The following is a 56758-nucleotide window of genomic DNA, read 5'->3' as shown; positions in this document are numbered from 1 at the left end:
CGAGTCGATGCAGTCGACCGCCCAGCTGACGAGCGTCGTCGAGGTAGACGTCACCAAGCTCGCGACCTTCCGCGACAAGGTGAAGAACGACTTCCTCGCGAAGACGGGCGACAAGCTGTCGTTCCTGCCCTTCTTCGCCCTGGCTGCCGCCGAGGCGCTGCAGGCGTACCCCGTGGTCAACTCCACCGTCGACGGCGACCAGATCGTCTACCCCGCGAGCGAGAACCTGTCGATCGCGGTCGACACCGAGCGTGGGCTGCTGACCCCGGTGCTCCGCGATGCGGCGTCGAAGAACCTGGCGCAGATCGCGCATGAGATCGCCGATCTCGCGGCCCGCACGCGCGAGAACAAGCTGAAGCCGGACGAGCTGGCGGGCGGCACCTTCACGCTGACCAACACCGGCTCGCGCGGTGCGCTGTTCGACACGCCCGTCGTGTTCCTGCCGCAGACGGCGATCCTCGGAACCGGTGTGGTCGTCAAGCGCCCCGGCATCGTGACGGTCGACGGCAAGGAAGCGATCTCGGTGCGTTCGTACGTGTACCTCGCGCTGTCGTACGACCACCGCGTCATCGACGGTGCGGACGCCGCGCGCTTCCTCGGCGCGGTGAAGTCGCGTCTCGAGGCTGCGGCGTTCGAGGGGCAGCTCGGGATCTGACCCAGACCCCCTCACCGCTCAGGCTGCTGCGCGACGTCCGACACGTCGCGCAGCAGCCATTTCTCGTCTCGGCGCAGGATCACGATCATCTGCGAGGGGCGGGTGCCGTCTGCGGCGTCCACGCGAAGCACCGCGATGTCGCCGAAGTCGTCCAGGAGCGTGAGAGTTCGTTCGGTGGCAGGAAGGTCGACGGTTCCTCCCGGCAGCGACACCGCATCGACGACCACCGACGCCAGGCAGTCGGAGGCGTTCCCGCACGCGAGACGCGCGTCGAGCAGGGCACCTGCGACCTGAGCGAGATCGGCGGGTGAGCCGGCATCCGTCGGCGCGTCGCCCGGACTCGTCGGCGTGTCATCGCTCGCGCGCTCCGTGCCGCTCGGCGTCGGCGTCACGACGTCGGTGGGATTCTCGGTGGCGACACCGCCGGCCGTCGGCCAGAGTGCACCGCCGGCGAGCACCGCTGCGGCGACGGCGCCGCCGACGAGCCAGGGAGCTCTCCGGGAGGCAGGCTTCCCGACCCGTTCCGAACGGCGCAGCCGGCGCCACGCCGCCGTCGTCGCCCGCGAGACGGTGTCGGCGAAGTCGTTGTCGACGCCCGCGACAAGGCTCTGCCACATCGAGGGCGGAGCCGGCTCGTCCTGGAGTGCGACGCCCGCGTGAGCGGGCTCCTGCCGGCGCACGCCACCCTCCACCGCACTGCGCGGGCTGAGGCTCACCGTGCTGAGCGGCTCCGGCGTGGCGATCGCGAACAGGGCCTCTTCGGCGGCCTCCAGTTCGCGGACCGAGATGCGCTCAGCGGTCACCGCGTTCACAGCCGTTCTCCATGTCCGCTGAGCACTCGCCTCGACGCTCACGCGCTCGAGCGCCGCCGCGGCGGCTTCCCGCGCCGGGCGGGGCGAGGAATCCGTCGCCAGCACCGGGCGGCCCGCGCCGTCGAGCCACCAGTCCCCCGTCGTCTGCGGTGACCCGGCGATCTGCGCGCACCCCCGCAGCATGCTCACTCCGAGCGTCACCGCTTCACCCGTGCTGAGCGGCATCCGCGCCGCACGTCGCCCCACGAACTCCTCGAGACGCTCGACGCAGACCGGCAGCGCCACGTCGTGACCGTCGGGTCGCCGGCGGATGTCGAGCGGAGCGAGCACGTGGCCGTCGGGTGCCGCATCCCATCCGATCCACTCCGGACCGAGGGTTTCGGCATCGACCATGACGCACGCGTCGCCGCCAGCCGTGTGCACCAGAAGACCCGGCCACGGTCCGTCCTCGCGGGCACGGACCGTGCGAATCGCACGATACGGCGCCCCGAGCAGTCCTTCGACGGTGGTCATGGCGACAGTCTGCGCGGCACGGCGAGCACACAGCGGTCGTGGTGAGCGGTTCTGTGGACGGACGCACGGAGCGCGGGACTGTGGAGGAGCCGAGGAGGACGCCGCGAAAAGGTAGGCTGAAAGGTATGGCCGCGCGCAGTTCCGCCCCCGAGAAGGGCCCTGGATTCTTCTCCCAGATCCGCACCCTCTACACCTTCACCCAGAAGGAGTTCCGCTGGCTGCCGTACCTGCTGGCCGGCATCCTCCTCCTCGGCATCGCAGCGGGTGTGGGCATCGGGTTCGCGATCCCGCCGGTCGCCGTGTGGAGCATCATCCTGTGGGGCGTCACCGGCCTCATGCTCGGCGTCCTGGCATCGATGATGACGATGACGCGGCTGTCCACTCGCGCGATGTACAAGAAGATCGACGGGATGCCGGGAGCCACCGGGCACGTCATGTCGACGTCGCTCGGGCGCAAGTGGCAGGCCAGCGAGATGCCGGTGGGCATCAACCCCAAGACGCAGGAGGCGGTCTACCGCGCGATCGGTCGCGGCGGCGTCGTGATCGTGGGTGAGGGCGCCCGCGGCCGCCTCACGCGGCTCGTCAACGACGAGCGCTCCAAGGTGCAGCGCGTCGCATCGGGTGTCCCCGTGACGGTGCTGTACATCGGCCACGGCGAGGGCGAGGTGCCGATCGCGAAGCTCTCGTCGACGATCAAGGCGCTTCCCACGAAGATCGATCGCGCCACGATGGCCGCGGTCATCAAGCGTGTCGAGTCGGTCTCGCAGTCCCTGACGTCACTGCCCATCCCGAAGGGCATCGACCCCACGAAGGTGCGCGCTCCGCGACCGCGGTGATCGCAGCAGTCAGACAGAGATCGGCCCGGCACGCGCCGGGCCGATCGTCATGAGCGGATGAGCACCGTTCCGGCGGCCTTGTCGTGCAGACCGCGCTGGTCGGCATCCCAGATGACGGCCGGGATCGCGAGTACGAGCAGGGCCGTGCGGATCACGGGTCGCCAGAGGCCGACCCACGCGCCGTCGACGCGCACGAGCCGCAGGCCGAAGATGCGGTGACCGGGGCTTCCCTGCAGCGTCGGCAGGAAGACGATCTGGATCGCGGCGAAGATCGCCAGGATCGCGAGCGGGTCCCATCCGAAGAATCCCGAGATGAGATACGCGGCGCCGTAGTCGACGAAGAGTGCGCCCACACGGCGGCCGAGCCGGCCGATCGATCCGGTGCCCTCTCGGGGCAGTCCGAGTCGTTCGCCGGGGTAGTCCTGGGTGCTCTGCGTCACTTCCCCAGCGTATACAGGTCGTCGTAACATCCCGGAAACACAAGTGATACTGCCGGGCAATCCCCTGCGGGTAGCTTGCCAGCAAGCCCGGCCCGCACGGGCGGATCCGAATGCCCTACCTCTGGAGTCTTCATGTTCAAAGATTCATCCGAGGTGCTGAAGTTCATCAAGGACGAGGACGTCAAGTTCCTCGACATCCGTTTCACGGACCTTCCTGGCGTGCAGCAGCACTTCAACATCCCGGCCTCCACCGTTGACGAAGAGTTCTTCACGGTCGGCCAGCTGTTCGACGGCTCCTCCATCCGGGGATTCGCGAACATCCACGAATCGGACATGCAGCTGATCCCGGACGTGTCGACGGCCTACCTCGACCCGTTCCGCGAGGCGAAGACCCTCGTCATGGTGTTCGACATCTACAACCCCCGCAACGGAGAGATCTACGCGAAGGACCCGCGTCAGGTCGCCAAGAAGGCGGAGAAGTACCTCGCGTCGACCGGCATCGCCGACACCGCGTTCTTCGCTCCCGAGGCGGAGTTCTACATCTTCGACGACGTCCGCTACGAGGTGAAGCAGAACTCGAGCTTCTACTCCGTCGACTCCGAAGAGGGCGCCTGGAACTCGGGCCGCGCCGAAGAGGGCGGCAACCTGGCCAACAAGACCCCGTACAAGGGCGGCTACTTCCCCGTCTCGCCGGTCGACAAGACGGCGGACCTGCGCGATGACATCAGCCTCCGCCTCATCGAGTCGGGTCTGATCCTCGAGCGCGCCCACCACGAGGTGGGCACCGGCGGTCAGCAGGAGATCAACTACCGCTTCGACACCATGGTGCACGCGGCCGACGACATCCTGAAGTTCAAGTACATCGTCAAGAACGTCGCCAACGAGTGGGGCAAGGTCGCGACCTTCATGCCCAAGCCGCTCTTCGGCGACAACGGCTCCGGCATGCACACGCACCAGTCGCTGTGGCTCGAGGGCAAGCCCCTCTTCTACGACGAGAAGGGCTACGCGCAGCTCTCCGACCTGGCCCGCTGGTACATCGGCGGCATCCTGGCGCACGCGCCGGCGCTGCTCGCGTTCACCAACCCGACGCTGAACTCGTACAAGCGCCTCGTCAAGGGCTACGAGGCCCCGGTCAACCTGGTCTACTCGGCCGGAAACCGCTCGGCCGCGATCCGCATCCCGATCACGGGCTCCAACCCGAAGGCCAAGCGCATCGAGTTCCGCGCGCCGGACGCCTCGGGCAACCCGTACCTCGCCTTCGCCGCCCAGCTGATGGCCGGCCTCGACGGCATCCAGAACCGCATCGAGCCGCACGAGCCGGTCGACAAGGACCTGTACGAGCTTCCCCCCGAGGAGGCGAAGAACATCCCGCAGGTGCCGAACTCGCTGCTCGACTCGCTGGACGCGCTCCGCGCCGACCACGAGTTCCTGCTGAAGGGCGGCGTCTTCACGCCCGAGCTGATCGAGACGTGGATCGAGTACAAGATCGAGAACGAGATCCAGCCGCTCAACGCGCGTCCGCACCCGTTCGAGTACGAGCTGTACTTCGGGGTCTGACACCCCTGAGCACCATGACTCCTCCGGACTCCCGCTCAGGGAGTTCGGAGGAGTTCTGGTTTCTGCGCGAGGGCTCGGTCGGCTCGGCCATCCGGCCGATCAGCTGCCCTTATGAACCGTCGAAGCGGCTTCTCTTCTCAGCAAGGCGCTCCACCTGCCACTCGTGCACCTCTGGCAGCCACTCGAGCGGTGCCGATGCGCCTACCCGCTCATCGTCCGGCACACGGCCGTCGCGCAGAGCCTCGGCGTACGTCCGGTCCTGCTCGATTCGCCGTCGTACGTCCCCCGCCCTTCCGATGGAGCCGTGGCCGGGGACGACAGCACGCACGTCGTCGGCGATGCCCTCGAACAGTCCTAGTGCCGCCAGGTAGTCGCCGAGCGGATCGGCTGCGTCGAGATCGAGGAAGGGCATCAGGATGTCGGACAGCATGTCACCGGCGACGAGCACACCGGCGCCCTCGACCAGCAGCGCCGCGTGGCCCACGGCGTGGGCCCGATGCTCGATGACCCGCACCCGGGGACCGTCCCAGGGGACCTCAACGGCGTCGGAGGGCATTCCGGTGATGAGGCCGAACAGCTCCATCGGGATGTCGGCCTCATATTCCGGCGGCAGCGCACCGGCCAGCTGACTCTTCCAGTCCGCCTGCGCGAGCAGTTCCTGCATCGCTGCCGCGCAGCGGGCCGTGCCGAGACGCGGTGCCTCGCCGAGCGCGGGATGCCACAGCACGTGGTCCCAGTCGGGATGCGTCGCGAAGCCCGCCACGACGCGCTGACCCATCGCGCGGATGTCGTCGGCGAGGTCCGCCAGCTCGTCGCTCGTGATGCCGGGGTCGACGACCAGCACGCCGTCGCCGCCTTGGACGACGACGGAGTTGCTCTTGATGAAGTCGCTCGTGTGGACGAACACCCCGTCAGCGATCTCGGTGAGCATGGCATGTCTCCCGCCTGTGGATCTGGGACCGGGCGCTTCAGGATCGCCAGGGGTTCCCTCGTCGTCCGAGTCTGCCCTGAGGGAGCCCTGCGCGGTGGGAGGACGCCCGGGCAGGCACGCGCGGTCTCAGCCGTAGAAGAGCTTCTCGAAGACGCGGCGGGCACGGCGCGTGGTACCGAGATAGTCCTCCTCGACCTGCGTGGCCGAGCGCGGCGGGTACTCGAGGAGCCGGCCGATGCCGTCGAGCTTGCTGCGGTCGACGGGCAGCACGTCGCTGGTCTGACCCGAGAGGAGCGTGTTGGCCGATCGCAGCCGGCTGGCGAGGCGCCAGGCGGCTGCGAGCCGGTCGGCGGCGGCAGTGGGGATGAGGCCGGCGCGCTCCGCGGCGCGGAGCGCCCCCAGGGTCGACGTCGTCCGCATTTCGGGCACGGCGTGCGCGTGCTGCAGCTGGAGCAGCTGCACGAGCCACTCGACGTCGCTCAGCGACCCCGGACCCAGCTTGAGGTGCCGCGACGGATCGACGCCCTGCGGCAGTCGCTCGCTCTCGACGCGTGCCTTGATCCGCTTGATCTCGCGCGTCGCCGTCACGTCGACCCGTTCCGGGTAGCGGACCTGGTCGGCGAGCTTCATGAAGTCGTCGATGAGCTTCACGCTGCCTGCCACGCCCCGGGCGCGCAGGAGGGCCTGCGCCTCCCACGACAGCGCCCATCGGCGGTAGTACTCGGCGTACGCGTCGAGCGAGCGCGCCAGGGGGCCGTTGCGGCCCTCGGGGCGGAGATCCGCGTCGAGCTCGAGCGGCACGCGGTGGTCTTCCGAGTAGGTGCGCAGCGCGGCGACGAGTTTCAGGGCCAGCTCGCTCGCGCGCTGCGGGTCGACGCCGTTCGGGCGGTAGACGTACATCACGTCGGCGTCGGAGCCGAAGCCGAGCTCGGCGCCGCCGAAGCGTCCCATCGCGATGACCGAGAAATCCAGCGCGGCGTCTTCGGGCGGGACGATCTCGCGGCGCACGGCTCGCAACGTCGCCTGGATCGTCACGTCGGTGATCGTGGTGAGGGCCGCCGCGACCTCCTCGATCGTGACGCTGCCGAGGATGGCACCCATGGCGATCCGCAGCTGTTCGCGCCGCCGCAGTGCGCGTACGGCGCGCATGGCTTCGGTGATCGTGTCGTGCCGCGTCTGGATGGCCCGCGCCTCCTGCTGCAGGGCCCGTCCAGAGCGCGGACGAAGGAGCTCCGGGTCGTCCAGCCACGCGGCCGACTCGGGGATCCACTCGATGAGCTCTCCGACGTACCGCGAACCCGACAGCACGCGGGAGAGACTCTCGGCGGCCCCCGAGGAGTCGCGCAGCATGCGCAGGAACCAGTGCGTGTCGCCCAGACGCTCGCTCAGTCGGCGGAACGCCAGCAGGCCGTAGTCGGGGTCGACCCCGTCGGCGAACCACCGGATCATGACGGGCATGAGGTGGCGCTGGATGGTCGCCTTGCGGCTGAGCCCGCTGGTCAGGGCGGCGATGTGGCGGAGCGCCCCGGCGGGATCGGAGAACCCGATCGCCGCGAGGCGGTCGTGCGCCTGCGCCGTCGACAGCACGCGTTCGTCCGCGGGCAGGGCGGCCACCGCCGACAGCAGCGGGCGGTAGAAGAGGCGGACGTGGATGTCGCGCACCTCGCGCTTGACCGACTCCCACAGCTGCCAGATGCCCTCGCCGGTGTCGGCGAGCCCGGTCGCACGGGCGAGCACACGACGCTCTTCAGGCCGCGAGGGCATGAGGTGCGTGCGGCGCAGCTGGCGCAGCTGCACGCGGTGCTCGAGCAGCCGCAGCACCTGGTAGTCCCGTGAGAACGCGGATGCCTCGGCACGGCCGATGTAGCCCTCGGTCACGAGCGCGTCGAGGGCCTCGAGCGTGCCGCGCTGGCGGATCCTGTCGTCGGACAGCCCGTGAACGAGCTGCAGGAGCTGCACCGTGAACTCGATGTCGCGGATGCCGCCGGGCCCCAGCTTGAGCTGGTACGGCACGTCGGCCGCGGGGATGTGCTCGGTGACGCGCTCGCGCATGCGCTGCACGCTGTCGACGAAGTTCTCCCGGGCGGCGCTGGTCCAGATCTTGGGCTGGACAGCCGCGGTGTAGGCCCTGCCGAGCTCGTCGTCGCCGGCGATCGGACGCGCCTTGAGCAGCGCCTGGAACTCCCAGCTCTTCGCCCACCGGTCGTAGTACGCCAGGTGCGAGTCGAGCGTGCGCACGAGCGCGCCCTGCTTGCCCTCCGGCCGCAGGTTGGCGTCGACTTCCCACAGCGGCGGCTCGATCTCGACGCCCGAGATGCCGCGCATCGTCTGGACCGCGAGGCGGGTCGCGATGTCGACGATGCGGCTCTCGCCGAACTGCTCGAGGGCGTCGCCCTGCCCACCCGCCACGAAGATCACGTCGACGTCGCTGACGTAGTTCAGCTCTCGCGCACCGGTCTTGCCCATCCCGATGATGGCGAGCTCGGTGCGCGCGACCTGATCGCGCGGGAAGAGGCCAGCGCCGACCGCGCCACCCGACACACGGGTGCGGGCGACCGCCAGGGACGCCTCGAGCGCGGCGCCCGCGGCATCCGCGAGCCTTGCCGACACCGACGCGATCTCGTCGACCGGCGACGGGCTCAGCAGGTCGTACGCCGCGATCCGGGCGAGCATGCGGCGGTAGCGCACCCGCAGCGCGACCCAGGCGCTCTCGCCCCCATCTGCCGCGAATCCGTCGACGGCGCCGACAGAGTCGAGGAGCTCGGCGCGGAGCTCGGCCGCGGTGGGCAGTCGCTCCCCCGCGCCGTCCAGCTGATCGACCTCCGACGGATGACGGAAGAAGAACTCCCCGAAGCCGGTCGACGCGCCCAGCAGCGCCCAGAGGGCGCGCCACGCGCCGTGTCGCGAGCGCGCGCGCTGCACCGGCGACGCATCCCGTCGTGCCAGGCGCGCCAAAGACTGCAGCGCCTCGTCGGGGTCCGCCGCGCTGCCGGCGCCGTCCAGCAGTTCGTCGCGGGGCGCATCCACGAGCTCGGAGAGCTCGGACAGGAGCGCCTCGGCATCGGTGAGACGGCTGAAGCCCAGGCGAGCGAGCGGGGTCAGAGAACCCGGTCGCTCGCTCGCGGACATGCGTCAGCCGGTCTCAGAGCATCTCGAGGTTGCTCTTGAGCTCGAATGCCGTGACCTGCGAACGGTACTCCTGCCACTCGCGGCGCTTGTTGAGGAGCACGTAGTTGAACACCTGCTCGCCGAGCGTCTCGGCGACCAGCTCGGACTCCTCCATGTACTCCAGCGCGTGGTCGAGGCTCGCCGGAAGCGGCGCGTAACCGAGCGCCCGGCGCTCGGCATCCGTCAGCGACCAGACGTTGTCCTCGGCCTCGGCGGGCAGCTCGTACTCCTCTTCGATGCCCTTGAGCCCGGCGGCGAGCATGAGCGCGAAGGAGAGGTACGGGTTCGCCGCCGAGTCGAGCGCGCGGTACTCGACGCGCGACGACTGCCCCTTGTTGGGCTTGTAGAGCGGAACCCGCACCAGGGCCGAGCGGTTGTTGTGGCCCCAGCAGATGAAGCTCGGCGCCTCGTCGCCGCCCCAGAGGCGCTTGTACGAGTTGACGAACTGGTTCGTCACCGCCGAGATCTCGTTGGCGTGACGCAGCAGACCCGCGATGAACTGGCGGCCGACCTTGGAGAGCTGGTACTGGGCGCCCTCCTCGTAGAAGGCATTGACGTCGCCCTCGAACAGCGACATGTGCGTGTGCATGCCGCTGCCCGGCTTGCCGGTCATGGGCTTCGGCATGAACGTCGCGTACACGCCCTGCTCGATCGCGACCTCTTTGATCACGGTGCGGAACGTCATGATGTTGTCGGCCGTGGTGAGCGCGTCCGCGTAGCGGAGGTCGATCTCGTTCTGGCCCGGGCCGCCCTCGTGGTGGCTGAACTCGACCGAGATGCCGAGGTCTTCGAGCATGCGCACCGAGCGCCGGCGGAAATCGTGGGCCGTCCCGCCGGGCACGTTGTCGAAGTACCCCGCGGAGTCGACGGGCTCCGGGCCCTCCGTCCCGAAGGACGAGGACTTCAGCAGGTAGAACTCGATCTCGGGGTGCGTGTAGAACGTGAAGCCGGCGTCCGCCGCCTTCGCCAGCGTCCGCTTGAGGACGTGACGCGGATCGGCGACGGCGGGCTGCCCGTCGGGCGTGGTGATGTCGCAGAACATCCGCGCGGTCGGGTCGATCTCGCCCCGCCAGGGCAGCGTCTGGAACGTGGTCGGGTCGGGGTGCGCCAGCAGATCGGACTCGTAGGACCGGGTCAGCCCCTCGATCGCGGAGCCGTCGAACCCGAGTCCCTCGCTGAAGGCTCCCTCGACCTCGGCCGGTGCGATGGCCACGGACTTCAACGTGCCGATCACGTCTGTGAACCACAGCCGTACGAACTTCACGCCTCGTTCTTCGATGGTCCTCAGAACGAAGTCACGCTGCTTGTCCATCGCGTCCTCTCCGGTGCCCGATCCGCCCGACATGTCTGTCTGACCGCGGTCGAAGCCAGACTACTGGTCGTCGCCGGACTCTCCGGACACCGTGTCGGTGCCCCAGGAGTCCTCGCGGGCCTCTTCGGCCGCCCACGCGCGGGAGCGTTCGCGGATGACCTCGGGCGCCTTGGCGGCCTCCTCCGGAGTGTCGAACGGGCCGGCGCGATCGGGCGCGGGCGACTCGAAGCCCTTCTCGACCTCTCCGGTCTTGAGGTTGTACCAGTACTTCTCGCTGTCGTTGGCCATCTCGCCCTCCTCGGATCGCGGGCCTGCTCGCCGCCAGCACGATCCTACTGACGCCGGGCCGCTCCGCAGGGGTCCCGTCGGCGTGGCTAGGCTGTCGGCATGGCATCTGACGCGGCACGCGCCGTCGGCGTGGACATCGGCGGCACCGGCATCAAGGCGGGCATCGTGGACCTCGAGCGGGGCGAGCTGATCAGCGACCGCGTCAAGGTCGCGACCCCCGAGGGGGCCCACCCGCCGGACGTGCTCGCCGCGGTCACCGAAGTGCTCTCGACGCTCGGCGTCGCCGACGACCACTCCGTCCCGCTGGGCGTCGCCTTCCCCGCGATCGTCAAGAACGGCCGCACGCTGTCGGCCGCCAACGTCTCGGACCAGTGGATCGACTTCGAGGCCGAGAAGTTCTTCGAGGACGGCCTGGGTCGCGACATCCACTTCGCCAACGATGCGGATGTCGCGGGCGTCGCGGAGGTGCGCTACGGGGCTGCGAAGGACCGGGCGGGGCTCACCATCCTCACGACGCTCGGCACCGGGATCGGCTCCGCGCTGCTGTACAACGGCGTCCTCGTCCCGAATTCCGAGCTCGGCCACGTCCAGCGTGCCCGCCACGGGAAGGATGCCGAGGCCTATGCGGCCTACTCGGCCATGGAGCGCCACGAGCTCACCTGGGAGCAGTGGGCCAAGCGGCTGCAGTGGTACTACGGCCACATCGAGTTCCTGTTCAGCCCCGACCTCTTCGTCGTCGGCGGCGGCGTCTCGAAGCACGCCGACAAGTTCCTGCACCTGCTCGACCTCAAGACGCCCATCGTCCCGGCGGTGCACCGCAACAACGCGGGCATCATCGGCGCGGCCGCGCTCGCGGGCCGACCGGTCGTCTGAGGTCGCGCCCTCGCGCCGCCCCGGGACGGGGCCGGCGGAGAGGGCGAATGGGTCGGCCTGTACGCCGGGTTCTGTCCGGGGGCGTGAGCCCCGTGGACGGTCATCTCTCTCGGCGACACGTTGCCGTGCCGCTCCAGCGGCCTACCCGGGGACTCGGCGGGCCGCGTCATCATCCCCTGTCTGGCCTTGCTCCGGGCGAGGTTTGCCGTGCGGGTCGTGTCACCACGACCCCGGTGGTCTCTTACACCACCCTTTCACCCTTACCGGGACCGAGGTCCCGGCGGTCTGCTCTCTGTGGCACTGTCTCGCGGATCGCTCCGGGTGGGTGTTACCCACCGCCCTGCCCTGCGGAGCCCGGACGTTCCTCGGCGCGCGGCGGCGAACCGCCCGCGACGCGACCGTCCAGCCGACCCATTCGCCCCGCGAGTCTATCGCCGCCGCCCGGGGCGCAGCTGCGCGTCAGTCCTTGAGCGCGGTCTCGGCGATGTGCACGTCGAGCCGGAAGTCGAGCGGAAAGGTGCCGAAGAGCAGGTGCCCAGCGGATGCCGCGGCATCGGTCACGGCCTGGGCTGCGGCATCCGCGTGCTCCTCGGGAGTATGCACGATCACCTCGTCGTGGAGGAAGAACGCGAGGTGCGGCTGCCGCGCGAACGCCGGGCCCGAGCGGGGCGCAGCGTGCTCGGGCGCCACCGGGGCAAGCGCGGCGAGGCGTCCGCGGAGATCGGCGAGCCAGGCGAGCGCCCACTCCGCGGCGGTCCCCTGCACGACGAAGTTGCGGGTGAACCGGCCACGATCGCGGGCCCACCGCCGCGCGCGGGTCTCTTCCGCACCGGATGCCTCCGCCTCGGTGGCGCGCGACTGCGCAGCCGACCACTCGAGGGAGGGAGCGGGCGAGGTGCGTCCGAGCCACGTGGAGACGGCGCCGCCGTCCTCGCCGACGCGCGCGGCGTCATCCACCAGGCCCATGGCGCGCGGGTACGTGCGGCGCAGGCGCGGGACCAGACGGCCGGACTCCCCCGTGGTCGCGCCGTACATCGCGCCGAGGATCGCGATCTTGGCCTCCTGGCGGGTGGCGACGGCCCCGCTCTCGACGATGCCCGCATAGAGATCGCGGCCCCGCGCTGCCGCGGCGAGGGCGGTATCGCTCGACATGGCGGCCAGGACTCGGGGTTCGAGCTGGGCGACATCGGCGACGACGAGACGCCAGCCGGGATCGGCGCGCACCGCCTCGCGCAGCTGACGAGGGAGCTGGAGGGCGCCGCCGCCCGATGATGCCCAGCGGCCGGTGACGACGCCGCCCGGGACGAAGACGGGTCGGAACCTGCCGTCCGCGACCCACTCGGAGAGCCACGTCCACCCGTTGGCGGACAGCAGCCGCGACAGTTTCTTGTACTCGAGCAGCGGCTCGATGACGGGATGCCGCTGCTCGGCGAGCTCCCAGCGGCTCGTGGATTCGACGAGCACGCCGGCGCGATGCAGCGCCCGCAGCAGCTTCGGCTGCGAGTCGAGGCTCGCCGTCGGATCGCCCAGCGCGGCGCGCACCCGCTCGGCGGCGTCGGCGAGCTTCGCCGGCTGGCCGCCTCCCGGTGGGCGCTCCCCCAGCGTCTCGACGAGGATGCGGTCGTGCGCCTCGGCGTCCCATGGGAGGCCGGCGGCCCTTATCTCCGACGCGACCAGTGCGCCGGCGGACTCCGCCGCGATGAGCAGCCGCAGCCTGCCCGCCTCGTGGCTGTCTGCGACGGCGGCACGCTGCCGGAGGAACTCGTCCAGGGCGGCGTCGGCGTCCGCGGGCGGGCCCGCGGGGCGGTGCGCCTGGTCGAGCTCGAACAGCGCAGGCGCCGCGTCCTCGGCATCGACGTAGGGGGCGGCATCCCATTGCACCGCCCGCCGCAGCGCGGCCGAGTCGCCGACCAGCGCCGAATCCCGGAGGATCGCGTGGCAGAGCCGCAGGTCGTGGCAGCGGGCGATGCGGATGCCGTCGGCGAGAACGGCGCCGTACCACTGCGGGGTGTCGTGCCAGACCCAGCGTGGCGCCCAGCGCGCCTCGCCGTCGGCGATCCACGACGTCAGTCGTGCCGGCTCGACCTCCTCGCGGCCCAGTTCGGCCGCGGACGCATCAAGCAGGATGGCGTGGACCGAGCTTCCGGTCCGCCCGAGGAGGATCCAGGCCGGAGCTTCAGCTGCGTCCACGCCGGCACAGTCCGGCTGCGCTCACAGTCCGGATTCGTCGTCGCGGACCAGCAGGCAGCCGCACTCCGGGCACGTGACGACCTCGTCGTCGGGGGCCTGGCGCAGCACCTGCAGGTCGGTGCCGGCGAGCACCATGTTGCAGCCTTCGCACGTGCGACGGCGCAGGAACGCCGCGCCGGAGCTGCGCACGGCGACGCGGTCGTACAGCGCTACGAGGTCGGCGGGGAGCGCGCCGGCGACCGCGGCGCGGTCGCGGGTGGCGGCCTCGAATGCGGCGGTCGCCTCGGCGACGGCGCGCTTGCCCTCGGCGCTGAGCTCGGCTCCCTCGGCGTTGGTCGTCGCGATCAGCGCCTCCTGCTCGGCGACCGCCGCATCCGCCGACTCGAGTCGCTCCATGACCGCGAGCTCCGCGTCCTCCAGATCGTTCTTGCGCCGCGCGAGCGCGGCGAGCTCGCTCTCGAAACCCTGCGCTTCCTTGGAGTTGGTGGATGCCGCGAGTCGCTGCGCGTCACGCGCGGCGCGGGCGTCGACGACGGCGACATCCGACTCGATGCGGGACAGCTCCGTACGCAGATCGTCGCGGGCGCCCAGGCGCGTCGTGAGCTCCTGCGAGAGCTGCTGACGACGGCCGAGCAACTCGTGGACGCGGCCGGCCTGCGGGGGGTTCTTGCGGGCGTTCTCCGCCTGGCGGATCCGGGCGTCGAGCTGGGCGACCTCGACGAGGCGGCGCTGGTCTGCGGGGCTGGCTTTCACGTGTCCAACCTACCGCGGGCATCGACGCCGCGATCGGTGACCGCCAGCATTCGAGGACCGGCGCAGCGTGACGACAGCGACGACGATCTCCGGCCGGACCGGGCGTGAGGATGGCGGTGGGCCCTGCCGGGATCGAACCGACGACATCCACGGTGTAAACGTGGCGCTCTACCAGCTGAGCTAAAGGCCCTCGCGGTCAGTCTACGAGGTGCGTCCGGTTCGTCCCGAACTCGCTAGGCTGGCAGATGGTGCGTTGTGCAGGGCTGACAAAGCCCGCGGCGCTCCGGTAGCGATTCCCTGGCATGATCTGCCAGACGACGAAAGGTCTTCTGTGACTGTCAACGATCAGGATCCGTACTCGCAGGAACCCCTCGACAGCGATCCCGATGAGACCTCCGAGTGGCAGGAGTCCCTCCAGCAGCTCGTGCAGGCGAAGGGCCACGGTCGTGGCCGCGAGATCATGCTGAGCCTGCTGCAGACCTCGCACGAACTGCAGCTGAACGTCCCGCAGGTTCCCACCACGGACTACATCAACACGATCGCCCCCGAGAACGAGCCCGAGTTCCCCGGCGACGAGGAGCTCGAGCGCCGCTACCGCCGGTGGATCCGCTGGAACGCGGCGGTCACGGTCCACCGCGCACAGCGGCCCGGCATCGGCGTCGGCGGCCACATCTCGACGTACGCGTCGTCGGCCTCGCTGTACGAGGTGGGCTTCAATCACTTCTTCCGCGGCCTCGACGACCCGACCGGCGGCGACCAGATCTTCATCCAGGGCCACGCCTCCCCCGGCATCTACGCCCGCTCGTTCCTGGAGGGGCGTCTCACCTCGGACCAGCTCGACGGCTTCCGTCAGGAGAAGTCGAAGGCGCCGAACGCGCTGCCTTCGTATCCGCACCCGCGTCTCATGCCGGAGTACTGGCAGTTCCCGACGGTCTCGATGGGCCTCGGCCCGATCAACGCCATCTACCAGGCGATGTCGAACAAGTACCTCACCAACCGCGGGATCAAGGATCTCTCGAACTCGCGGGTGTGGGCCTTCCTCGGCGACGGCGAGATGGACGAGGTCGAGAGCCGCGGTCAGCTTCAGGTGGCCGCGAACGAGGGCCTGGACAACCTGACGTTCGTCGTCAACTGCAACCTGCAGCGCCTCGACGGGCCTGTCCGCGGCAACGGCAAGATCATCCAGGAGCTCGAGAGCTTCTTCCGCGGCGCCGGCTGGAACGTCATCAAGGTGGTCTGGGGCAGCGGCTGGGACGAGCTGCTCGCGAAGGACACCGACGGCGCGCTCGTGCACCTCATGAACACGACGCCCGACGGCGACTTCCAGACCTATCGCGCCGAGGACGGCGCCTTCATCCGCGAGCACTTCTTCGGCCGGGACGAGCGCACCGCCGCCCTGGTGAAGGACTGGTCGGACGACGACATCTGGGGCAAGCTCCGCCGCGGCGGCCTGGACTACCGCAAGGTCTACGGCGCCTACAAGGCGGCGACCGAGCACAAGGGCCAGCCGACCGTCATCCTCGCGAAGACGATCAAGGGCTACGGGCTCGGGCATCACTTCGAGGGCCGCAACGCGACCCACCAGATGAAGAAGATGACGCTGCAGGACCTCAAGTACTTCCGCGACTCGATGCGGATCCCGGTCTCGGACGCGCAGCTGGAAGAGAACCCGTACCTGCCGCCGTACTACAACCCCGGCGGGAACGACGAGACGATCCAGTACATGCTCGAGCGCCGCCGGGCGCTGGGTGGCTTCCTGCCGGAGCGCCGCACGCACCACGTCGGCCTGCAGCTGCCGGGCGACGAGGCGTACGCGCTGCCGAAGAAGGGCTCGGGGACGCAGGAGATCGCCACCACGATGGCGTTCGTGCGGCTCCTCAAGGATCTGCTGCGATCGAAGGACTTCGGCCACCGCATCGTGCCGATCATCCCCGACGAGGCGCGCACGTTCGGCATGGACGCGTACTTCCCGACCGCGAAGATCTACAACCCCCACGGCCAGAACTACACCTCCGTCGACCGCGAGCTCCTGCTCGCGTACAAGGAGAGCCCGCAGGGTCAGATCATCCACGTCGGCATCAACGAGGCCGGCGCGGTGGCAGCGTTCACCGCCGCGGGCACGTCGTACGCCACGCACGGCGAGCCGCTCATCCCGGTGTACGTCTTCTACTCGATGTTCGGATTCCAGCGCACCGGCGACGCGCAGTGGGCCGCGGGCGACCAGATGGCGCGCGGATTCATCATCGGCGCGACGGCAGGACGCACGACGCTGACCGGTGAGGGCCTGCAGCACGCCGACGGCCACTCGCACCTGCTGGCGTCGACCAACCCGGCCACCCTGTCGTACGACCCGGCCTACGGCTACGAGATCGCGCACATCGTCCGCTCGGGCATCGAGCGCATGTACGGCGGCAACCACCCCGACCCGAACGTCATGTACTACCTCACGGTGTACAACGAGCCGCTGGTCCAGCCCGCGGAGCCGGAGGGCGTGGATGTCGACGGCATCGTGCGCGGCATCCACCGCGTCTCGACCGCCGAGGGCGACGGCCCGAAGGCCCAGCTCCTGGCGTCGGGCGTCGGCGTGCCGTGGGCGCTCGAAGCGCAGCAGCTGCTGCGCGAGGACTGGGGCGTGCAGGCCGACGTCTGGTCGGTCACCTCGTGGAGCGAGCTGCGCCGCGACGGCCTGGCCGTCGACGAGCACAACTTCCTGCACCCCGAGGAGGAGCCGCACACCGCGTACCTCACCGACAAGCTGCGGGATGCCGCCGGCCCCGTCGTCGCGGTCAGCGACTTCATGCACGCGGTCCAGGACCAGATCCGTCCCTGGGTGCCGAACCGGTTCGCGACCCTCGGGGCCGACGGCTTCGGATTCTCCGACACGCGCGCCGCCGCCCGTCGCTTCTTCAAGATCGACGGACCGTCGGTCGTCGTCCGCACGCTGCAGGCGCTGGCCGAAGAGGGCGCGGTCGACCGCAGCCTCGCCGCGCAGGCGATCGAGAAGTACCGCCTGCACGACGTGACCGCGGGAACGAGTGGGAACGCGGGCGGCGAGAGCTGACCTGACGACGATGGGCAAACCCGCCGAGGTGATGGACAAGGTCGAGACGCTCGCCTGGCTGCGACGCATCTCGGGTGACCTCGCCACCGTCACGATCAAGCGCCTCGACGACACGCTGCCCTGGTACGCCGAGATGCCGCCGGCCCGACGCTCCGCCGTCGGGCTGGTGGCACAGGCGGGCATCACGTCGTTCATCCAGTGGTACGACGACCCCGCCTCCACGCCCTGGATCGCGGCCGACATCTTTGCGGCCGCTCCCCGGGAGCTCCTGCGGAGCGTGAGCCTGACGCAGACGCTGCAGCTGATCCGCGTGACGGTCGAGGTGACCGAGGAGCGGGTCGCAGGCAAGGGCGAGCATCTGCGGGAGGCGATCCTCTTGTACTCGCGGGAGGTCGCCTTCGCCGCGGCGGATGTGTATGCACGTGCGGCGGAGGCCCGCGGGCTGTGGGATGCGCGGCTCGAGGCCCTCGTGGTCGACTCGATCCTGACCGGCGAGGCCGACGAGGAGCTGCCGAGCCGCATCGCAGCACTGGGCTGGCACGGCCACGGCGAGGTCGCGGTGCTCGTCGGCACGACGCCCCCGCAATTCGACGTCGACCAGCTGCGCCGCACGGCGCGCAAGCTCGGCGTGGACGTGCTGATCGGTGTGCAGGGCTCCCGCCTGGTGCTCGTGGTGGGGCGCGCCGAGCCGGCCGCCATGGCCGAAGACGCCGTGGCAGACCTGCCGTTCGCCGAGATCGCCCGACGCCTGGAGCCCGGGTTCGGAGCCGGGTACCTCGTGCTCGGTCCGACGGTGCCGGCGCTCGTGGACGCGAGCCAGAGCGCCCGGGCGGCGCTGGCGGGCTTCGCGGTCGCGAGGGCGTGGCGTCACGCGCCCCGCCCCGTCGAGGCGGACGACCTGCTGCCGGAGCGCGCCCTGGCCGGAGACCCCCTCGCCAAGCTCACCCTCGTCGATCGCATCTACCGGCCGCTCCAGGCGCACAGCGCCGACCTGGTCGCTACGCTCTGGGCCTACCTCGACAACGGCCGCTCGCTCGAGGCGACCGCCCGTGAGCTCTTCGTGCATCCGAACACCGTCCGCTATCGCCTCAAGCGCGTGTCGGAGGTCATCGGCTGGGACGCGACCGGCCCCCGTGAGGCGCTGATCCTGCAGACCGCGCTGATCCTCGGTTCCATCGGCACGGATGCCGCCCGCCGCCGCCCTCCGGCGGCGCGACGCGGCGCCGGCTGACGTCGAGGGCGACCCGACGTGTGGACCCCGCACAAAGGCAACCGCGATTCTTGTGACAGTGTCGCCAGAACCCCCTCCACGATCCTTGACAGGATGGAACGGTGAGAATCGCGGTCTTCCCCGGGCAGGGCTCCCAGTCCCCCGGCTTCCTGGCACCCTGGCTCGACGCGGACGGCGCAGCCGATCGGCTCGCCCAGTATTCCGAGTGGTCTGGCGTGGACCTCGTCGCCGCCGGCACCGAGTGGGATGCCGATCGCATCCGCGACACGCAGGTGGCGCAGCCGCTCATCGTCGCCGCGAGCCTGCTGTCGTGGAACGCGCTGCCCGACCGTGAGCGCATCGCCGGCGTCGCCGGTCACTCCGTCGGAGAGTTCGCCGCAGCCGCGGCGGCCGGCGTCCTCAGCGAGCAGGCCGCATTGACGCTCGTCGGCATCCGGGGTCGCGCCATGGCTGAAGCCGCCGCTGCCGCCGAGACCGGCATGAGCGCGGTGATCGGCGGCGACGAGGCCGCCATCCTGTCGCGCCTCGACGAGCTCGACCTCGCGCCCGCCAACTACAACGGCGGCGGCCAGCTCGTCGTCGCCGGTGCTCTCGATGCGCTCCAGGCGCTGGCGGCGGAGCCGGTCGCCGGTACCCGCGTCATCCCGCTGCAGGTCGCGGGAGCCTTCCACACCCGCTACATGGCGCCGGCCGTCGAGGCGCTGCGCGCCGCAGCGGCCGAGGTCGCGGCATCCGATCCCGACGTCCTGCTCTGGACCAACCGCAACGGCGCGCCCGTCGCCTCGGGCCGCGAGTTCGTCGACCTTCTGGTCGATCAGGTCGCCTCGCCGGTGCGCTGGGACCTCTGCATGGCGTCTTTCGCCGACGCCGGCGTGTCGGGCATCGTGGAGCTGTCTCCGGCGGGGACGCTCGTCGGGCTGGCCAAGCGCGCGCTGCGCGGAGTGCCGGCCGTCGCCGTCAAGACGCCCGATGACCTGGAGGCCGCCACCGCCCTGGTGGCCGTCGACGCATGACCGGAGTATCCGCATGACCCGCATCCTCGTCCAGCCCACCGGTGCCGCCCACACGCGCATCTACGCGTACGGCGCCGCCCGTGGCGAGATCGCCGTGCCGAACGACGACCTCATCGGTCCGATCGACTCGAGCGACGAGTGGATCCGCCAGCGCACCGGCATCATCACGCGCACGCGCGCGGTGCCCGAGACCGATGCGATCGACCTGGCGACGGATGCCGCCCGCGAGGCGATCGAGCGCTCCGGCGTCGACCCGTCGCAGGTCGACGCGGTCATCGTCGCCACCATCAGCAACCCGAAGCAGACCCCGTCGGTGTCGGCCATCGTGGCGGACCGTGTCGGCGCCAACCCCGCGGCCGCGTACGACCTGAACGCCGCATGTGCGGGGTTCGCATACGGCGTCGCCCAGGCGGACGCCCTCATCCGCGCGGGCGCCGCGCACTACGCGGTCGTCATCGGCACGGAGAAGCTCAGCGACGTCGTCGACCCGACCGACCGGAGCATCTCGTTCCTGCTCGGCGACGGCGCGGGCGCGGCGGTGATCGGCCCGAGCGACTCCCCCGGCATCGGCCCGACGGTCTGGGGCTCCGACGGCTCGAAGGCCGACGCGGTGGGCATGAACTACACGCTGACCGAGTTCCGCGACGGCACCGCGCCCTGGCCGACCCTGCGCCAGGAAGGCCCGACAGTCTTCCGCTGGGCGGTGTGGGAGATGGTGAAGGTCGCCCGACAGGCTCTCGAAGCCGCAGGGGTCGAGGCGGCCGACCTCGCCGCGTTCGTGCCGCACCAGGCCAACATGCGCATCATCGACGAGTTCGCCAAGCAGCTGAAGCTTCCCGACACGGTGCTGATCGGCCGCGACATCGAGACCACCGGCAACACGTCGGCGGCCTCCATCCCGCTCGCGACCCACCGCCTGCTGGAGGAGCACCCCGAGCTGAGCGGCGGCCTGGCGCTCCAGATCGGCTTCGGTGCCGGGCTCGTGTTCGGCGCGCAGGTGGTCGTGCTCCCCTGACCCGGCGGAGCACGACCCTAGACTGAGACGGCCCGTTCGGGCCCCCGCAACCCCTAGAAAACAGGAGAACCCCATGGCATTCACCAACGACGAGGTCCTCGCCGGACTCGCGGAGCTCATCACCGACGAGACCGGGATCTCGGCCGACGAGGTCGCCCTCGAGAAGTCGTTCACCGACGACCTCGACATCGACTCGATCTCGATGATGACGATCGTCGTCAACGCTGAGGAGAAGTTCGGCGTCACCATCCCCGACGACGAGGTCAAGAACCTCAAGACCGTCGGCGACGCCGTCACCTTCATCACGTCGAACCAGGCGTAAACCCTCCGGTGGGGGCTGCGGCCCCCACCGGCGCATCCATGAGGATCTAGAACGACATGAGCAACTCCCGCATCGTCGTCACCGGCATCGGCGCATCGTCGCCGCTCGGCGGCACGGCACCCGAGAGCTGGTCCGCGCTCCTGGAGGGCGTCTCCGGCGCCCGCACCCTCGAGCACGACTGGGTCGAGAAGTACCAGCTGCCGGTCACCTTCGCCGCGGAGGCGAAGGTGCGTCCCGACACGGTGCTCGAGCGTCCCATCGCCAAGCGGCTCGACCCTTCCTCCCAGTTCGCGCTCGTCGCCGCCATGGAGGCGTGGGTGGATGCCGGCAGCCCGGAGATCGAGCCGGAGAGACTCGGCGTCGACTTCGCCACCGGCATCGGCGGACTGCACACCCTACTCGACGGGTGGGACACCCTGCGCGAGAAGGGCCCTCGCCGCGTTCTGCCGATGACCGTCCCCATGCTCATGCCCAACGCGGCGGCCGGAAACCTCTCCCTTCACTTCAACGCCCGCGCCTACGCGCGCACGGTCGCCAGCGCCTGCGCGTCGAGCACCGAGTCGATCGTCAACGCCATCGAGCACATCCGCGCCGGCTACGCCGACGTCGTGATCGCCGGCGGCACCGAGTCCGTCATCCACCCCGTGACCATCGCCGCGTTCTCCTCGATGCAGGCGCTCTCCCGTCGCAACGACGATCCGGCGACCGCCTCGCGGCCTTGCAGCGTCGACCGTGACGGCTTCGTCATGGGCGAGGGCGCGGCGGTCCTCATCCTCGAGACCGAGGAGCACGCGCGTGCGCGCGGCGCCAAGATCTACGCGGTCGCGGCCGGCGGCGGCGTCACCGCGGACTCGTACCACATCACCGCCAACGATCCCGAGGGGCTCGGCGCATCGCGCGCGGTGCGCCTGGCGCTCGAGATGGCGGATGCCTCTGCCGACGATGTCACGCACATCAACGCGCACGCCACCTCGACGCCCGTCGGCGACCCGAACGAGTACACGGCGCTGCGGTCGGTGTTCGGCGACCGGATCGACGAGATCCCGGTGTCGGCCACCAAGGCGTCGACCGGTCACCTCCTGGGCGGCACGGGCGCGCTCGAGGCGATCTTCACGGTGCTGGCCCTGCAGGACCGCGTCGCTCCGCCGACCATCAATCTGACGACGCAGGACCCCGAGGTCCCGTTCCGCATCTCGGGCACTCCCACGCCGCTCGGAGACGGGCCGCACCTCGCGATCAGCAACTCGTTCGGCTTCGGCGGGCACAACGCGGTCGCCGCGTTCGCCTCGATCTGACACTGCCGGATCGACCGCGCCGGCCCGCGCAGCGGGTCGGCGCGGGTCGACCTCCGTCACGCGAAGACGCCCCCGGTGAAGCCGACCGGGGGCGTCTGTCGTGTCAGGCGGTGGTTCGCGGTCCCGCTGCCCGGGATTCACGGCCTCCGAGCCTCGGTAGTGGCGCCTCGCACCGCCTGCGTCTGAGAGAGTCTCAGCCGACCTTGTGCAACCAGACGACGGGCGCGTCGTCGCTCGCGTGCCGGAACGGCTCGAGCTCTTCGTCCCATGCGGCGCCGAGCGCGACATCCAGTTCTCGCCGCAGCTCGAAGGCGTCGCTGCCGGCGATCTCCATCGCGTAGCGGATGCGGTCCTCGCCGATGACGACGTTGCCGGCGGTATCGGTCTGGGCGTAGTGGATGCCGAGGCCCGGCGTGTGCAGCCAGCGGCCGCCGTCGCTGCGGGGCGTCGGGTCCTCCGTGACTTCGAAGCGCAGGTGCTCCCAGCCGCGGATGGCCGTCGCCAGAGCCGAACCGGTGCCGGCGGCGCCCTCCCAGTAGAACTCGGCGCGGCGGCTGCCCGTGAGGACGGGCTGATCGACCCAGTCGAAGCTGACCGCTCGGCCCAGTGCTCGGCCGACCGCCCACTCGAGGTGCGGGCACAACGCCCGTGGCGCGGAGTGGATGAAGATCACCCCACGCGCTTTTTGTGTCGCCATGATCTCTCCGTTCGTCAGGTGCGTCTTCCCCTACGACCTGTGACGGTGTCATGACGTGCTGTTCGGTTGTGCTGTCGCCATTATCGCCGAGAGGGCGGGGAAATCACAAGCCTGTGATTTCCCCGCCCTCTCGGGTCGGAACGAGGAGGCTCAGGCCTCGCTCATCGCCTGGACCTCGGCCTTGCCCTTGGCCGCGTAGTACGCGGCGCGGGCGGCGTCGCGGCGCGCCTGCTCGGCCTGGCCGGCGTCGAGCACGTCCTGCGCGACCTCGACGTAGTCGGTGGTCGGCTTGCCGTGGTACTTCTCGATGTAGGCGTCGAGCTCGGGGCCGGACTCCCACGACGTGATGAGGCAGTAGCGCGCCTCGTCGCCGGTGTGGTGGACCGCGTGCCACAGGCGCTGCGTGTCGACGATCAGCTGGGCGCCGGCCGGAAGGGCGACGCGGTACTCGATGCTGGGGTCGGTGCGGTTCTCGCGCAGCACGAAGTAGCTGTTCTTGTCATCGGTGAGGTTGAAGAAACCGCGGACGACCCAGCCGGTGCCGTCGGGGTTGAGCCGGTTGTTGTCGTCCTGGTGCAGGTTGTACAGCGCGTCGGCGTACGTGTTGGGCTGCAGTTCGATGACGCGGCAGCGCCCCACGTTGGCGCCCGGCTCCTGCGCGCGACGCGTCATGTCCGGCGCCTTCTCGACCTGCGACGGGATCCAGACGCCGTCCTTGTCGGTGCGCGGCGGCGTGTGGTTCCAGAACCCGTTGCACTCGATCTCGCCCTTGGCGGAGGCGAGCGGCGCGAAGCGGGTGTCACCCGACGACTTCCAGTCGACGTATTCGATGGAGAGCCATTCCTTCGGATCGAGCTCCCGGTCGTACGGATCGAGGACCACGAAGCCGGTCTCATCGAGAGCGGCAGACTTGATGTAACCCATGACGAATCATGCCTTTCGGTCAGTGAGCCAGCACGTTTTAACAGGCTCAACTTAGGCAAGCCTACCTCGGGCCCCTGGAGGCTCCTCAGGACCGCGCCGTGAATAACCGGCGGGCGTCCGGGCCGCCGGTTCGTCGTGATGCGCCCCCTTTAGAATGGACGGGCCATGGTCACTGCCACGAATGTCGACGCCACAGCGGTCAACACCATCGGATGGCTCTCGGCCGCGGATTGGACGATCGTCGTCCCCGTCTACCAGCGGCAGTACCGGTGGGACATCGGCGGATGCGAGCAGCTGCTCTCCGACATCCGCGCGGTGGCCGACCTCGATGATCGCCACATGCACTTCATCGGCTCGATCCTCTCGTCGGCCAGCGGGGAGGGCGAGGATGCCGAGCTCGTGCTGATCGACGGCCAGCAGCGGACGACGACCCTCATGCTGCTCGTCGCGGCGCTGCACCACACCGTCCGCGAAGCGGAACCGGAACTCGCCGATCAGTTGCAGCGCGTCCTCGTCCACTCCCACGACGCGACGCGCACGAAACTCCGCCCGCATCGCGCGTGGGCGTCGATCTTCGAGCGCGTCGTGCTCGACCTCCCGCTCCCCCACGGTGAGCAGCGCGACTCGCGATTCGACGACAACTACGCCTTCTTCCGCAGTCAGATCAGCCTCGACGAGGCGCCCCACATCTGGCGCGGTCTGCAGAAGCTCGAGCATGTGGCGATCACCCTCGGCATCGGCGCGAACGCGCAGCAGATCTTCGAGAGCCTCAACTCGACCGGCGAGCCGCTGCGCGACCACGAGCTCATCCACAACTACGTGCTGATGGGCCTGAACCACGCCGAGCAGCGCGAGATCGAAGGAGAGTACTGGCAGCCGATCGAGCAGAACACCGGCGACTCGATCGCCGAGTTCTGGCGGCAGTACCTCGTCATGAGAACGGGGCGCGAGGTGACGGTCGTCGGAGGGCGCGGCGTGTACGAGGCCTTCCGTCACGAGTTCCCCCGCCTGGAGTTCGCCGACCTGCTGCGTCACGCCGCCGAATGGCGCGAGCTGTCCCGCGTCTACCGGGTGCTGCTGCATCCGAGCGAGGCCCCGGATGCCGAGATCACGCGCCAGCTCTCCCACCTCAGCACCTTCGGCACCGGCATGTACCCGCTCGTCATGCGGGCGTACAGAGACTTCGAACTCGGTTCCATCGCGCGTGACGAGCTGATCGAGACGCTCGAGATGGTGCAGTCGCTCCTGGTGCGACGTGCGGTCGTCGGCACCGGAGTCGACCGCCTCGTGGCGCGCCTCTGCCGGGCGCGTGAGCAGGGCCGTGAGGCGCTGGTATCGGCGATCTCGCGCATCACTCCGTCGGACGAGCGCGTCGCGGTCGCGCTGAAGTACTCAGAGCTCCCCCACGCCCGGTATGTGCTCGGTCGCCTCGCCGGGGTCGACGGTGCCGGCGGGCTCGACGTCGAGCACATCTTCCCGCTCGCACCCGGTGATGCCTGGTCGGGCGACGGCGTGCGCGAGTGGGCGTCGTACAGCGACGACGAGCAGAACAGTCATCGCGCACTCGCGAACACGCTCGGCAACCTCACGGTCCTCGAGGAGGATCTCGCGCTGCGCGCCTGGGACCGCTCGTTCCCCCAGAAGCAGGCGCTGTACGCCCGGAGCACCATCGGGACGACGGCGGCGCTGGCGGAGCTGCCCGCGTGGGGGACGGCGGCGATCGCGCAGCGATCGATGCAGCTCACGAAGCGCTTCGTCGAGGTGTGGAGACGCCCCGGCGGTCCCGCGATCGACGACGACGGGCTGACCCCCATCCTCGACGCCGTCCGCCGGCGAGGGTGGCCGCCGGGATGGCACCGCGAGTGGTCGTACGTGGAGTACTGCGGCGAGCACTGGGAGGTGCCCGACGTCAAGTACCTCTTCAACCGCGTCTTCAAGCGGCTGTGGGCGGACTCCCGCGACGCCGTCGTCGCGTACAGCGCGCGACGCGGCGGACCTGTCTACACCGCGCAGTCGTGGAACGGCCAGTGGGATCGCCTCGACGACGAGCACTCGCTCTACATGGGATGGGACTCCAGCTACATGCTGAGCGCGGTGCAGGGCGTCCTCGAAGAAGCAGGCCTCGCCGCCGAGGTCTTCGTCAAGTACTCGTACATCGGCAGCGCGATGTGAGGGGGACGGATGCCTCGGCTCGAGGCATCCGTCCCCTTCATCGTGGGTCGCGCGCGGAGTCACTCGAACGTGACGGTCGCGCTCTCGTTGTTCAGCACGATCACCGGGGTGATCGAAGGGTGTCCCGCTGCCTCGATCTTCGCCAGGTCGAAGCGGAGCAGCGGCGTGCCGGCCGTGACCTTCTGCCCCTTCTCGACGAGGGTCTGGAAGCCGTCGCCCTTCATGCCGACCGTGTCGATGCCGACGTGAATCAGCAGCTCGGTGCCGTCGCCCAGGACGAGTGCCACCGCGTGACTGCTGTCGAACGTGGCCCCGATGGTGCCGTCCGCGGGAGCGACCACCGTGTCGCCGGTCGGCTCGATCGCGACGCCCGGACCCATGATGCCCTGCGCGAAGGTCGGATCGGGCACCGCGGACAGCGGAACCACCCGTCCCTCGAGCGGCTGGCGCAGCCTCACGGTCGTGGTGGCGGGGGTGTCGGTGAGCACCGCTGTGGCGCCCGCGGCGGGAGCGATGGCAGGCTCGGGCGCGGCGCCTGCAGGTACGGCGACCTCCCCCGCGATGATCTGCTCCATCGCATCCTTCACGAACTGGACGTTCGTTCCGTAGACGACCTGCACCGACTTGCCGCCGGGCTTCATCGTGCCTGCGGCCCCGGCACGCTTGAGAGCCGTCTCGTCGACCTTGCTCGGGTCTTCGATCTCCATCCGCAAGCGCGTTGCGCAGTTCTCGAGTTCGAGGATGTTCTCCTTTCCTCCGAGCGCATCGATGAACCGGCTGCCCGTGACCAGGTACTTGTCGTCGGCCGCGTGCGTGTCGTACTCCGTGCCCTCGCCGAGGATGTCGTCGTCTTCACGGCCCGGCGTCTTCAGGTTGAACCGCTTGATGAAGAAGTAGAACACCACGAAGTAGATGAAGAACCAGAACACACCCATGACGGGGATGAGCCACGGGTTCTGCGCCATCGGGTTCATCCAGTTGAGGACGAGGTCGATGAAGCCCCCCGAGAAGCCGAAGCCCATGCGCACCGGCAGGATCTGGCTGATGGCCATCGAGATGCCGGTGAACAGCGCGTGCGTGACATACAGGACCGGGGCCAGGAACATGAAGGCGAACTCGAGCGGCTCCGTCACGCCGACGAAGAACGACGAGATCGCGCCGGCGAGCAGGATGCCGTAGGCGAGCTTCTTGCGCGTGGTCTTGGCCGTCAGGTACATCGCGAGGGCCGCACCGGGCAGACCGAACATCATGATGGGGAAGAACCCGGTCATGTACTGGCCGGTGACCCCGTAGGTGCCTTCGCCGGAGAGGAAGTTGTTGAGGTCGTTGATTCCGGCGACGTCGAACCAGAACACGGAGTTGAGTGCGTGATGCAAGCCCACGGGGATGAGCAAGCGGTTCAGGAAGCCGTAGATGCCGGTGCCGAAGGGGCCGAGCGTGACGATCCACTCGCCGAATGTGACGAGTCCGCCATAGACCCACGGCCAGACGAAGTACAGCACGATGGCGACGACGAGCGAGAAACCCGCCGTGACGATCGCGACCGAGCGCTTGCCCGAGAAGAACGACAGCGCGTCAGGCAGCTTGGTGTCCTTGAAGCGGTTGTAGCAGAACGCGCCGATCAGGCCGCAGATGATGCCGATGAAGACGTTCTGCACCCTCAGGAAGGAGGGATCGACCTCGTTGACGTCTGCCACGCCTGTGTAGAGCGCCACCGTCTCCGGCTTGAGGAGCGTCGTCACCACGAGCCAGGACACGAGCCCGGCCAGCGCCGAGGTGCCGTCGGACTTCTGTGCCATCCCGAGTGCGATGCCGACGGCGAACAGCAGCGCCATGTTGTCGAGTAGCGATCCGCCGGCGGCGCCGAGGAATGCCGAGACGAGGTTGGGACTCTTCCCGCCATTGCTGATCCAGTAGCTCAGGCCCGACAGGATCGCGGCGACCGGTAGCACAGCCACCGGCAGCATGATCGATCGGCCGAGCCTCTGCAAGAACTTCATTGTTCGCCTCCACGAGGGGCCAGGGGACAGGTGATGTCGATGACGCTACAGGCAAACGCGGGCCTGCGGCACTGGGTTCCCCTCCGAAAGTAAGGATGGTGAACGAATCCGGCACCGGCGTTCTCGGCGACACCTGCCGCGCGAACAGAGAACCGCCGCAACCCGTGGGGCAGCGGCGGTCTCCTCGTTCGTAGGGCGGGTGGGACTTGAACCCACGATCGTCGGGTTATGAGCCCGCTGCCTTCACCAGCTTGGCCACCGCCCCTCGGCACTGAGTGCGCAGACGAGCCTACCGGTCCGCCCCGTGCGGCGCGTGCGTCAGCGCTTGCCCGGGTCGTCGAGGCGGTCCTTGACCGGCGGCTCGGGCCACACCTTCGACACGGCCTCCGTGACCTTGACCGAGCCGGTGCGCGGGTGCGCGGCATCCGATGGTCCCCCGTCGCTCCCCCGCTGGATCGGCAGCTCCTGGCTTTCGCTGAGCACCTGCGGATGATGTCGGGCGAGCTGGAACACCCCCCAGACCGCGACGGCGCCGACGACGGCGAACGAGATGTAGACCCACAGCGGGGCGCCCGCGACCTCTTGGAGCACCGTCAGACCGATGATGATCGCGACGATCGGGTCGACGACGGTGAGCCCGGCGACGACGAGATCGGGTGGACCCGAGGCGTAGGCGCTCTGGACGAAGTACGCGCCCACGATGGCGCCGATGATGAGGGCGGCCAGGCACGCGAAGGTGAGCCAGTTGAAGTCGCTCTCCTTGACGCGCTCGATGACGACCTTGGCCAGCGTCGCGACGAAACCGTAGATGACGCCGGCGGCGATGATGTAGAACAGCGCGCCCATGCGCTTGCGCAGCCAGATCCACAATCCCGCGAACACCAGGGTGACGACGAGCAGCAGGACCAGAATCGTGATCAGCTGCCCGTTCGAGACCGGCTTCTCGGTCGCGAAGAGGGCCGCGATGGTGACGAAGACGAAGATGCCGCCGACGCAGGCCGCGATCGCGATGAGCGAGCGCTTCGTCGGCCTGTGCCCGCTGATCTGCGCGTTCAGCAGCGTCGTGATGACCAGGGCGACCGCACCGAGCGGCTGCACCACGATGAGCGGTGCGAAGAAGAGGGCCGAGAGCTGGCAGACGATGGCGAGCGCGAGCATCACCGTGCCGATCACCCACGACGGGCGGGCCAGCAGCTTCAGCAGATGACTGGGCCCCAGGCCCTGGCTGGAGTGCCCGCCGCTGAGGCGCTCCACCTTCGTGACGCCGCGGTGCTGGTATTGGGCGCCGAACGACATGAACACTGCGCCCAGCAGGGCGAGAGGGATGCCGATCAGGATGCCGGGGTTCTGGAATGCGCCGACGAGCTGATCGCCGACGTCCTCGAGTTCCACCGCAGTCCAGACCACGTATCGACACTAGCCGCCGACACCGGTCGATAGGCTCAAGGCGTGGCTGTTCTCCCGATTCGCATCATGGGCGATCCCGTCCTGCACGCCCCCGCGTCCGTCGTCGAAGAGATCACGGACGAGATCCGCGCACTCGTCGCGGACATGTTCGAGACGATGGATGCCGCACCCGGCGTGGGCCTCGCGGCCCCTCAGGTCGGCGTGCCGCTGCGCATCTACACGTACACGTATGCCGACGACGACGGCGAGCCCTGGCGCGGGGTGATCATCAACCCCGAACTGTGGATGCGGCCCCTCGAGCCCGGTGCACCCGACCCCGACGAGGAGTCGGAAGGGTGTCTGTCGTTCCCGGGCGAGCGGTTCCCACTGCGCCGCTCGGAGGAGGTGCTCGTTACCGGCATCGACCTCGAGGGCGCGCCCGTGAGCGTGCAGGTCGACGGATGGCGGGCGCGCATCATGCAGCACGAGTTCGATCACCTCGACGGCATCCTCTACGTCGATCGCCTCGACGACGGCGACTGGAAGACCGTGCAGAAGATCGCCCGCAAGCGCGGCTGGGGCCGGCCGGGCAGCGCCTGGACTCCGGGCCTGGACGACATCGAAGCCTGATCCTCACCCCGGGAGATACCCCCTTCGGGTATATCCTGGTGGCGGCGCGAGGCATCAGGTCTCGCGATGACTGTCGAGCGAGGTGGGACGGATGCCGCGACCGCGACTCCCCCGCTCGTGGCAGCGTTGGTCGCTCGGAACGCGAGTGGTCGCCACGGCGGCGATCATCGTCGGCCTCCTCGGCATGCACGTGCTCATGTCGTCGACCCACGCCGCGCACGCGACGGGCCCGGCCGACGGTTCTGCCATGGCGGCCGTCGCCGAGTCCGCGCATCCGCACCACGAGGGATCGGCGGCCGCGGCGATGACGGACGTCGGCGCGCCCGACACGCGCTGCACGGGCGTCTGCGCGGATCCGTGGAGTCGTGGTCCCTCCGATGGTCAGGACTACGACGTGTGGACCGTCATCTGCGTGCTGGCGCTGCTGCTGACCGTGCTGCTGTTCGTTCCCTCTCGGGGGTCGTGGCGGTCGCCGTGGCGCCTCCTGCGCCACGCCGCGGCGCGATCTGTCCGCGATGCCGACAGTGCGCCGCGATATCCGCCGTCCCTCGCTCTGCTCTCGATCAGCCGGACCTGAGTCGCGTCTCCCGGCGCTCGGCCGGGACACGCACCCGCGCCTCTTGCGAGGTCGCGGGGTTCCGCTGATGACACTGATCGAAGGAGAAGAGATGAACACGCACACGCGCGCGCTCGCGGTGATCCTGCCGCTCACGATGGGACTGGTCGTGACCGGCTGCGCCGGAGCGCCCGACACGAGTGGCGGCATGCCGGGCATGCACCACGGTTCAGCGAGCTCGTCGGCGTCGCCGGTCGACGTGACGATGGCCGACCAGATGTTCGTGACGATGATGATCCCGCACCACGAGCAGGCGATGGAGATGGCCGAGATCGTGCTCGCCAAGGACGGGGTCGATCCTCGCGTGGTGGCGATCGCCGAGCGCATCCGCGCCGCACAGGGACCCGAGATCGAGCTCATGGAGAGCTGGCTCGACGACTGGGGCGTGGAGCATGCCTCCGGCGGCATGGATCACGGCGACGGCATGATGTCGGAGGCCGATATGACCGCTCTTCGCGACGCCGACGGCACGGCGGCAGGCAGGCTCTTCCTGGAGCAGATGGTCGTGCACCATCAGGGTGCCGTCGAGATGGCGGAGGCGGCCCTGGATTCGGCCGGGGATCCCGACGTGCGCGCCCTCGCCCAACAGATCATCGAGGACCAGAACGCGGAGATCGCCGAGATGCAGGAGCTCGCCGCCACACTGTGAAAACCACCCTGACGGGCGGGACGTCCGCGCCCGCCCGTCAGGGCGTCAGCCGTCGCTGCGGCGGTTCTGGCGCTCGACCCATCGGCGAAGCTCGGCGTCGGCTCCGGGCGGCGCCTGTGCGATCACGTTCATCCCCTGGCGGACCAGCGTGGTGCCGGTGCGCATCGGTCCCCACACTCGGGCCGTCGTCAGCTCCCCGGTGTCGACGTCGCGCACCTGCACCTGCGTGGTGTCGGTGGTCCGGCGTGCACCGGCTCTCCCCGCGACGTGCTGCACCACGAGCACGGGCAGGCCGTGGGCGGCAGCGGTCGCGATGACCGAGTCGAGATCGTGAGCGGCCCACTGACTGCGGATGCCGCGCACGGTCCACAGGGCCACCAGCACGACGAGGACCGTCGCTATTCCCGTCGGCACGAGCCAGCAGCTCACGATCGCCAGAGCCAGCGACCACATCGCGATGCCGCGCACCGCGAGCAGGATCGCCGCGATCGACGGCACGAGCGCGAGGAACAGCCAGGGCTCCGGCACCGAGACGGGGAACATCCACGGCTCGCCGCCGAAGAGCACGACAAGCCCTACCCAGACGACCGCCCCGGCGAACAGCGCCAGCGCGCCGAGGAGCGGCGCAGCGCGATAGATCGGTGCCGGCGCGGGGACACCGCCTTCGACCGCCAGCAGCGGCGAGGGCTTCGCGCGACCCGCCATGTGCACCCCTCGATCTGATCCCGGAGACGAAGAAAGCCTCGGGGGTGGAGCCCCGAGGCCTTCGCTCCCCCACTTGGACTCGAACCAAGAACCTATCGGTTAACAGCCGATTGCTCTGCCAATTGAGCTATGGAGGAATGGTCCGCACTTTCGTGCGGGCAACCAGACCATACTAGCAAAGCTCAGCCGGTGCTCATGACCACGGCCGGCTCTCTCACGAGCTCACCAGGCGCCTGTCGGCCTCTCCGCTGGGAGTCCACAGGAGATCCTTGGTGCCGTGCCCGTACGCGACGGCGTGCCCTGCCCGCAGCACCAGGACGTCCGCGTCCAGCTCGTTCACGACGTCTCGCTCGTTGGTCACGATGAGCGCGGCCATGTCGAGCTCGCGGCGGCGACGCAGCACCGCCTCGCGGGCCGCCTTCCGCACCTCGACGTCCATGTTCGCGAACGGCTCATCGGCGATCAGCACGCGCGGCTGCAGAACCAGGGCTCGCGCCAGAGCAACCCGCTGGCGCATGCCGGCGCTGAGCTCGTAGGGGTATTTGGCGGCCGCTCCGAGCGGCAGCATCAGCTCGTCGAGGAGCGAGGCCACCCTGACGGCGAGGGCACGCGCACTCACCCGGCGGTCGCGGCTGGTGATCGGCTCGCCGATCACGTCGGCCACCGTGAGCCGCGCGGGCAGACGCGCGCCGGCCGACTGCCGGAGGTGGCCGGCGTAGTACGTGAGCTGGCGATGCGCGCGACCCGGACGCCGCACCGAGATGCCCTCGACGAGACCGTCTCCGCCGACGACGGCGAGTCCCGACTCGTCCGCTCCTGCCAGCACGGAGGCCAGCGAGGACTTGCCCGAGCCGGTCGGTCCCATCACCGCCAGGATGCCGCCGTGAGGCAAGCGGAAGGACACGCCGTCGACGACGCGCTGGGACGGCCCGCCGCGTCCCGCGCGGCGGGCGATCGAAAGGTCGGAACAGTCGATCGCGACATCCGCGTCTCGTCGGCGAGCCATCTCATCATCCTGCCGCGCGATCGCCGCCGGCGCCAGCCGAGGACCGCGCGTCATGACGCTTCGTCGACGAGCGCCTGGCGTCGCGCATCCAGTTCGCGCAGGCGCAGGCGGATGCTGCGTCCCTCGTCCGATGCCGCCGGTACGCGCTGGATCGCGCCGAGCAGCTCGGCCTTCTCGCGATCGAAGCGTCGAAGCACGAGGCGTCGCGCGAGATCGCCGGCCGATGTCACCGCCGCGTCGTCGTTGAGCGCCGGGAAGTCGCCGGCGAGCAGCTCTGCGGCGAGTGAGCGGTAGGGCTCGCGCACCGTGGCGACGGCATCCGCCGACCAGCCCGGGCGCTGCATGCCGGGGGCTTCGCGAACGGCGACCCGGACGGCGTCGAGAGCGGCGTTGCGGAACGGCAGCTCGAGAGCCCGTTCGACCAGCGTGGCATCCATGCGATGGCCGAACTGCAGCACCCCCATGAGGGCATCCCGCTCCAGACCGACCTCGGGACTGCGGGGCAAGGTCGCCAGCGTGACGCGGAGCGCGCCGTCGTCGACGGCGGGCCCTGCGTTCTGCGTGCCGGGGGCGGCGTCACGACGGCTTCCGCCTCGGCCCGCTCGCTCGACCTCGCGGCGCACGTCCTCGGTGTCCATGCCGAGCCGGCGGGCGAGCACCCGCACATACTCGGGCTGCAGGAGCGGGTCACGCAGCTCGGCGACCACCGGGGCGGCCGTGCGCAGCGCCCCGACGCGCCCTTCGACGCTGGCGAGGTCGTAGCCGGAGATGCGCTGATCGAGGACGAACTCGACCATGGGCACCTTCGTCTCGAGAAGCGCGCGCACCGCGCCGTCGCCCCGCGCGAGGCGAAGGTCGCAGGGGTCGAGGCCCTCCGGGCCGGTGGCGACGTACGTCTGGGCGTTGAACCGCTTGGCGTCGGCGAAGGCGCGCAGCGCCGCCTTCTGGCCCGCGGCATCCGGATCGAATGTGAAGACGACTTCGCCCGCCGTGGAATCGTCGCCCATCACCCGGCGGAGCACGGTGATGTGGTCGGAGCCGAACGCGGTCCCGCAGGTCGCGATCGCCGTCGTGATGCCGGCCAGATGGCACGCCATGACGTCGGTGTACCCCTCGACCACGACGACGCGGTGCTCGCGCGACACGTCGCGCTTGGCGAGGTCGAGCCCGTAGAGCACCTGCGCCTTCTTGTAGATCGTCGTCTCGGGGGTGTTGAGGTACTTGGGGCCGTTGTCGTCGTCGTAGAGCCTGCGCGCGCCGAAGCCGATGACCTGACCGGTGACGTCGCGGATGGGCCACACCACCCGCCCGCGGAAGCGGTCGTAGACCCCGCGCTGGCCCTGCGACACGAGACCGGCCGACGAGAGCTCCTCGTCGGTGTAGCCCTGCGCGCGCAGCGCCGAGTGCATGCCCGACCAGCCTTTCGGGGCGTACCCCACGCCGAAATGCCCGGCGGCGCCCGCGTCGAACCCCCGCTGCCCGAGGAAGCGCCGCGCGATGTCGGCCTCCGGCGTCATCAGCTGCCCCCGGAAGAACTCCGCCGCCGCCGCGTTGGCGGCGTACAGCCGGGCACGCCCTGTGTGCTCGGGGGCGGCGCCGCCGTCCTCGTAGTGCAGCGTCAAGCCGATGCGGCCGGCGAGGCGCTCGACTGCTTCCGTGAACGTCACGTGGTCCATCGCGCGCAGGAACGAGTACACGTCGCCTGACTCACCGCAGCCGAAGCAGTGGTAGAAGCCCGCCTGCGGGCGCACGTTGAAGCTCGGGCTGCGCTCGTCGTGGAAGGGGCAGAGGCCCTTCAGCGATCCGACGCCCGCGGATTTCAGCGCCACCCTTTCACCGATGATGTCGGCGATGTTCGTGCGGGCCTTCACCTCGTCGACGTCGGCCTGACGGATGCGCCCCGCCATCAGCGCACCTCGGAGGAATCGCGGGCGGTACGTGCGGCCGCATCCATCGGGCGAGCGCCCGGTGCCCAGACGCCGACGGATGCCGGATCCACCGGTCCGACGAGCGATCCGTGCCACGCGATCGCCAGCTGGTCGGTGAGGCTGGCGACCTGGTCGACGACGACGCGCCGGCGTGCGGCATCCGTCTCCGCCGCCGCGAAGTCCTCCGCGTGCAGCGGGTCCAGCGCGTCAGCGCGCTCCCAGAGGGCCGTCGCCAGGCGCTTCAGGAGCCGACGCTGCTCCTTGTAGAGGTCCTTGCGGCCCTCGATCGACACGACCGCGGCACCGATGATGCCCTTGAGCACCGCCATCTCGGCCTCGACGATGCGGGGCACCACGAGGTGACCTCGGTAGCGGGTCAGCACCGAGGTCGCGTACGACTCGCGGGTCGCGGTGGTCGCGGCGCGGGCGAACCGGCCGATGAGGTCGGAGGTCAGGTTCTTCAGACGCGCGAGGGACGCACGCGTGCCGTCGAACGAGTCGATCCACTCGGGCATGCGCGTGAGGCGGAACAGCGCGTCCTCGAGCTCGTCGCGCGCGAAGTCGAAGCCCACCCAGGACTGGATCGCGGTGAGCAGCCACTGGTGCTCGCGCGCGTCCACGAGCCGCGCGGGGTCGAGGTAGCCGTTGACCACGGCGTCCTCGAAGTCGTGGACGGAGTACGCGATGTCGTCGGAGAGATCCATGACCTCGGCCTCGATGCACCGCACCCGCCCCGGCGCATCCGCCCTGAGCCAGCGGAAGACCTCTTCGTCTTCGGGGTACACGCCGAACTTCAGCCGCCCGCCCGGATCGGGCAGCGGATGGTCGGCCGTCCACGGATACTTGCAGGCGGCGTCGAGACTCGCACGCGTCAGGTTCAGGCCGAAGCTGCGGCCGTCGGCGTCGAAGACCTTCGGTTCGAGGCGCGTGAGGATGCGCAGCGTCTGCGCGTTGCCCTCGAACCCGCCGAAGTCCTCGGCCCACTCGTTGAGCGCCCGCTCGCCGTTGTGGCCGAACGGCGGGTGACCGAGGTCGTGGCTGAGGCAGGCGGTGTCGACGACGTCGGCGGCGAGGTCCAGCGCGGTCGCCAGCTCGCGCCCGACCTGTGCGACCTCGAGCGAGTGCGTCAGGCGATTGCGTGCGAAGTCCGCCGGGCTCGCGGGGCTGAGCACCTGGGTCTTCGCGGCGAGGCGACGCAGCGCCGCCGAGTGCAGCACGCGGGCGCGGTCGCGCGCGAAGTCGTCACGCTGCGATCGGTGGCGCTCGGCGTGGAAGCGGGCGGCGTCGGCGTCGTCGTACCCCGCCGGGCGGTCGGACGCGCCGGCCACGTCACCCGCCACTGTGGTCGAGTTCCGCTTCGGCGAGGGCGGTGGATGCCGCGGCCCCCAGCTCGCGCGAATTCAGCCAGCCATCGGGCAGCGCGGGACGCTTCGGGGTGCCCGCGCGACCCCGCTGGCCCTCCGCCGCGGCGCCCGGGTAGGGGGCGTCGAGGTCGAGGGTCGCGAGGAGGTCGTCGATCTCGGCGAGGGTGGATGCGGTGGCGAGGCTCGCGCGCAGATCGCCGCCCACGGGGTACCCCTTGAAGTACCAGGCGACGTGCTTGCGGATGTCGCGGCAGCCGCGGCCCTCGTCCTCGAAGAACTCGACCAGCAGCTCCGCGTGGCGGCGGAAGGCGCGGGCGACGAACCCGAGGGTCGCGTCGACCGGCTCGGCCGGTGCGGAACCGGGGGCGCCGAGCGCGCGGGCCAGGTCGCCGAAGAGCCACGGGCGCCCGAGGCAGCCGCGACCGACGACGACGCCGTCGCAGCCCGTCTCGTCCATCATGCGCACCGCGTCGTCGGCGGACCAGATGTCGCCGTTCCCGAGCACCGGGACGCTCGTGACCGCTTCCTTGAGCTTCGTGATCGCCGACCAGTCGGCCTGCCCCGAATAGAACTCCGAGGCCGTGCGGGCGTGCAGGGCGACCGCAGCGACGCCGGCGTCCTGCGCGATGCGCCCGGCGTCGAGGTACGTCAGGTGGTCGATATCGATGCCCTTGCGCATCTTGACCGTGAGCGGGATGTCACCGGCAGCGCGCGCCGCACGCGTGACGATGTCGCGGAACAGTCCGAGCTTCCACGGCAGTGCCGCTCCCCCGCCCTTGCGGGTGACCTTGGGGACCGGGCAGCCGAAGTTGAGATCGATGTGATCGGCGCGATCCTCTTCGACGAGGAGGCGCACGGCCGCCTCGGTGGTCGCTGGATCCACGCCGTAGAGCTGGATCGAACGCGGCTTCTCGGACTCGTGGTGCGTGATGAGGCGCATCGTCGTCGCGTTGCGCTCGACGAGAGCGCGCGTCGTGATCATCTCGCTCACGTAGAGGCCGGCGCCGTACTCACGGCAGAGTCGCCGGAACGCGGTGTTGGTGATACCCGCCATCGGCGCCAGCACGACGGGCGCATCGAGTTCGATGGGCCCGATGCGCAGCGTGCGCGCGGGAGCGAGGGCAGTCGTCACGACCCCATTCTCTTACAGGATTCCGTCCCTTGGCTGAACGGACGGCTTCGCGTGTGCGGGGGCCGAGTCTCCGGGAGCCGGGTTCGACGGACCATACCGTCGAGGACCGCTGACCAGAGACGGCGAACGGGCGCGTCGCGATGATTCGCGGCGGGCCCGTTCCGGGTGCGCATGAGGTCAGGCGTCGACGCCCGCGGGCTCGCGGTGCTCGGACCAGACCTGGCGGACGATCTGCGCGAACGCCTCAGCGGGCTGCGCGCCCGACACGCCGTACTTGCCGTCGATCACGAAGAACGGCACACCGTTGATGCCGTACGCCGTTGCCTGCGCCTGGTCGGCGCGGACGGCATCCAGGTAGCGGCCGCTCTGCAGGGCCTCGCGCGCGGCGTCGGCGTCGAGGCCGGCATCCGTGGCCAGGTCGACGAGTTCGTCCTCGCGCCCGAGGTGCCGGCCCTCGGTGAAGTACGCCGCCATGAGTCGCTCGGCGAGCTCGTGCTGGCGTCCCTGCTCCTTCGCGAAGTGGAGCAGTTCGTGGGCCTTGACGGTGTTGGTGTGCTTGAGGAGGTCGAAACGATACTCCAGCCCCGCATCGGCGGCGACGCCCGTGACGCGCTCGAGCATCTGCTGCACCTGCTCGCGGGGCATCCCCTTGTGCTTCGCGAGGAAGTCGAGTTCATCGCCCTCGAAGTCGACGGGCGTGTCGGGCGACAGCTCGAACGAGTGGAACGTCACCTCCACGGCGGGGGCGTCGTCATCCGCGGATGCCGCGGCCAGCCCGTTCTCGAGGTTGCGCTTGCCGATGTAGCACCAGGGGCAGGCGATGTCGCTCCACACGTCGATCTTGATGGCGTCCGTCATGCTGAAGACAACCGCATCGGCGCGATCGTCTATTCCTGCGGATATTCATGACGTGGGCGGGTCGGCGTCGGGAATGAACCGGAACCTGACGCGGACGTCGTCGTACGGCACCACGATCGTCGAGGCATCCGGAGACCACGCGTCTGGCACGAGATACAGCCTGCCCCCACCCTGCGCCAGGAGACGGAGGCCGAAGTAGCGGTAGCCGAACGTGGCAGCCGCACCCGCGTCGCCCTCGGTGGGAGACCCGTCGCCCAGCTGCTGGAACGAGATGTCATCGTTGCCCGGGTACAGCCGCTCTGTGGTGTCCAGGACCACGGCTGGAAGGGTGCTCAGATCGGAGGCGAGCGAGCGCGCCTGGCCGAGCCCCCACCACTGGGCGACGGTCGCCGTCGACCAGAAGGTGCCGGCGACCATCACGAGCACGAGGAGCACGACCACCGCGCGGCTCACGTTTGCGCCGCCGAGGGCGCGCACGGTCGATGCGGCGTAGGCCGTGAGCCCAGCGCCGAGGGCGAGGAACAGAGGGGTGAGCAGCTGGCCCCACACCCAGTCGCCGAGGATGGGCAGGAGGAAGGCCGATACGAGGCCGGCGAGCAGGAAGCCGATCCCCGTCCATGCGATGGCGGCGATGACACGCCGCTGGGTGGTCCGTGGTCGCTCGCCGAGCCGACGCCGCAGCACGCGATGGCCGACGATCGCCCCCGCGGCCAGCAGCATGAGCACCATGACGGGGATGAAGAGCGCCCCGGGGCTGCGCATGACGAACTCCTGCGTGCTCAGGCCGATGATGTCGACGTCGACACCGAAGTAGCGGAAGAACTCACGCGTGGACACGTAGCCGAAGTAGAACAGCAGCGCCGTGACGAGCGTCAGCGGCGCGACGAACGACGACAGGAACCCCATCCACTTCTCGAAGCCGAGGCCGGGTTCGACTGTCGACGGCTCGTCGGGTGGCGGCGAGGGCTCCGCTTCGGGTGCGCTCCCCGCAGCGGTGCGGCTCTGAACGGTGCGAGAGCGCCTGGCCATCAGGCCTGTCCCTCGCCCTGGTCCTGCTGGTCCTGATCCTGCTGGTCCTGATCCTGCTGGTCCTGATCCTGCTGGTCCTGCTGGTCCTGATCCTGCTGGTCCTGATCCTGCTGGTCCTGCTGGTCCTGATCCTGCTGGTCCTGATCCTGCTGGTCCTGCTGGTCCTGATCCTGCTGGTCCTGCTGGTCCTGATCCTGCTGGTCCTGATCCTGCTGGTCCTGCTGGTCCTGATCCTGCTGGTCCTGATCCTGCTGGTCCTGATCCTGCTGGTCCTGATCCTGCTGGTCCTGATCCTGCTGATCCTGATCCTGCTGCTGCTCGTCCTCCCCCTCTCCCTCAGGGTCTACGACGACGATGGCCGGCCCGGGCTGGACGTCGCGGGCCACGACGATGTCGCAGATCTCCGATGTCGGACACTCGAGCGTGCCCTCGAACCGGATCGACGTGCCGTCCTGGAAGCTCGCATCGGGACGCAGCACGAGGCTGCAGGTGAGCTGGGAGTCGTCGGCGCCGACGGTCATCCCCAGACAGGAGCGATCGGCGCCGCGCGACCCGCACACCCCGCCTTCGACCTGGAGTCCGCCGCGATCGGTGACGGCGTGCTGGAACGTGAACCGCACGCCCTCGGGAACCGTTCCGCCCCAGAACACCGCGATGGTCTTGCACCATACGCCCGCTTCGACGACCTCGGCCACGCCTTGGTCGCCGTAGGCGGGACCACCGTACTGCGCGACGGGTCCGGTCCGGACCCGGTCTTGAGCAGGATCCTCTTCCCCGTCCGGATCGGGCGTCCCGTTCTCCCCGTCGTCCGTCTCAGTGGGCGAAGGTGAGGGGCTCGCCGACACCGTGCGCCCGGCATCCGTCTGCGTCGCGGGGCCGGCGCAGCCCGCGATGGCGAGCAGGACCGCAATGCTCAGGGTCGCGATGCCGACCCCAGGTCGTGACAGCGCCACGATGCGCCTCCTGACCGGCCGCGTACGCGGCTCACGTCAATGATGAGGGCGCTGGGGCGCGCTGGATACCCCCGTCGATGCGCGCGGGCTCAGGAGGCGGACGCGTCCGGCGTATCGACCGCTCCGCCGAAGCGCCGATGGCGACCGAGGTACACATCGATGCCGTGCCACAGGTCCTCCCGCGAGAAGTCCGGCCACAGCGTGTCGAGGAAGACGAACTCGGCGTAGGCCGACTCCCACAGCAGGAAGTTCGAGGTGCGCTGCTCGCCGCTGGAGCGCAGGAACAGGTCGACGTCCGGCATGTCGGGACGATAGAGCCGGCGCTGGATGAGCTTCTCCGACACGGCGGACGGCTTGAGCCTGCCGGCCGCGACGTCGTCGGCGATGGAGCGCATCGCGTCGACGAGCTCGATCCGTCCGCCGTAGTTGACGCACATGGTCAGGGTCAGTACGTCGTTGCCCGCAGTGAGCCGCTCCGCGAACTGCAGCTCCTTGATCACGCTCGACCACAGTCGCGGCTTGCGTCCTGCCCACTGGATCCGCACGCCCCACTCGTTGAGCTGGTCGCGCCGACGATGCAGCACGTCGCGGTTGTACCCCATGAGGAAGCGCACCTCTTCGGGCGAGCGCGACCAGTTCTCAGTGGAGAACGCGTACACCGACAGGTGCTTGACGCCGGCCTGGATCGCGCCGGCGACGACATCGAGGAGCGCGGCCTCGCCGGCCTTGTGCCCCTCGATGCGGGTGAGACCCCGGCGGTTCGCCCAGCGGCCGTTGCCGTCCATCACGATCGCCACGTGATTCGGCACCGCCCCCCGCGGATACGCGGGCGGGTGGACACCGGTCCAGTCCAGCGGGCGATACGGCACCGCGTCGCGATGCGTGTAGGGCTTCGGGGTCACCGGCTGCCTTCCTGCGGGGCTGAGACGTGCGAGAGCGAACGGATGCCGCGCTCCAGGTGCCACTGGGCGTAGGCCGCAATGAGCCCCGACGCGGCCGCCGTCGAGCCGGCGGATGCGGCATCCACGATGTCCCACTCACCCGCCATGAGCGACTGGAGAAGCGAAACGGTCGCGGCGTCCACGCGAGCCGCACCCGTCGGGGCGCAGTCGCGGCAGATGATGCCGCCCTGCTGTGCGACGAACGTGTCGTGCGGGCCGCTGCGTCCGCACCGGGCGCACTCGCCGAGTCCGGGCGCCCACCCCGAGAGCGCCATCGCGCGGAGGAGGTAGGAGTCCAGCACGCTGCGCGAGGCGTGCTCGCCGCGCGAGAGCGCGCGCAGCCCGCCGACGAGGAGCAGATACTGCTGCGGCGTCGCCTCGGCCTCGTTCAGCCGGTCGGCAGCCTCCACCATCGCGTGAGCCGAGGTGTAGCGGTCGTAGTGCGCGACGATCTCGGCGCCGTAGGAGCCCAGCGACTCGGCCTGCTGCACGATGTCGAGCGACCGGCCCTGGTACAGCTGCACATCGGCGACCATGAACGGCTCGAGCCGCGCGCCGAACCGCGACGAGGTGCGACGCACCCCCTTGGCGACCGCGCGCAGCTTGCCGTGGCGACGGCTGAGCATCGTCACGATCCTGTCGGCTTCCCCCAGCTTGTGGGTGCGCAGGACCACGACTTCATCGCGGTAGGTGGGCACCCGTCAATTATGGATGCCGTCTCCCCGGCGCGGGCGCTGACGCCCCGGCCGCCGTGGTGCTGAGGGCCGCGGCGACCTCCGTGAGATCGGGCAGCGCCCGGTCGATGGTCTCCATGGTGGCGGTGAGCGACATCCGGAAGTGGCGCGGCTGGTCGAAGAGCGTCCCGGGCATCACGTAGATCCCGCGCGCAGCGAGGGCATCGCAGAAGACCGCCGCGTCGCCGCCCGGCGCTTCGCCCCACAGGTAGAAGGTGCCCTCGGGGCGGGTGACGCGCACGCCCGCGTCGGTGAGCGCGCCGAACAGCCGATCCCGCTTCCGGGCGAGTTCGGCCATGTCGAGCGACACCGACTCGAGCGCCGGCACGGAGTACTGCATGACGGCGTCGGGGAATCCCCATCCGATCGCGAGTCCCAGGGGAAAGAGCGCGGCGCGCAGTTCGTCCCGTTCGGCCGGCGGGATGAGCGGCGAGAGCGCGAGGTACCCGAGGCGCTGCCCCGGTGCCAGCAGCACCTTGCCGTAGCTGTAGGCGATGACGGTCCACGGGTACGAGCCGGCGGGGCTCGCGAAGTGGATGCCGTCGAAGCGGATGCGACTCGTCCGATATGAGCCAGATGCGGCGACCGTGCGTGCGTGAGGCCTCGTCGAGCACGTCCGCGAGCGCCTGCCATGTGTCCCGCGAGTAGACGCGCCCGGTCGGGTTGGCCGGGGAGTTGACGACGACGAGCCGCGTGCGCGGGCCGATCGCACGGGAGATCGCGTCGATGTCGAGATCGAACGTCTCGGGATCGAGCGGGGCGCGGACGGGGATGAGGTTCGCGGCCTGGAGCATCGGCTCGTAGCAGAACCATCCGGGCACGGGGATGACGACCTCGTCGCCCGCGTCCGCCAGCAGCGCGAACGCCAGCGAGAGCGCGCCAAAAGCGCCCTGGGTCATCGCTATGTCGTCGGGCTCGAATTCGAGGGCGAGTTCGGTGCGCAGGCCCGCTGCGATCGTCTCCTGGGCAACCCCCTCGCTCGTCTTGTAGGCGAACCAGTCCACCGACCGCGGCTCGACCTGCGCCTGAATCGCCGCCGTCAGCCCCGGAAGGGCCAGCTCGTGCGGGTTGCCGAAGGTGAAGTCGAGAGCGTCCGGGTCGTCGGCCGTCGCCTGGATTCGTGCGAAGTACGCCGTCACGACGTCGACCGTCGCCTTCGCCCGTGTTGCGCGATCGGACATCGCCATCGCCATCACCTCTCCCCAGTGCCGCGTGAGCCCCCCGCAAGGATCCCAACACCCGTGGTCGCGGTCAACACCCGACGACATCATGTAGTCTGTACACTATGTCGGGAACACACGTGTTGGATTCGCTGCTGGCGCTGACGCAGGTCCTCCAGGCCGATCAGGAGCGCGAGCTCGACCGCCGGGGGCTCACCGCGCCACGCACGCATCTGCTGTGGGTGCTCCATCACGGCGGGCCCGCCACGCAGGTGCAGCTCGCCGAGGCGCTCGATGTGACTCCGCGCCACATCACGACGCTCGTCGATGCCCTCGACGCGACGGGTTTCGCGCGGCGCGAGCCCCACCCCACCGACCGGCGCGCGGTGCTGGTCCACCTGACCGATCGCGGGCGCGCGCTCATGGAGGCGATGGACCTCGAGCACACCGAGCTCGGTGCCGCCCTCGTCGAGGGCCTCGACGCCGCGACCGTCGACGCGCTGGTCCGCGGCATCGACCACGTGCGCGGCCGGCTCGAGCACCTGATCGCCGAGCACGAGGGGGCACAGCGCGAGCGGGAGGATCACGCATGACCGACGTCACGTCGACGCCCGTGTCGCGCACTTCGCTCCGGGCGCGGATCGCGAAGCTGGCGCGCGCCGCGTGGCGCGCCGAGATCGGCGTGTGGAAGAGCCTCTACCGCTGGCTGTTCCGCCGCCCGCGGGTCCCGCGCGGGGCATCCGGCTTCTCGTACCACTCCCCCGTGCTGACGATCCTCGTGATCTTCATCGTCCTCTCGGCGATCGAGATTCCGATCGTCGACCTGATCGTCCACGACTGGCCGTGGGTGCGCATCCCCCTCCTCGCCGCCGGCATCTGGGGCGTGACGTGGATGATCGGCCTCCTGCTGGGCTTCCTCACCCGTCCGCACGCCGTCGGTCCTGAAGGCATCCGAGCCCGCTCCGGCGCCGAGGTCGACATCGACCTGCCGTGGGCGGCCGTGGCGAGCGTCGAGAAGTCCCGGGATGTGCTCGAGAAGGCTCCGAAGATACGCGACGAGCCGCACGGACGCACCCTTGCCCTGCGTATGCAGGACGAGACCAACGTCCTCGTCATCCTCGAGCGTCCGGTGGCCGTGCGTCTCGGCGACACCGTCGCCGAGGTCGACGCTGTCCGGCTCTGGGTCGATGACCTGGACGGGTTCATGACGGCGGTGCGCACGCACATCCCATGACGCGCCCCGAGAATGGAGGGGTGGACGAGCCGATCTTCGTGATCCCGCTGTGGGCGGATCTCACCGCCGTCGGACTCGGCGGAATCCAGGGCGCCCTGTTCGCCTCGGGGTTCCGCGGGCAGCGCCGACTCGACCTGCTCGGAGTCGCGATCATCGGGATCGTCGTCGGGATGGGCGGCGGCCTCATCCGCGACCTGCTGCTCAACGTCACGCCGGTCACGCTGCAGAGCAACTGGTACCTGTTGACGGCCACCGGCGCGGCATTGCTCGGGATGCTGCTCGCCGGTCTCTTCCAGAGACTCAACGCCGTCATCGTCGGCCTCGACGCCCTGGTCATCGGCCTGTTCGGAGCCTTCGGCACCAGCAAGGCGCTCGCGCTCGGCCTGCCCCTCGTTCCGGCCGTGTTCGTCGGCGTGTGCGCGGCTGTCGGCGGCGGCATCCTGCGCGACATGATCATGGGCCTCCCGGTGGCGATCATGCACGTCGGCTCGCTGTACGCGGTCGCCGCCGGAGTGGGGTGCCTCGTCCTCGCCGTCGCGAACGCACTCGGGCTCGATCTGGTGATCGCGGCGATCGTGGGTATCGCGGTCACCACCGTGATCCGGCTGCTCGCGGTGATCTTCGACATCTCGCTGCCGGAGCAGCGCGCCCTGTATCGCCGCAAGGTCGCCGTCGAGACATCGACGATCCCGATCGTCAAGCCCTGATCGACCGGCTCACCGCCGCCCGGACGCACACCGACGGGCGCGCGCGGGGATCACCCGCGCACACCCGTCGACGGTTCGCGCTCAGACGGCCGCGAGGGCCCCTGAGCGCTCCCGCGTGCGGATGGCGCGGTTCACGCCCGACACGATCGCTTTGAGCGATGCGGTCGAGATGTCAGAGTCGATGCCGACGCCCCACAGGCGCTCGCCATCGACCTGAAGTTCGATGTACGCGGCGGCCTGGGCGTCGCCGCCGGCGCTGAGGGCGTGCTCGACGTAGTCGTACAGCGTGACGTCGAACCCCTGCGCGCGGACGATCTCGAGGAACGCCGCCACGGGGCCGTTGCCGCGGCCGGAGGCCTCGAAGCGCTCGTCGCCGTCACGCAGCGTGATGTCGAGGGCGACATCGCCCGACAGGTCGCTGCGCGTGCTCGTCGCCAGCAGCTCGAAGCGGCCCCAGCGCTCGTCGGCGACCTCCGACGGCAGGTACTCGTCCGTGAAGATCTTCCAGATCTGGTCGCTGGTGACCTCGCCGCCCTCGGCATCGGTCTTGGCCTGCACCACACCGGAGAAGTCGATCTGCAGCTTGCGCGGCAGGTCGAGCGAGTGGTCGGTCTTGAGCAGGTAGGCGACGCCGCCCTTGCCCGACTGCGAGTTGACGCGGATGACGGCCTCGTAGGAGCGGCCCAGGTCCTTGGGGTCGATGGGCAGGTACGGCACGGCCCAGTCGATCTCGTCGACGGTGACGCCGGCTGCCGCAGCGCGGGCCTCCATCGCCTCGAAGCCCTTCTTGATCGCGTCCTGGTGCGATCCGCTGAAGGCCGTGAACACCAGGTCGCCCGCCCACGGGCTGCGCTCGTGCACCGGCAGCTGGTTGCAGTACTCGACCGTGCGCTTGACCTGGTCGATGTCGCTGAAGTCGATCTGCGGATCGATGCCCTGCGTGAGCAGGTTGATGCCGAGCGCGACCAGGTCGACGTTTCCGGTGCGCTCACCGTTGCCGAACAGGCAGCCCTCGATGCGATCGGCGCCGGCCATGTAGCCGAGCTCCGCCGCGGCGATGGCGGTGCCGCGGTCGTTGTGGGGGTGCAGCGAGAGGATCACGTTCTCGCGGTGCGCGAGCCGACGGCTCATCCACTCGATGGAGTCGGCGTAGACGTTCGGAGTCGCCATCTCGACTGTCGCCGGCAGGTTGATGATGACCTTGCGTTCGGGCGTGGGCTCGAAGATCTCGATGACCTGGTTGCACACGTCGACAGCGAACTCGAGCTCGGTGCCGGTGTAGCTCTCGGGCGAGTACTCGTAGAACACCTGCGTCTCAGGGATGCGCTTCTCGAACTCGCGGCACAGCCGCGCACCCTCGAGCGCGATGTCGATGATGCCCTGCTCGTCGGTGCGGAACACGACCTCGCGCTGCAGCACGCTGGTCGAGTTGTACAGGTGCACGATCGCCTGCTTCGCGCCGGCGATCGACTCGTAGGTCCGCTCGATGAGGTGCGCACGCGCCTGCGTCAGCACCTGGATCGTCACGTCGTCGGGGATGAGGTCCTCTTCGATGAGCTGACGCACGAAGTCGAAGTCCGTCTGGCTCGCGGAGGGGAAGCCGACCTCGATCTCCTTGTAGCCCATGCGCACCAGGAGGTCGAACATGACCCGCTTGCGCTCGGGGCTCATCGGGTCGATGAGCGCCTGGTTGCCGTCGCGCAGATCGACCGCGCACCAGCGGGGTGCCGTCGTGATGCGCCGGTCCGGCCAGGTGCGGTCCGGCAGTTCGACGGTGAACTGCTCGTGGAACGGCAGATACTTGTGAACCGGCATGCCCGAAGGCTTCTGATTGTTCTTCATGATCGATCGCTTCTCTCGTCTGTCTCGAGCCGTCAACCCGATCGGGGTGGCTCGATGCCTGATGATGCGGGCCAGGCGAAAGCTCCGCGACGAGGAAGGCCCTAGAACGAGGTCTCGTCGCGGCGGCTAAGAAGGAGAAGCCGGCCGAAGCGCATGGCACCAGGCTACACCCGGTTCTGCGCGCAGCGCGAACCGCCCGGACACGCGTGCCGCGGCATCCGCTTCTGAGACGATCGGGCTGCGCGCGACACCATCGAGGTATGAGAGGTCTCCGCCGCCCGCTCGGCACCGCTGCCACCGCCGTCCTCGTCGGGCTCGTCGCCGTCGCGTGCGCGGGCGCGGATCCTGCGAGCACTCCCCCGCCTGCCGCCCTCGGGGCGATCACACCGGTGCCGCCCGAGGGCGAGGTCACCACGACCGGCACCGTGCTGGACACCGCCGGCGAGGTGCAGCTCTGTCTGGGTCCGGTGGCGGAGTCGTATCCGCCGCAGTGCACGGGGATCCCGCTCGAGGACTGGACCTGGGACGGCGTCGAGGGTGCCGAGTCGTCGGGCGACGTGACCTGGGGCGCCTATGCCGTGCGCGGCGCATACGACGGCACGTCATTCACCATGACCCAGCCGCCGATCCAGCTCGCCCTGTACGACCCGATCCGGCCCGAAGACCCGACCGGCGGCGAGCCGGGAGCGGGCGACGAGGCGACGCTCACCGCCATCCAGGAGGAGCTCCCCGACCGCCTCGGCGACGCATACCTGAGCTCCCACCCGCAGGACGGGTGGCTCTGGGTCGACGTCGTCTGGGACGACGGCAGCTGGCAGGATGCCGCGAACGCGGAGTTCGGCGACGACACCGTCGTCATCCGGTCGGCGATGACGCCGACGGGCGGCTGATCCCGTCATCACAACAGGCGTCGGGCTGTCAGAACCCGAGCAGGCCGCTGCTTCGGGTCGCGGACTGGTCAGGGCAGAAGGGCGATCTTTCCTCCGGGATGCCCTTCAGCGAGGAACCTAAAGGCCTCTCGCGCCTCGGCGAGCGGATATGTGCGCGCGACGGGTACCTCGAGCCGCCCGCTGCCGGCCAGCGCGAGGAGCTCCGCTCTGACGCTGTCCCTGTAGGCCGAGCTGTCGGGCCGCGATCCGGCTATCGCCGTCATGCCCTCGGCGGCTGCCCGCTGAGCCGCCGCGATGGTCACGATCCGCGCGGGATCGTTGACGAGGGCGAGCGAGGCGTCGACGGCCTCGTCGGTGCCCACGGCGTCGAGGGCCGCCACGACGGCGGTGGGCGCGGCATCTCGGATCCTCTCGACGACTCCCCGGCCGTGGGCCACGGGGAGGCCGCCGTAGCGACGGACGCGGTCGAAGCTCGACGGACGAGCCGTGCCGACCACGTGGACACCGAGCAGACGAGCCTGCTGGAGGACGCTGACGCCGACGCCTCCGGAGGCGCCGTGCAGCACCACGGTGTCGCCCGCGCTCACCCTGGTGACATGGAGCATCTCGGATGCCGTCGAGCCGGCCAGCAGGAGGTTCGCGGCCGCCTCGTGGGCGAGGGTCGGCGGCTTGGCGAGCACCTTGGTCGCCGCCACCGTGAGCTCGGTGGCGTACCCCCCCTGCACCCGGAACGCGACGACCTCATCACCCACGCGTACGTCGCCCGAGACGATACGCGTATCGGGACCGATCGCGGTGACCACCCCCGACACCTCGTAGCCGATGGGGATGGGCGGTGTGAGGCCGGGCCGCTTGACCGCGACGTGCTTGTAGTCGGCCGGATTGACGCCGGCGGCATGCACGCGGAGCGTCACCTCGCCGGTGCGGGGCGCGGGCACGTCGCTTGTGACGAACTCCCACCCGTCTGGACTCCCCCACGTCGGGGCGATCCACCGTCGCGCCATGTCAGAAGCCGAGCCTGCCCAGCTGCTTCGGGTCGCGCTGCCATTCCTTCGCGACGCGCACGTGCAGTTTCAGGAAGACCTGCGTGCCGACCAGCGGCTCGATCTGCGCGCGGGCACGCGCGCCGACGTCGCGCAGGCGTGAGCCCTTGTGGCCGATGATGATCGCCTTCTGACTGTCGCGCTCGACGATGAGGTTCGCATGGATGTCGGTCATCGACCCGGTGTCGCGCTCGGAGATGTCCTCGATCGTGACGGCGATGGAGTGCGGCAGCTCATCGCGCACACCCTCGAGCGCCGCCTCGCGGATGATCTCGGCGATGCGGTCTTCGGTCGACTCGTCAGTGACGACGCCGTCGGGGTAGAGCGCGGGGCCCTTCGGCATGAGTGCGAGCAGTTCGTCGGTCAGCACGTCGAGCTGATCGCGGGTGAGTGCGGAGAGCGGAATGACAGCGGCCCAGTCCTCGCGCAGCTGGTCGACCTCGATCAGCCTCTCGGTGATCTGGTCGCGGGACGCGGCATCCGTCTTGGTGACGATCGCGACCTTCTTCGCCCGGCCGTAGCCGCCCAGCGACTCGGCGATGCGGCGGTCGCCGGGGCCGACCTTCTCTGTCGCGGGAACACAGAAGCCGATCACGTCGACATCGCCCAGCACCTGCTCGACGAGGTCGTTCAGACGCTGCCCGAGGAGGGTGCGGGGCTTGTGGAGGCCCGGGGTGTCGACGATCACCAGCTGGCCGCCGGGGCGGTTCACGATGCCGCGGATCGCGCGCCGCGTGGTCTGCGGCTTGTCGCTGGTGATGGCGACCTTCTCGCCGACGAGGGCGTTCGTGAGGGTGGACTTGCCGACGTTCGGGCGGCCGACGAAGGTGACGAAGCCGGAACGCCCGTCGGCGGGCCCTGAGGCCTGGGCAGAGGCGGGGACGGCGGCGGGTTCGGAAGCCGGCATGGCGTCGTTGTCGGTCATGGGGTGTCTTCCTTCTTGGGCAGCCGTACCTCGCCGGTGCGAGGGCTCGGAATGCGGATCTCGCCGGTGCGCGGCCGGCCCATGTCCAGGGTGGGTGCGCCGCGTTCGACGAACACCGTCGAGATCCCGCGTCCGCGTCCGCGCGACGCGCCTCCGGTGAGCACGAGTCCGGCGTACTCTGCGGTCGCGCCGGGCTGCGGCACGCGGCCCAGCGCCTTGCCGAGGAGCCCGCCGATCGAGTCGACGTCCTCGTCCTCCAGATCGAGGCCGAAGAGGTCCCCGACCTCGTCGAGTCCGAGGCGTGCGCTCACCCGGTAGTGACCGGGCTCGAGCTCGGTGACCTCCTCGGCACGGGGGTCGTACTCGTCGGAGATCTCGCCGACGAGCTCCTCGATGAGGTCCTCCAGGGTCACGAGCCCCGACACGCCGCCGTACTCGTCGACGACGAGGCACACGTGCACGGCGTCGCGCTTCATCTGCTGCAGCAGGGTCTCGGCCTTCATCGACTCGGGGACGAAGACCGCCGGCCGGGCGATGCGACTGATCGGGGCATCGCGCCACCCCGACTCGTCGCGGAAGGCGAACTGCACGAGGTCCTTGAGGTAGAGCACCCCCACGACGTCGTCGGCGTCGTCGTCGACGATGGGAACGCGCGACACGCCCTTCTCGAGGAAGATCGACATCGCCTCGCGCGTGGATGCCGAGGCATCGACGGTGACCATGTCGGTGCGCGGCACCATGACGGCCCGCACGAAGGTGTCGGTGAAGTCGAAGACCGAGTGGATGAGCTCACGGTCGTCCTGCTCGATGAGCTCATTCTCGGCGGCCTCGTCGATGATGCTGAGCAGCTGCTCCTCGGACGCGAACGAGGACCCGCGAGAGGCACCGGGCGTGATGCGGGTGCCGAGTGCGACGAGGCCGTGGGCGAGCGGACCCAGGATGATGCGCACGCCGCGGATGACCGGCGCGGCACCGCGCAGGAGCGCCTTGGCGTGGAGCCTGCCGACGGTGCGCGGGCTCGCGCCCACGATGACGTACGACACTCCCGTCATCAGGAGCGCCGCGGCGAGCATCGCCCACCAGATGTTGTTGAAGAGGTCGGTGAACGCGACCGTCACGAGCACCGCCGCGGTCGTCTCGGCGAGGACGCGGATGAAGATCACCGCGTTGGCGTGGGCGTCGGGGTCGGCCGCGATCCTGCGCAGCGGTTCCGCATTGCGGTCCCCTGCGGCGAGTTCGGCGAGATCGGCGCGCGAGGTGACGCTGAGCGCCGCGTCGATGGCGACCATCAGGGCGCCGAACGCGAGCAGCAGCGCCGCCGCGACGAGAAGGAGGGCAGCGGTCATGCGCGCGGTCGTCGGCGCTCGGACGCCTGGAACGAGGTGATGAGCTCCCGCTGCAGTCCGAACATCTCGCGCTCCTCCTCCGGCTCGGCGTGGTCGAAGCCGAGAAGGTGCAGCAGGCCGTGCGTCGTGAGGAGGATCAGCTCGTCGAGCGTCGAGTGCTTCGCCGCCACCGCCTGCGCCTCGGCGACCTGCGGGCACAGCACGATGTCGCCGAGGAGTCCGGGGGGCGTCGGGGCGTCCTCCGTGCCCGGGCGGAGCTCGTCCATGGGGAAGCTGAGGACGTCGGTGGGACCGGGCTCGTCCATCCACTGCACGTGCAGCGCTTCCATCGCGCCCTCGTCGACGAGGAGGATCGCGACGTCGGCGTCGGGGCTCACGTGCAGCTCCGCGAAGTTGTGCTCCATCAGCCGCAGCAGCACCGTCTCGTCGACGGCGATCCCGGATTCGTTGCCGATCTCGATGGTCATGAGCGTCCTCGCTTCGGAAGGTGGTCACGGGGTCCGCCGGTGCGCGGTACGGCGGCGCGGCGCTCCGCGCGGTTGGCGAACTCGGATGCCTCGTCCCGCTCCCGTCGTGCCGCGAGGCGGTGCTCGTCGTACACGGTGTAAGCGTCGACGATCCGTCCCACGAGCGTGTGCCGCACCACGTCGTCGCTCGTGAGGTAAGCGAAGTGGATGTCGTCGATGTCGCCCAGCACGCGGGTCACGAGGCGCAGTCCCGATGACCCCTGCGGCAGATCGATCTGCGTGATGTCACCGGTGACCACCATGCGCGTGCCGAAGCCGAGCCGGGTGAGGAACATCTTCATCTGCTCGGGCGTGGTGTTCTGGGCCTCGTCGAGCACGACGAACGAGTCGTTCAGCGTGCGTCCGCGCATGTACGCCAGCGGCGCCACCTCGATGGTGCCCGTCGCCATCAGCTTGGGCACCAGCTCGGGGTCCATCATCTCGTTCAGCGCGTCGTACAGCGGCCGCAGGTACGGGTCGATCTTGTCGGTGAGCGTGCCGGGGAGGAACCCGAGCCGCTCCCCCGCCTCGACCGCGGGACGCGTCAGGATGATGCGGCTGACCTCCTTGCGCTGCAGCGCCTGAACGGCCTTTGCCATCGCCAGGTAGGTCTTGCCGGTTCCGGCCGGACCGATGCCGAACACGATCGTGTTCTCCTCGATCGCGTCGACGTACGCCTTCTGGCCCAGCGTCTTCGGGCGGATGACCCGGCCGCGGGACGAGAGGATCGCCTCGCCGAGGACCTCGGACGGCCGCGGACCGCCCTCCGTGCGCAGGATGCGGTTCGACGAGGTGACGTCCGCCTCGCCGAGCGCGTGCCCCGCCTTCGTCATCGCCAGCAGCTCGTCGACGAGCGACCGCGCCGCGGCGACGGCGTCGGCCTCGCCCGTGAGCGTGATCTCGTTGCCGCGCACATGCACGTCGACACCGGGGTGCTCCCGTTCGACGACCCGCAGCAGGCGATCCTGGGGACCCAGCAGCTGCACCATCGCGACCCCATCCGCGTAGACGCGGTCGCTCACGGTCTCATGACCGTCTTGATCAGGCACCGACACTCTTCTCTTCGAGGCCTCCCGCGAGCACATGGGCGTGCACGTGGAAGATGGTCTGGCCCGCGTTCGGGCCGGTGTTGAACACGAGGCGGAAGTCCCCGTCCGAATGCTCCGCGGCGAGGGTGTTCGCCAGGCCGACGAGCTCTGCCATCAGCTCGGGATCGCCGGCGGCGAGCTCGACGACGTTCCGGTACTCCTCGGTCTTGGTGATCACCAGCAGGTGCAGGGGCGCCTGCGGCGCGATGTCGCGGATCGCGAACGCATTCTCGGTCTCTGCGATGATCTCGGACGGGATCTCTCCGTTGCGGATGCGCGTGAAGATCGACGGCTCGCTCATGCCGCAAGTCTAGCGACGGGGCCGTTCGACGGGCTCGCGGAGCGGTCGATGGGACTGTCGATACCACTCACCAGCGTGCGAGCGCGGTGCTGACGACCGCAAGGGCCGCCGGGCCGGCCGTCGATGTGCGCAGCACGGTGTCGCCGAGCCGGACCAGGCGCGCTCCGGCGTCGGCGAAGGCATCGAGCTCGTCGGGTGCGATCCCGCCCTCCGGGCCGACCACGAGCACGACGTCGCGCTCGTCGCCGGACTCCATCGCGAGGGCGCTGAGCGGCTCGGACGCGGTCGGCTCGAGCACGAGCATGCGGGATGCCGCGGCCCGGCGCACGAGCCCCGCGGTCGTGGTGAGCTCCGCCACCTCGGGGACCCAGGCACGATGGGCCTGCTTCGCAGCCTCGCGCACGATCGTCGCCCAGCGCGCACGGCCCTTCGCCGCCTTCGCCAGGTCCCACCGCGAGACGCTTCGTGCGGCCTGCCACGGGACGATCTCGTCGACCCCGAGCTCGGTCGCCGCCTGGACCGCCAGTTCGTCGCGGTCGCCCTTGGCCAGCGCCTGCACGAGCACCACGCGGGGACTCGGCTGCGCGGCATCCGCCCGCTCGCGGATGCGCACCACGACCTCGCGAGGTGCCACCGATTCGACGACGCCGGTGAGCCAGGCGCCGCGGCCGTCGCCGAGTGTCACCTCTTCGCCGACGCGCACCCGCCGCACGCTGGAGGCGTGGTGCGCCTCGGCCCCGGTGAGGCTCACCGCGTCGCCCGGCGCACCCGCCGGCCCGTCGAGGAGGAAGTGGAGGGCCACCGGTCAGGCGTTCCGGAACCGGTCGCGCAGCTTGGCGAACAGACCCTGGTGGAACTCCGAGAGCCGCGGGGCGGGCGCCTTGGTCCGCTTGGCGAACTCCTCGATGAGGGCTCGCTCCTTGTGGTCCAGGCGCGTGGGCGTCACGACATGCACGCCCACCCTCAGGTCTCCGCGCTGCGAGCCGCGCAGCGGGGTGATGCCGCGACCCTTGATCGTCAGGATGTCGCCGGCCTGCACCCCCGGCCGCACCTCGAGGTCCACCGCACCGTCGAGCGACTCGATCGTCGTCGTGGTGCCCAGGATCGCGTCGGGCATGGACACCTCGAGCGTGGCGAGCAGGTCGTCGCCGTCGCGGCTGAAGACCTCGTGGGGCGAGACGGTGACCTCGATGTAGAGGTCGCCGTTCGGGCCGCCGGCGGGGCCGACCTCGCCCGAGCCGGGAAGCTGGAGCCGCAGGCCGGTCTCGACGCCGGCGGGGATGTCGAGCGACACCGTGCGGCGCGCGCGCACGCGGCCCTGACCCTGGCAGGTCGCGCAGGGGTAGGGAATCGTGGTGCCGTAACCCTGGCACACGTTGCAGGGCTGCGTCGTGACGACGTTGCCGAGAAGGCTCCGCACCTGCCGCTGCACGTTTCCGGTGCCGTGGCAGATGTCGCACGTGACGGGGCTCGTCCCCGGCTGGCAGCACGATCCCTGACAGGTCTCGCAGAGCACCGCGGTGTCCACCTCGATGTCGCGGTGCGTGCCGAACACGACGTCGCCGAGCTCGAGCGTCACACGTACGAGGGCGTCCTGCCCGCGCTCACGCCGCGATCGCGGGCGCCCGCCACGCGAGCCGCCGGCCGCGCCGAAGAAGGTCTCGAAGATGTCGTTGAAGCCGCCGAAGCCGCCGGCGCCGCCGAAAGGCGACTCGCTCCCGCCCATGTCGTACCGGGCCCGCTGATCGGGGTCGCTCAGCACGTCGTACGCGTGCGTCACGAGCTTGAACCGCTCGGACGCGTCCTCGCCGGGGTTCACATCCGGGTGCAGCTGTCGGGCCAGCTTGCGATACGCCTTCTTGATCTCGTCGGTGGTGGCGTCGCGTGCGACGCCGAGGACCTCGTAGTGGTCAGCCACTTTCGCCTTCCTGCCGCGGCGCCGCCGCGGAATCGATGATGCGCGTCAGCGTCAGCGGGAGTTGTCGTCCTGCTCGAGCATCCGCGTGAGGTAGCGCGCGACGGCACGGACCGTCGCGAGGTTCGTGGGGTAGTCCATGCGCGTCGGGCCGAGCACACCGACGCGGGCGAGGGATCCCGTCGCGTCGTAGTCGCTGGCCACGACGGAGGCCTCGGCCAGGCCGAACGCCTCGTTCTCGCGGCCGATGCTCGCGGCGAGACCCTGCTCGTCGGCCACCATCTCGCCCATCAGCCGCAGCAGGGTCACCTGCTCCTCGATCGCCTCGAGGAGGGGGTAGATGCTGCCGCGGAAATCGGATTCGCTCCGCGCGAGGTTCGCGCTGCCGGCCATCACGAGCCTGTCCTGGCGGAACTCCTCGAGCTCTTCGGCGACCGCGCGGATGATCTCGTCCGTCGCTCGCTCGTGCGCGGGTGCCTGCGCATCCGGCACCTCGAGCCGCTCGGCGATGCGCTGGAGCCCCTCGCGGACGGGCCGGCCGACCAGCAGCGTGCCGAGGCGGGCGCGGATGTGCGCGAGGTCGGTGTCGTCGAAGTCCTCTCCGACGAAGGTCAGCCGCTGCGACACGCGGCCGGTGTCGGTGACGACGATCACCAGCATCCGTCCCGCGCCCAGCTGGACCAGCTCGACGTGCGTGACGTTGGCGCGGGCGAACGACGGGTACTGGACGATCGCGACCTGACCGGTGAGCTGCGTGAGGGCGCGCACGGTGCGCACGAGCACGTCGTCGAGATCGCCGGAGCCGTCCAGGAAGGACGCGATGGCCGAGCGCTGCGCCGACGAGAGCGGGCGGATCTCGGCGAGGTGGTCCACGAAGACGCGGTAGCCCTTGTCGGTCGGCACGCGTCCCGACGACGTGTGGGGCGCGACGATGAGCTCCTCGTCTTCCAGCAGAGCCATGTCGTTGCGGATCGTCGCCGCGGATACGCCGAACGCATGCCGCTCGACGATCGTCTTGCTGCCGACCGGCTCACGCGTGTCGACGTAGTCCTGGACGATCGCCCGCAGTACCTGCAGACCTCGCTCGCTGACCATTCCGCCTCCTCACGCTGCTGTCGGCACCAGGGCGTCTGGCACTCGCATGACTGGAGTGCCAATTCTATCCGATGACCCCGTCAGGATCGCCGAACGACGCCGCGCCCGGCGAAGCCGCGGCGGGGCGCCGCGCGTGGTCACTCGGTCAGCGCGCGCACGACGGCGTCCGCCAGCAGGCGTCCCCGTCGCGTCAGCACCACGCGCCCGCGCAACGCCGTCGGACCATCGATGAGGCCGTCCGCGATGAGCGCGGCGACCGCGTGTCGCCCCTCGCCCTGCAGTTCGCCGACCGGGAGCCCTTCCCGGACCCGTGTGCGCAGCAGCACGCTCTCGAGCGCTCGGGCATCGGCATCCGGGGTCTCACGTCCGGCGGCGGGCGACTCGCCCGCGGCCAGCCGCTGCGCGTACGCCGCGGGGTGCTTCACGTTCCAGAACCGCACTCCCCCGATGTGGCTGTGGGCCCCGGGTCCGAAGCCCCACCAGTCCGATCCCACCCAGTACGCGAGGTTGTGCCGAGATCGGTGCGCGGCGTCGCGGGCCCAGTTCGACACCTCGTACCAGTCGAACCCCGCGCCCGCGAGCAGGTCGTCGGCGAGCTCGTACATGTCGGCCTGCAGATCGTCGTCGGGCGCGGCGACCTCGCCGCGGCGGATCTGGCGCGCGAGCTTGGTGCCGTCCTCGATGATCAGGGCATAGGCCGAGATGTGGTCGGGCTCC

52 protein-coding genes, 3 tRNA genes, 1 other RNA gene and 1 pseudogene (2 of these 57 cut by a window edge) are annotated in these 56758 nt (G+C 69.9%); 18 read left to right on the top strand and 39 right to left on the bottom strand.

Annotated elements, in window-relative coordinates:
- Positions 1-655, top strand: the final stretch of a protein-coding gene (gene sucB, locus MRBLMI12_RS16100) for a 2-oxoglutarate dehydrogenase, E2 component, dihydrolipoamide succinyltransferase (protein WP_363357349.1). It extends 1103 nt beyond the left edge of the window; only the last 655 of its 1758 coding nucleotides appear in the window; the start codon falls outside the window, past its left edge; it ends in the stop codon at positions 653-655.
- 11 nt (positions 656-666) lie between these two features.
- On the opposite strand, the gene MRBLMI12_RS16095 is transcribed toward sucB, so the two are convergent.
- A complete protein-coding gene (locus MRBLMI12_RS16095; protein WP_363357348.1) occupies positions 667-1980 on the bottom strand; it encodes a hypothetical protein in 1314 nt (437 codons plus the stop codon).
- Between the two features lie 125 nt (positions 1981-2105).
- Between MRBLMI12_RS16095 and MRBLMI12_RS16090 the strand changes: the two genes are divergently transcribed.
- Positions 2106-2816 carry a DUF4191 domain-containing protein gene (locus MRBLMI12_RS16090; RefSeq protein WP_363357347.1) on the top strand — a complete coding sequence of 237 codons (711 nt, stop codon included), beginning with the start codon at positions 2106-2108 and terminating at the stop codon, positions 2814-2816.
- A gap of 47 nt (positions 2817-2863) precedes the next feature.
- Here the strand turns inward: MRBLMI12_RS16090 and MRBLMI12_RS16085 are convergent, their stop codons facing one another.
- On the bottom strand, positions 2864-3256 hold the full coding sequence (locus MRBLMI12_RS16085; RefSeq protein ID WP_308867207.1) for an RDD family protein: 393 nt from the start codon (positions 3254-3256) through the stop codon (positions 2864-2866).
- Between the two features lie 132 nt (positions 3257-3388).
- On the opposite strand from MRBLMI12_RS16085, the gene glnA (MRBLMI12_RS16080) reads away from it, so the two are divergent.
- Complete coding sequence (gene glnA, locus MRBLMI12_RS16080) at positions 3389-4813, top strand: type I glutamate--ammonia ligase (protein WP_349427490.1); 1425 nt, start codon at positions 3389-3391, stop codon at positions 4811-4813.
- A gap of 109 nt (positions 4814-4922) precedes the next feature.
- On the opposite strand, the gene MRBLMI12_RS16075 is transcribed toward glnA (MRBLMI12_RS16080), so the two are convergent.
- From MRBLMI12_RS16075 to MRBLMI12_RS16060, 4 genes are all read right to left on the bottom strand, one after another.
- Positions 4923-5744 carry an MBL fold metallo-hydrolase gene (locus tag MRBLMI12_RS16075; protein WP_363357346.1) on the bottom strand — a complete coding sequence of 274 codons (822 nt, stop codon included), beginning with the start codon at positions 5742-5744 and terminating at the stop codon, positions 4923-4925.
- Positions 5745-5870: 126 nt separating this feature from the next.
- Positions 5871-8873: a bifunctional [glutamine synthetase] adenylyltransferase/[glutamine synthetase]-adenylyl-L-tyrosine phosphorylase gene (locus MRBLMI12_RS16070; RefSeq protein ID WP_363357345.1), complete on the bottom strand. Its 3003-nt coding sequence runs from the start codon at positions 8871-8873 to the stop codon at positions 5871-5873.
- 13 nt (positions 8874-8886) lie between these two features.
- Positions 8887-10224, bottom strand: coding sequence for a type I glutamate--ammonia ligase (gene glnA / locus MRBLMI12_RS16065; protein WP_349427487.1), 1338 nt, complete (start codon positions 10222-10224; stop codon positions 8887-8889).
- A gap of 60 nt (positions 10225-10284) precedes the next feature.
- On the bottom strand, positions 10285-10512 hold the full coding sequence (locus tag MRBLMI12_RS16060; RefSeq protein ID WP_349427486.1) for an SPOR domain-containing protein: 228 nt from the start codon (positions 10510-10512) through the stop codon (positions 10285-10287).
- A 99-nt stretch (positions 10513-10611) separates the two neighbouring features.
- On the opposite strand from MRBLMI12_RS16060, the gene ppgK reads away from it, so the two are divergent.
- Positions 10612-11385, top strand: a complete 774-nt coding sequence (ppgK, locus tag MRBLMI12_RS16055) for a polyphosphate--glucose phosphotransferase (protein ID WP_363357344.1) — start codon at positions 10612-10614, stop codon at positions 11383-11385.
- 44 nt (positions 11386-11429) lie between these two features.
- Here ppgK and rnpB read toward each other — a convergent pair.
- The 4 genes from rnpB to MRBLMI12_RS16035 all read right to left on the bottom strand — a co-directional run bounded on the left by rnpB (position 11430) and on the right by MRBLMI12_RS16035 (position 14518).
- Positions 11430-11799: RNase P RNA component class A (gene rnpB / locus MRBLMI12_RS16050), an RNA gene on the bottom strand.
- A 45-nt stretch (positions 11800-11844) separates the two neighbouring features.
- Positions 11845-13575 carry a bifunctional 3'-5' exonuclease/DNA polymerase gene (locus MRBLMI12_RS16045; protein WP_363357343.1) on the bottom strand — a complete coding sequence of 577 codons (1731 nt, stop codon included), beginning with the start codon at positions 13573-13575 and terminating at the stop codon, positions 11845-11847.
- A 21-nt stretch (positions 13576-13596) separates the two neighbouring features.
- Entirely contained in the window at positions 13597-14328 is a 732-nt protein-coding gene (locus tag MRBLMI12_RS16040) for a zinc ribbon domain-containing protein (protein WP_349427483.1), read from the bottom strand.
- A 117-nt stretch (positions 14329-14445) separates the two neighbouring features.
- Positions 14446-14518: transfer RNA gene (locus tag MRBLMI12_RS16035), tRNA-Val, on the bottom strand.
- A gap of 141 nt (positions 14519-14659) precedes the next feature.
- Between MRBLMI12_RS16035 and aceE the strand changes: the two genes are divergently transcribed.
- The 6 genes from aceE to MRBLMI12_RS16005 all read left to right on the top strand — a co-directional run bounded on the left by aceE (position 14660) and on the right by MRBLMI12_RS16005 (position 22265).
- Positions 14660-17389 (top strand): pyruvate dehydrogenase (acetyl-transferring), homodimeric type, encoded by a 2730-nt coding sequence (gene aceE / locus MRBLMI12_RS16030; RefSeq protein WP_363357342.1) that lies wholly within the window; start codon positions 14660-14662, stop codon positions 17387-17389.
- 10 nt (positions 17390-17399) lie between these two features.
- Entirely contained in the window at positions 17400-18620 is a 1221-nt protein-coding gene (locus tag MRBLMI12_RS16025; RefSeq protein ID WP_404909925.1) for a PucR family transcriptional regulator, read from the top strand.
- 101 nt (positions 18621-18721) lie between these two features.
- Positions 18722-19633: an ACP S-malonyltransferase gene (locus MRBLMI12_RS16020; protein ID WP_363357341.1), complete on the top strand. Its 912-nt coding sequence runs from the start codon at positions 18722-18724 to the stop codon at positions 19631-19633.
- Positions 19634-19646: 13 nt separating this feature from the next.
- On the top strand, positions 19647-20648 hold the full coding sequence (locus MRBLMI12_RS16015) for a beta-ketoacyl-ACP synthase III (protein ID WP_363357340.1): 1002 nt from the start codon (positions 19647-19649) through the stop codon (positions 20646-20648).
- A gap of 73 nt (positions 20649-20721) precedes the next feature.
- On the top strand, positions 20722-20970 hold the full coding sequence (locus tag MRBLMI12_RS16010) for an acyl carrier protein (protein WP_013586517.1): 249 nt from the start codon (positions 20722-20724) through the stop codon (positions 20968-20970).
- Positions 20971-21026: 56 nt separating this feature from the next.
- Positions 21027-22265 carry a beta-ketoacyl-[acyl-carrier-protein] synthase family protein gene (locus MRBLMI12_RS16005; RefSeq protein ID WP_363357339.1) on the top strand — a complete coding sequence of 413 codons (1239 nt, stop codon included), beginning with the start codon at positions 21027-21029 and terminating at the stop codon, positions 22263-22265.
- 193 nt (positions 22266-22458) lie between these two features.
- On the opposite strand, the gene MRBLMI12_RS16000 is transcribed toward MRBLMI12_RS16005, so the two are convergent.
- Both MRBLMI12_RS16000 and MRBLMI12_RS15995 read right to left on the bottom strand, forming a co-directional pair.
- Positions 22459-22962: a DUF3145 domain-containing protein gene (locus tag MRBLMI12_RS16000; RefSeq protein WP_363357338.1), complete on the bottom strand. Its 504-nt coding sequence runs from the start codon at positions 22960-22962 to the stop codon at positions 22459-22461.
- A gap of 150 nt (positions 22963-23112) precedes the next feature.
- The gene (locus MRBLMI12_RS15995) at positions 23113-23886 is read right to left on the bottom strand and encodes a hypothetical protein (RefSeq protein WP_331911596.1); all 774 of its coding nucleotides are present in this window, start codon (positions 23884-23886) and stop codon (positions 23113-23115) included.
- 165 nt (positions 23887-24051) lie between these two features.
- On the opposite strand from MRBLMI12_RS15995, the gene MRBLMI12_RS15990 reads away from it, so the two are divergent.
- Positions 24052-26058 carry a DUF262 domain-containing protein gene (locus tag MRBLMI12_RS15990; protein WP_363357337.1) on the top strand — a complete coding sequence of 669 codons (2007 nt, stop codon included), beginning with the start codon at positions 24052-24054 and terminating at the stop codon, positions 26056-26058.
- A gap of 59 nt (positions 26059-26117) precedes the next feature.
- Here the strand turns inward: MRBLMI12_RS15990 and nagE are convergent, their stop codons facing one another.
- From nagE to MRBLMI12_RS15975, 3 genes are all read right to left on the bottom strand, one after another.
- Complete coding sequence (gene nagE, locus MRBLMI12_RS15985) at positions 26118-28058, bottom strand: N-acetylglucosamine-specific PTS transporter subunit IIBC (RefSeq protein WP_363357336.1); 1941 nt, start codon at positions 28056-28058, stop codon at positions 26118-26120.
- A gap of 191 nt (positions 28059-28249) precedes the next feature.
- Positions 28250-28323, bottom strand: a tRNA-Ile gene (locus MRBLMI12_RS15980).
- A 53-nt stretch (positions 28324-28376) separates the two neighbouring features.
- Complete coding sequence (locus tag MRBLMI12_RS15975; protein WP_363357335.1) at positions 28377-29465, bottom strand: DMT family transporter; 1089 nt, start codon at positions 29463-29465, stop codon at positions 28377-28379.
- Positions 29466-29507: 42 nt separating this feature from the next.
- Between MRBLMI12_RS15975 and def the strand changes: the two genes are divergently transcribed.
- The 3 genes from def (at position 29508) to MRBLMI12_RS15960 (ending at position 31339) form a co-directional block, all read left to right on the top strand.
- On the top strand, positions 29508-30074 hold the full coding sequence (gene def / locus MRBLMI12_RS15970) for a peptide deformylase (RefSeq protein WP_349427464.1): 567 nt from the start codon (positions 29508-29510) through the stop codon (positions 30072-30074).
- A 91-nt stretch (positions 30075-30165) separates the two neighbouring features.
- Complete coding sequence (locus MRBLMI12_RS15965) at positions 30166-30651, top strand: DUF6153 family protein (protein ID WP_363357334.1); 486 nt, start codon at positions 30166-30168, stop codon at positions 30649-30651.
- 91 nt (positions 30652-30742) lie between these two features.
- Positions 30743-31339, top strand: coding sequence for a DUF305 domain-containing protein (locus MRBLMI12_RS15960; protein ID WP_363357333.1), 597 nt, complete (start codon positions 30743-30745; stop codon positions 31337-31339).
- A 45-nt stretch (positions 31340-31384) separates the two neighbouring features.
- Here the strand turns inward: MRBLMI12_RS15960 and MRBLMI12_RS15955 are convergent, their stop codons facing one another.
- From MRBLMI12_RS15955 to MRBLMI12_RS15895, 13 genes and pseudogenes are all read right to left on the bottom strand, one after another.
- Entirely contained in the window at positions 31385-32044 is a 660-nt protein-coding gene (locus MRBLMI12_RS15955) for a hypothetical protein (protein WP_363357332.1), read from the bottom strand.
- Positions 32045-32108: 64 nt separating this feature from the next.
- Positions 32109-32181 (bottom strand) — tRNA-Asn (locus MRBLMI12_RS15950).
- A 77-nt stretch (positions 32182-32258) separates the two neighbouring features.
- The gene (locus MRBLMI12_RS15945) at positions 32259-33050 is read right to left on the bottom strand and encodes an ATP-binding cassette domain-containing protein (RefSeq protein WP_363357331.1); all 792 of its coding nucleotides are present in this window, start codon (positions 33048-33050) and stop codon (positions 32259-32261) included.
- Between the two features lie 50 nt (positions 33051-33100).
- Positions 33101-34957 carry a DNA primase gene (dnaG, locus tag MRBLMI12_RS15940; protein ID WP_363357330.1) on the bottom strand — a complete coding sequence of 619 codons (1857 nt, stop codon included), beginning with the start codon at positions 34955-34957 and terminating at the stop codon, positions 33101-33103.
- Complete coding sequence (locus MRBLMI12_RS15935; RefSeq protein WP_363357329.1) at positions 34957-36318, bottom strand: deoxyguanosinetriphosphate triphosphohydrolase; 1362 nt, start codon at positions 36316-36318, stop codon at positions 34957-34959. The genes dnaG and MRBLMI12_RS15935 overlap by 1 nt, the downstream gene beginning before the upstream one ends.
- Entirely contained in the window at positions 36308-37474 is a 1167-nt protein-coding gene (gene dusB / locus MRBLMI12_RS15930; protein ID WP_363357328.1) for a tRNA dihydrouridine synthase DusB, read from the bottom strand. Before dusB ends, MRBLMI12_RS15935 begins: the two co-directional genes overlap by 11 nt.
- A gap of 177 nt (positions 37475-37651) precedes the next feature.
- Positions 37652-38332, bottom strand: coding sequence for a DsbA family oxidoreductase (locus tag MRBLMI12_RS15925; protein ID WP_349427456.1), 681 nt, complete (start codon positions 38330-38332; stop codon positions 37652-37654).
- Positions 38333-38377: 45 nt separating this feature from the next.
- The gene (locus MRBLMI12_RS15920) at positions 38378-39361 is read right to left on the bottom strand and encodes a hypothetical protein (protein WP_363357327.1); all 984 of its coding nucleotides are present in this window, start codon (positions 39359-39361) and stop codon (positions 38378-38380) included.
- Complete coding sequence (locus MRBLMI12_RS15915; protein ID WP_363357326.1) at positions 39361-40314, bottom strand: hypothetical protein; 954 nt, start codon at positions 40312-40314, stop codon at positions 39361-39363. Before MRBLMI12_RS15915 ends, MRBLMI12_RS15920 begins: the two co-directional genes overlap by 1 nt.
- 89 nt (positions 40315-40403) lie before the next feature.
- Entirely contained in the window at positions 40404-41216 is an 813-nt protein-coding gene (locus tag MRBLMI12_RS15910; protein WP_363357325.1) for an isoprenyl transferase, read from the bottom strand.
- The gene (gene recO, locus MRBLMI12_RS15905; RefSeq protein WP_349427452.1) at positions 41213-41953 is read right to left on the bottom strand and encodes a DNA repair protein RecO; all 741 of its coding nucleotides are present in this window, start codon (positions 41951-41953) and stop codon (positions 41213-41215) included. Before recO ends, MRBLMI12_RS15910 begins: the two co-directional genes overlap by 4 nt.
- A gap of 7 nt (positions 41954-41960) precedes the next feature.
- Positions 41961-42464, bottom strand: a complete 504-nt coding sequence (locus MRBLMI12_RS15900; RefSeq protein WP_363357324.1) for an aminotransferase class I/II-fold pyridoxal phosphate-dependent enzyme — start codon at positions 42462-42464, stop codon at positions 41961-41963.
- 136 nt (positions 42465-42600) lie between these two features.
- Positions 42601-43170, bottom strand: a pseudogene (locus MRBLMI12_RS15895) (aminotransferase class I/II-fold pyridoxal phosphate-dependent enzyme); the annotation flags it as partial.
- Between the two features lie 104 nt (positions 43171-43274).
- Between MRBLMI12_RS15895 and MRBLMI12_RS15890 the strand changes: the two are divergent.
- From MRBLMI12_RS15890 to MRBLMI12_RS15880, 3 genes are read left to right on the top strand one after another with little or no spacing between them, the layout of a single operon-like run.
- Complete coding sequence (locus tag MRBLMI12_RS15890; RefSeq protein WP_349427450.1) at positions 43275-43742, top strand: MarR family winged helix-turn-helix transcriptional regulator; 468 nt, start codon at positions 43275-43277, stop codon at positions 43740-43742.
- A complete protein-coding gene (locus MRBLMI12_RS15885) occupies positions 43739-44383 on the top strand; it encodes a hypothetical protein (protein WP_363357323.1) in 645 nt (214 codons plus the stop codon). Before MRBLMI12_RS15890 ends, MRBLMI12_RS15885 begins: the two co-directional genes overlap by 4 nt.
- 20 nt (positions 44384-44403) lie before the next feature.
- Positions 44404-45090 (top strand): trimeric intracellular cation channel family protein, encoded by a 687-nt coding sequence (locus MRBLMI12_RS15880; protein WP_363357322.1) that lies wholly within the window; start codon positions 44404-44406, stop codon positions 45088-45090.
- Positions 45091-45171: 81 nt separating this feature from the next.
- On the opposite strand, the gene leuA is transcribed toward MRBLMI12_RS15880, so the two are convergent.
- A complete protein-coding gene (leuA, locus tag MRBLMI12_RS15875) occupies positions 45172-46932 on the bottom strand; it encodes a 2-isopropylmalate synthase (protein WP_363357321.1) in 1761 nt (586 codons plus the stop codon).
- A gap of 260 nt (positions 46933-47192) precedes the next feature.
- Here leuA and MRBLMI12_RS15870 point away from each other — a divergent pair, with 260 nt between their 5' ends.
- A complete protein-coding gene (locus tag MRBLMI12_RS15870; protein WP_349427446.1) occupies positions 47193-47822 on the top strand; it encodes a hypothetical protein in 630 nt (209 codons plus the stop codon).
- Positions 47823-47890: 68 nt separating this feature from the next.
- Here MRBLMI12_RS15870 and MRBLMI12_RS15865 read toward each other — a convergent pair whose 3' ends face one another.
- From MRBLMI12_RS15865 to hemW, 10 genes are all read right to left on the bottom strand, one after another.
- Positions 47891-48826: an NADP-dependent oxidoreductase gene (locus MRBLMI12_RS15865; RefSeq protein ID WP_363357320.1), complete on the bottom strand. Its 936-nt coding sequence runs from the start codon at positions 48824-48826 to the stop codon at positions 47891-47893.
- 1 nt (position 48827) lies between these two features.
- Positions 48828-49772, bottom strand: coding sequence for a GTPase Era (gene era / locus MRBLMI12_RS15860; RefSeq protein WP_349428963.1), 945 nt, complete (start codon positions 49770-49772; stop codon positions 48828-48830).
- A gap of 14 nt (positions 49773-49786) precedes the next feature.
- A complete protein-coding gene (locus MRBLMI12_RS15855) occupies positions 49787-51136 on the bottom strand; it encodes a hemolysin family protein (RefSeq protein ID WP_349427445.1) in 1350 nt (449 codons plus the stop codon).
- Positions 51133-51603 (bottom strand): rRNA maturation RNase YbeY, encoded by a 471-nt coding sequence (gene ybeY / locus MRBLMI12_RS15850; protein WP_349427444.1) that lies wholly within the window; start codon positions 51601-51603, stop codon positions 51133-51135. Before ybeY ends, MRBLMI12_RS15855 begins: the two co-directional genes overlap by 4 nt.
- Positions 51600-52631: a PhoH family protein gene (locus MRBLMI12_RS15845; protein WP_363357638.1), complete on the bottom strand. Its 1032-nt coding sequence runs from the start codon at positions 52629-52631 to the stop codon at positions 51600-51602. Before MRBLMI12_RS15845 ends, ybeY begins: the two co-directional genes overlap by 4 nt.
- A gap of 52 nt (positions 52632-52683) precedes the next feature.
- Complete coding sequence (locus MRBLMI12_RS15840) at positions 52684-53031, bottom strand: HIT domain-containing protein (RefSeq protein ID WP_363357319.1); 348 nt, start codon at positions 53029-53031, stop codon at positions 52684-52686.
- A gap of 67 nt (positions 53032-53098) precedes the next feature.
- Entirely contained in the window at positions 53099-53833 is a 735-nt protein-coding gene (locus tag MRBLMI12_RS15835; RefSeq protein ID WP_363357318.1) for a 16S rRNA (uracil(1498)-N(3))-methyltransferase, read from the bottom strand.
- Between the two features lie 3 nt (positions 53834-53836).
- A complete protein-coding gene (gene dnaJ / locus MRBLMI12_RS15830; protein WP_363357317.1) occupies positions 53837-54949 on the bottom strand; it encodes a molecular chaperone DnaJ in 1113 nt (370 codons plus the stop codon).
- Positions 54950-55000: 51 nt separating this feature from the next.
- Positions 55001-56041 (bottom strand): heat-inducible transcriptional repressor HrcA, encoded by a 1041-nt coding sequence (hrcA, locus tag MRBLMI12_RS15825; RefSeq protein WP_363357316.1) that lies wholly within the window; start codon positions 56039-56041, stop codon positions 55001-55003.
- Between the two features lie 137 nt (positions 56042-56178).
- On the bottom strand, positions 56179-56758 hold the 3' end of the coding sequence (gene hemW, locus MRBLMI12_RS15820; RefSeq protein ID WP_363357315.1) for a radical SAM family heme chaperone HemW. Its footprint extends 638 nt past the window's final position; the window shows 580 of its 1218 coding nt (coding positions 639-1218); its start codon lies beyond the right edge, outside the window; its stop codon occupies positions 56179-56181.

Source organism: Microbacterium sp. LMI12-1-1.1, from assembly GCF_040676455.1.
Classification (GTDB): Bacteria; Actinomycetota; Actinomycetes; order Actinomycetales; family Microbacteriaceae; genus Microbacterium.
The sequence above is the reverse complement of the archived record's forward strand: the minus strand, read 5'-3'. Positions and strand labels throughout refer to the sequence as shown.

Excerpts from the sequence above, each read along its gene's own strand:
- MRBLMI12_RS15870 (WP_349427446.1), top strand. The coding sequence starts at position 47,193 with ATGAGAGGTCTCCGCCGCCCGCTCGGCACCGCTGCCACCGCCGTCCTC.
- MRBLMI12_RS15945 (WP_363357331.1), bottom strand. The coding sequence starts at position 33,050 with ATGGCTCGCCGACGAGACGCGGATGTCGCGATCGACTGTTCCGACCTT.
- MRBLMI12_RS15840 (WP_363357319.1), bottom strand. The coding sequence starts at position 53,031 with ATGAGCGAGCCGTCGATCTTCACGCGCATCCGCAACGGAGAGATCCCG.
- MRBLMI12_RS15920 (WP_363357327.1), bottom strand. The coding sequence starts at position 39,361 with ATGGCCAGGCGCTCTCGCACCGTTCAGAGCCGCACCGCTGCGGGGAGC.
- MRBLMI12_RS16075 (WP_363357346.1), bottom strand. The coding sequence starts at position 5,744 with ATGCTCACCGAGATCGCTGACGGGGTGTTCGTCCACACGAGCGACTTC.
- MRBLMI12_RS15865 (WP_363357320.1), bottom strand. The coding sequence starts at position 48,826 with ATGGCGCGACGGTGGATCGCCCCGACGTGGGGGAGTCCAGACGGGTGG.
- MRBLMI12_RS16070 (WP_363357345.1), bottom strand. The coding sequence starts at position 8,873 with ATGTCCGCGAGCGAGCGACCGGGTTCTCTGACCCCGCTCGCTCGCCTG.
- MRBLMI12_RS16015 (WP_363357340.1), top strand. The coding sequence starts at position 19,647 with ATGACCCGCATCCTCGTCCAGCCCACCGGTGCCGCCCACACGCGCATC.
- leuA (WP_363357321.1), bottom strand. The coding sequence starts at position 46,932 with ATGAAGAACAATCAGAAGCCTTCGGGCATGCCGGTTCACAAGTATCTG.
- hrcA (WP_363357316.1), bottom strand. The coding sequence starts at position 56,041 with ATGGTCAGCGAGCGAGGTCTGCAGGTACTGCGGGCGATCGTCCAGGAC.
- MRBLMI12_RS16005 (WP_363357339.1), top strand. The coding sequence starts at position 21,027 with ATGAGCAACTCCCGCATCGTCGTCACCGGCATCGGCGCATCGTCGCCG.
- MRBLMI12_RS15960 (WP_363357333.1), top strand. The coding sequence starts at position 30,743 with ATGAACACGCACACGCGCGCGCTCGCGGTGATCCTGCCGCTCACGATG.
- era (WP_349428963.1), bottom strand. The coding sequence starts at position 49,772 with ATGCCGGCTTCCGAACCCGCCGCCGTCCCCGCCTCTGCCCAGGCCTCA.
- MRBLMI12_RS16000 (WP_363357338.1), bottom strand. The coding sequence starts at position 22,962 with ATGGCGACACAAAAAGCGCGTGGGGTGATCTTCATCCACTCCGCGCCA.
- MRBLMI12_RS16095 (WP_363357348.1), bottom strand. The coding sequence starts at position 1,980 with ATGACCACCGTCGAAGGACTGCTCGGGGCGCCGTATCGTGCGATTCGC.
- MRBLMI12_RS15845 (WP_363357638.1), bottom strand. The coding sequence starts at position 52,631 with ATGGTGCAGCTGCTGGGTCCCCAGGATCGCCTGCTGCGGGTCGTCGAA.
- dnaG (WP_363357330.1), bottom strand. The coding sequence starts at position 34,957 with ATGGCGGGGCGCATCCGTCAGGCCGACGTCGACGAGGTGAAGGCCCGC.
- glnA (WP_349427487.1), bottom strand. The coding sequence starts at position 10,224 with ATGGACAAGCAGCGTGACTTCGTTCTGAGGACCATCGAAGAACGAGGC.
- MRBLMI12_RS15885 (WP_363357323.1), top strand. The coding sequence starts at position 43,739 with ATGACCGACGTCACGTCGACGCCCGTGTCGCGCACTTCGCTCCGGGCG.
- ybeY (WP_349427444.1), bottom strand. The coding sequence starts at position 51,603 with ATGACCATCGAGATCGGCAACGAATCCGGGATCGCCGTCGACGAGACG.
- MRBLMI12_RS15965 (WP_363357334.1), top strand. The coding sequence starts at position 30,166 with ATGCCGCGACCGCGACTCCCCCGCTCGTGGCAGCGTTGGTCGCTCGGA.
- MRBLMI12_RS15990 (WP_363357337.1), top strand. The coding sequence starts at position 24,052 with ATGGTCACTGCCACGAATGTCGACGCCACAGCGGTCAACACCATCGGA.
- MRBLMI12_RS15890 (WP_349427450.1), top strand. The coding sequence starts at position 43,275 with ATGTCGGGAACACACGTGTTGGATTCGCTGCTGGCGCTGACGCAGGTC.
- ppgK (WP_363357344.1), top strand. The coding sequence starts at position 10,612 with ATGGCATCTGACGCGGCACGCGCCGTCGGCGTGGACATCGGCGGCACC.
- nagE (WP_363357336.1), bottom strand. The coding sequence starts at position 28,058 with ATGAAGTTCTTGCAGAGGCTCGGCCGATCGATCATGCTGCCGGTGGCT.
- MRBLMI12_RS15925 (WP_349427456.1), bottom strand. The coding sequence starts at position 38,332 with ATGACGGACGCCATCAAGATCGACGTGTGGAGCGACATCGCCTGCCCC.
- MRBLMI12_RS15855 (WP_349427445.1), bottom strand. The coding sequence starts at position 51,136 with ATGACCGCTGCCCTCCTTCTCGTCGCGGCGGCGCTGCTGCTCGCGTTC.
- MRBLMI12_RS15995 (WP_331911596.1), bottom strand. The coding sequence starts at position 23,886 with ATGGGTTACATCAAGTCTGCCGCTCTCGATGAGACCGGCTTCGTGGTC.
- glnA (WP_349427490.1), top strand. The coding sequence starts at position 3,389 with ATGTTCAAAGATTCATCCGAGGTGCTGAAGTTCATCAAGGACGAGGAC.
- MRBLMI12_RS16090 (WP_363357347.1), top strand. The coding sequence starts at position 2,106 with ATGGCCGCGCGCAGTTCCGCCCCCGAGAAGGGCCCTGGATTCTTCTCC.
- MRBLMI12_RS16060 (WP_349427486.1), bottom strand. The coding sequence starts at position 10,512 with ATGGCCAACGACAGCGAGAAGTACTGGTACAACCTCAAGACCGGAGAG.
- MRBLMI12_RS16010 (WP_013586517.1), top strand. The coding sequence starts at position 20,722 with ATGGCATTCACCAACGACGAGGTCCTCGCCGGACTCGCGGAGCTCATC.
- MRBLMI12_RS16025 (WP_404909925.1), top strand. The coding sequence starts at position 17,400 with ATGGGCAAACCCGCCGAGGTGATGGACAAGGTCGAGACGCTCGCCTGG.
- MRBLMI12_RS15955 (WP_363357332.1), bottom strand. The coding sequence starts at position 32,044 with ATGGCGGGTCGCGCGAAGCCCTCGCCGCTGCTGGCGGTCGAAGGCGGT.